Source organism: Serratia sp. CY47444, assembly GCF_052168635.1.
In the GTDB taxonomy this organism is placed as follows: domain Bacteria; phylum Pseudomonadota; class Gammaproteobacteria; order Enterobacterales; family Enterobacteriaceae; genus Serratia; species Serratia bockelmannii.
Genome location: NZ_JBJNMH010000014.1, coordinates 1 through 55,539, shown reverse-complemented (window position 1 = coordinate 55,539; position 55,539 = coordinate 1). Strand labels below are relative to the sequence as shown.

Annotated in this window: 59 protein-coding genes and 1 tRNA gene (1 of these 60 only partly in view); 33 read left to right on the top strand and 27 right to left on the bottom strand. The window is 58.3% G+C overall.

The annotated features are described in order from the left end of the window. From proP to ACJ8IL_RS17585, 4 genes are all read right to left on the bottom strand, one after another. Positions 1-491: the start of a glycine betaine/L-proline transporter ProP gene (gene proP / locus ACJ8IL_RS17600; protein ID WP_025302375.1), read on the bottom strand. It extends 1,012 nt beyond the left edge of the window; the window shows 491 of its 1,503 coding nt (coding positions 1-491); its start codon is at positions 489-491; its stop codon lies beyond the left edge, outside the window. A gap of 414 nt (positions 492-905) precedes the next feature. Next, complete coding sequence (locus ACJ8IL_RS17595; protein ID WP_038629170.1) at positions 906-2,273, bottom strand: TolC family protein; 1,368 nt, start codon at positions 2,271-2,273, stop codon at positions 906-908. A gap of 3 nt (positions 2,274-2,276) precedes the next feature. Beyond that, complete coding sequence (locus tag ACJ8IL_RS17590; RefSeq protein WP_043141772.1) at positions 2,277-4,214, bottom strand: MacB family efflux pump subunit; 1,938 nt, start codon at positions 4,212-4,214, stop codon at positions 2,277-2,279. Beyond that, entirely contained in the window at positions 4,211-5,416 is a 1,206-nt protein-coding gene (locus tag ACJ8IL_RS17585; protein WP_080271250.1) for an efflux RND transporter periplasmic adaptor subunit, read from the bottom strand. The genes ACJ8IL_RS17590 and ACJ8IL_RS17585 overlap by 4 nt, the downstream gene beginning before the upstream one ends. 216 nt (positions 5,417-5,632) lie before the next feature. On the opposite strand from ACJ8IL_RS17585, the gene cho reads away from it, so the two are divergent. The 5 genes from cho to ACJ8IL_RS17560 all read left to right on the top strand — a co-directional run bounded on the left by cho (position 5,633) and on the right by ACJ8IL_RS17560 (position 8,002). Beyond that, on the top strand, positions 5,633-6,481 hold the full coding sequence (gene cho / locus ACJ8IL_RS17580; protein ID WP_049205152.1) for an excinuclease Cho: 849 nt from the start codon (positions 5,633-5,635) through the stop codon (positions 6,479-6,481). 112 nt (positions 6,482-6,593) lie between these two features. Further along, a tRNA-OTHER gene (locus ACJ8IL_RS17575) sits at positions 6,594-6,690 on the top strand. Between the two features lie 184 nt (positions 6,691-6,874). Then, a complete protein-coding gene (locus ACJ8IL_RS17570; RefSeq protein ID WP_442516702.1) occupies positions 6,875-7,174 on the top strand; it encodes a sigma-S stabilization anti-adapter protein IraP in 300 nt (99 codons plus the stop codon). A gap of 123 nt (positions 7,175-7,297) precedes the next feature. Then, positions 7,298-7,801 carry a YlaC family protein gene (locus ACJ8IL_RS17565; RefSeq protein WP_043141770.1) on the top strand — a complete coding sequence of 168 codons (504 nt, stop codon included), beginning with the start codon at positions 7,298-7,300 and terminating at the stop codon, positions 7,799-7,801. Positions 7,802-7,870: 69 nt separating this feature from the next. After that, a complete protein-coding gene (locus ACJ8IL_RS17560; RefSeq protein WP_256376330.1) occupies positions 7,871-8,002 on the top strand; it encodes a hypothetical protein in 132 nt (43 codons plus the stop codon). A gap of 62 nt (positions 8,003-8,064) precedes the next feature. Here the strand turns inward: ACJ8IL_RS17560 and ACJ8IL_RS17555 are convergent, their stop codons facing one another. The 4 genes from ACJ8IL_RS17555 to mdoC all read right to left on the bottom strand — a co-directional run bounded on the left by ACJ8IL_RS17555 (position 8,065) and on the right by mdoC (position 12,103). Next, complete coding sequence (locus ACJ8IL_RS17555) at positions 8,065-8,193, bottom strand: hypothetical protein (protein ID WP_016928228.1); 129 nt, start codon at positions 8,191-8,193, stop codon at positions 8,065-8,067. 248 nt (positions 8,194-8,441) lie between these two features. Next, positions 8,442-10,163, bottom strand: coding sequence for a potassium/proton antiporter (locus ACJ8IL_RS17550; protein WP_015377414.1), 1,722 nt, complete (start codon positions 10,161-10,163; stop codon positions 8,442-8,444). Between the two features lie 281 nt (positions 10,164-10,444). Then, a complete protein-coding gene (locus ACJ8IL_RS17545) occupies positions 10,445-10,669 on the bottom strand; it encodes a hypothetical protein (protein WP_033633376.1) in 225 nt (74 codons plus the stop codon). Positions 10,670-10,972: 303 nt separating this feature from the next. After that, positions 10,973-12,103 (bottom strand): glucans biosynthesis protein MdoC, encoded by a 1,131-nt coding sequence (mdoC, locus tag ACJ8IL_RS17540; protein ID WP_043141764.1) that lies wholly within the window; start codon positions 12,101-12,103, stop codon positions 10,973-10,975. Positions 12,104-12,362: 259 nt separating this feature from the next. On the opposite strand from mdoC, the gene mdoG reads away from it, so the two are divergent. The 3 genes from mdoG to ACJ8IL_RS17525 all read left to right on the top strand — a co-directional run bounded on the left by mdoG (position 12,363) and on the right by ACJ8IL_RS17525 (position 16,891). Then, entirely contained in the window at positions 12,363-13,931 is a 1,569-nt protein-coding gene (gene mdoG / locus ACJ8IL_RS17535; protein ID WP_025302384.1) for a glucans biosynthesis protein MdoG, read from the top strand. Next, positions 13,924-16,482, top strand: a complete 2,559-nt coding sequence (mdoH, locus tag ACJ8IL_RS17530; RefSeq protein WP_442516701.1) for a glucans biosynthesis glucosyltransferase MdoH — start codon at positions 13,924-13,926, stop codon at positions 16,480-16,482. The genes mdoG and mdoH overlap by 8 nt, the downstream gene beginning before the upstream one ends. A gap of 163 nt (positions 16,483-16,645) precedes the next feature. Then, on the top strand, positions 16,646-16,891 hold the full coding sequence (locus tag ACJ8IL_RS17525; RefSeq protein WP_435967669.1) for a YceK/YidQ family lipoprotein: 246 nt from the start codon (positions 16,646-16,648) through the stop codon (positions 16,889-16,891). 6 nt (positions 16,892-16,897) lie between these two features. On the opposite strand, the gene ACJ8IL_RS17520 is transcribed toward ACJ8IL_RS17525, so the two are convergent. Both ACJ8IL_RS17520 and ACJ8IL_RS17515 read right to left on the bottom strand, forming a co-directional pair. After that, complete coding sequence (locus ACJ8IL_RS17520; RefSeq protein WP_025302387.1) at positions 16,898-17,443, bottom strand: GNAT family N-acetyltransferase; 546 nt, start codon at positions 17,441-17,443, stop codon at positions 16,898-16,900. A gap of 33 nt (positions 17,444-17,476) precedes the next feature. Beyond that, positions 17,477-17,854 (bottom strand): MysB family protein, encoded by a 378-nt coding sequence (locus ACJ8IL_RS17515; RefSeq protein ID WP_043141761.1) that lies wholly within the window; start codon positions 17,852-17,854, stop codon positions 17,477-17,479. Between the two features lie 210 nt (positions 17,855-18,064). Between ACJ8IL_RS17515 and leuA the strand changes: the two genes are divergently transcribed. Continuing rightward, positions 18,065-19,747 carry a 2-isopropylmalate synthase gene (gene leuA / locus ACJ8IL_RS17510; RefSeq protein ID WP_442516700.1) on the top strand — a complete coding sequence of 561 codons (1,683 nt, stop codon included), beginning with the start codon at positions 18,065-18,067 and terminating at the stop codon, positions 19,745-19,747. Here the strand turns inward: leuA and ACJ8IL_RS17505 are convergent. After that, entirely contained in the window at positions 19,704-20,498 is a 795-nt protein-coding gene (locus ACJ8IL_RS17505; protein ID WP_442516699.1) for an AraC family transcriptional regulator, read from the bottom strand. The two genes, leuA and ACJ8IL_RS17505, sit on opposite strands and share 44 nt — an antisense overlap. A gap of 143 nt (positions 20,499-20,641) precedes the next feature. Between ACJ8IL_RS17505 and ACJ8IL_RS17500 the strand changes: the two genes are divergently transcribed. Genes ACJ8IL_RS17500 through ACJ8IL_RS17485 form a run of 4 tightly spaced genes read left to right on the top strand, consistent with a single transcriptional unit; the run spans position 20,642 to position 22,203 of the window. Beyond that, complete coding sequence (locus tag ACJ8IL_RS17500; protein ID WP_099817330.1) at positions 20,642-20,959, top strand: ArsR/SmtB family transcription factor; 318 nt, start codon at positions 20,642-20,644, stop codon at positions 20,957-20,959. Then, complete coding sequence (locus tag ACJ8IL_RS17495; RefSeq protein WP_442516698.1) at positions 20,949-21,383, top strand: YeeE/YedE family protein; 435 nt, start codon at positions 20,949-20,951, stop codon at positions 21,381-21,383. Before ACJ8IL_RS17500 ends, ACJ8IL_RS17495 begins: the two co-directional genes overlap by 11 nt. A 2-nt stretch (positions 21,384-21,385) precedes the next feature. Further along, positions 21,386-21,814, top strand: coding sequence for a YeeE/YedE family protein (locus ACJ8IL_RS17490; protein ID WP_043141748.1), 429 nt, complete (start codon positions 21,386-21,388; stop codon positions 21,812-21,814). After that, on the top strand, positions 21,805-22,203 hold the full coding sequence (locus ACJ8IL_RS17485; protein WP_025302393.1) for a VOC family protein: 399 nt from the start codon (positions 21,805-21,807) through the stop codon (positions 22,201-22,203). The genes ACJ8IL_RS17490 and ACJ8IL_RS17485 overlap by 10 nt, the downstream gene beginning before the upstream one ends. Before the next feature lie 49 nt (positions 22,204-22,252). Here ACJ8IL_RS17485 and ACJ8IL_RS17480 read toward each other — a convergent pair whose 3' ends face one another. From ACJ8IL_RS17480 to ACJ8IL_RS17465, 4 genes are all read right to left on the bottom strand, one after another. After that, positions 22,253-23,806 carry a peptide MFS transporter gene (locus ACJ8IL_RS17480; RefSeq protein WP_197769791.1) on the bottom strand — a complete coding sequence of 518 codons (1,554 nt, stop codon included), beginning with the start codon at positions 23,804-23,806 and terminating at the stop codon, positions 22,253-22,255. A 475-nt stretch (positions 23,807-24,281) separates the two neighbouring features. Then, the gene (mdtG, locus tag ACJ8IL_RS17475; protein WP_025302395.1) at positions 24,282-25,520 is read right to left on the bottom strand and encodes a multidrug efflux MFS transporter MdtG; all 1,239 of its coding nucleotides are present in this window, start codon (positions 25,518-25,520) and stop codon (positions 24,282-24,284) included. 199 nt (positions 25,521-25,719) lie between these two features. Next, positions 25,720-26,004, bottom strand: a complete 285-nt coding sequence (locus ACJ8IL_RS17470) for a YciI family protein (protein ID WP_025302396.1) — start codon at positions 26,002-26,004, stop codon at positions 25,720-25,722. 101 nt (positions 26,005-26,105) lie between these two features. Continuing rightward, positions 26,106-27,026, bottom strand: coding sequence for a Kdo(2)-lipid IV(A) acyltransferase (locus ACJ8IL_RS17465; RefSeq protein WP_025302397.1), 921 nt, complete (start codon positions 27,024-27,026; stop codon positions 26,106-26,108). A 50-nt stretch (positions 27,027-27,076) separates the two neighbouring features. On the opposite strand from ACJ8IL_RS17465, the gene ACJ8IL_RS17460 reads away from it, so the two are divergent. The 3 genes from ACJ8IL_RS17460 (at position 27,077) to trhO (ending at position 28,633) form a co-directional block, all read left to right on the top strand. Then, on the top strand, positions 27,077-27,280 hold the full coding sequence (locus ACJ8IL_RS17460; protein WP_442516697.1) for a hypothetical protein: 204 nt from the start codon (positions 27,077-27,079) through the stop codon (positions 27,278-27,280). Between the two features lie 10 nt (positions 27,281-27,290). Further along, positions 27,291-27,446, top strand: a complete 156-nt coding sequence (locus ACJ8IL_RS17455; protein ID WP_225735595.1) for a histidine kinase — start codon at positions 27,291-27,293, stop codon at positions 27,444-27,446. A gap of 119 nt (positions 27,447-27,565) precedes the next feature. Next, on the top strand, positions 27,566-28,633 hold the full coding sequence (gene trhO / locus ACJ8IL_RS17450) for an oxygen-dependent tRNA uridine(34) hydroxylase TrhO (RefSeq protein ID WP_025302399.1): 1,068 nt from the start codon (positions 27,566-27,568) through the stop codon (positions 28,631-28,633). 47 nt (positions 28,634-28,680) lie between these two features. Here trhO and ACJ8IL_RS17445 read toward each other — a convergent pair whose 3' ends face one another. Both ACJ8IL_RS17445 and ACJ8IL_RS17440 read right to left on the bottom strand, forming a co-directional pair. Beyond that, positions 28,681-29,259 carry a YceI family protein gene (locus ACJ8IL_RS17445; RefSeq protein ID WP_060440214.1) on the bottom strand — a complete coding sequence of 193 codons (579 nt, stop codon included), beginning with the start codon at positions 29,257-29,259 and terminating at the stop codon, positions 28,681-28,683. Positions 29,260-29,282: 23 nt separating this feature from the next. Further along, a complete protein-coding gene (locus ACJ8IL_RS17440) occupies positions 29,283-29,837 on the bottom strand; it encodes a cytochrome b (protein WP_004927830.1) in 555 nt (184 codons plus the stop codon). 442 nt (positions 29,838-30,279) lie between these two features. On the opposite strand from ACJ8IL_RS17440, the gene ACJ8IL_RS17435 reads away from it, so the two are divergent. Further along, entirely contained in the window at positions 30,280-31,338 is a 1,059-nt protein-coding gene (locus ACJ8IL_RS17435) for an AI-2E family transporter (RefSeq protein WP_049205122.1), read from the top strand. Here the strand turns inward: ACJ8IL_RS17435 and ACJ8IL_RS17430 are convergent. From ACJ8IL_RS17430 to pyrC, 8 genes are all read right to left on the bottom strand, one after another. Further along, complete coding sequence (locus ACJ8IL_RS17430; RefSeq protein ID WP_230203370.1) at positions 31,286-32,218, bottom strand: zinc-dependent alcohol dehydrogenase family protein; 933 nt, start codon at positions 32,216-32,218, stop codon at positions 31,286-31,288. The two genes, ACJ8IL_RS17435 and ACJ8IL_RS17430, sit on opposite strands and share 53 nt — an antisense overlap. Before the next feature lie 75 nt (positions 32,219-32,293). Further along, entirely contained in the window at positions 32,294-32,410 is a 117-nt protein-coding gene (locus ACJ8IL_RS17425; RefSeq protein ID WP_004927822.1) for a DUF2770 family protein, read from the bottom strand. Between the two features lie 122 nt (positions 32,411-32,532). Continuing rightward, positions 32,533-33,159 (bottom strand): LuxR C-terminal-related transcriptional regulator, encoded by a 627-nt coding sequence (locus ACJ8IL_RS17420; RefSeq protein ID WP_025302402.1) that lies wholly within the window; start codon positions 33,157-33,159, stop codon positions 32,533-32,535. 216 nt (positions 33,160-33,375) lie between these two features. Beyond that, the gene (solA, locus tag ACJ8IL_RS17415; RefSeq protein ID WP_049205124.1) at positions 33,376-34,491 is read right to left on the bottom strand and encodes an N-methyl-L-tryptophan oxidase; all 1,116 of its coding nucleotides are present in this window, start codon (positions 34,489-34,491) and stop codon (positions 33,376-33,378) included. A gap of 140 nt (positions 34,492-34,631) precedes the next feature. Beyond that, a complete protein-coding gene (bssS, locus tag ACJ8IL_RS17410) occupies positions 34,632-34,886 on the bottom strand; it encodes a biofilm formation regulator BssS (RefSeq protein ID WP_004927812.1) in 255 nt (84 codons plus the stop codon). 201 nt (positions 34,887-35,087) lie between these two features. Continuing rightward, complete coding sequence (locus ACJ8IL_RS17405; protein WP_004927809.1) at positions 35,088-35,366, bottom strand: hypothetical protein; 279 nt, start codon at positions 35,364-35,366, stop codon at positions 35,088-35,090. Between the two features lie 130 nt (positions 35,367-35,496). Further along, on the bottom strand, positions 35,497-35,736 hold the full coding sequence (gene dinI / locus ACJ8IL_RS17400; RefSeq protein ID WP_043141722.1) for a DNA damage-inducible protein I: 240 nt from the start codon (positions 35,734-35,736) through the stop codon (positions 35,497-35,499). A gap of 75 nt (positions 35,737-35,811) precedes the next feature. Continuing rightward, positions 35,812-36,858 carry a dihydroorotase gene (pyrC, locus tag ACJ8IL_RS17395; RefSeq protein WP_043141719.1) on the bottom strand — a complete coding sequence of 349 codons (1,047 nt, stop codon included), beginning with the start codon at positions 36,856-36,858 and terminating at the stop codon, positions 35,812-35,814. A 213-nt stretch (positions 36,859-37,071) separates the two neighbouring features. Here pyrC and ACJ8IL_RS17390 point away from each other — a divergent pair, with 213 nt between their 5' ends. Next, positions 37,072-37,359, top strand: coding sequence for a putative quinol monooxygenase (locus tag ACJ8IL_RS17390; RefSeq protein WP_025302406.1), 288 nt, complete (start codon positions 37,072-37,074; stop codon positions 37,357-37,359). A 60-nt stretch (positions 37,360-37,419) separates the two neighbouring features. Here ACJ8IL_RS17390 and rne read toward each other — a convergent pair whose 3' ends face one another. Next, positions 37,420-40,833, bottom strand: coding sequence for a ribonuclease E (gene rne / locus ACJ8IL_RS17385; protein WP_380825436.1), 3,414 nt, complete (start codon positions 40,831-40,833; stop codon positions 37,420-37,422). 552 nt (positions 40,834-41,385) lie between these two features. Between rne and rluC the strand changes: the two genes are divergently transcribed. Continuing rightward, complete coding sequence (rluC, locus tag ACJ8IL_RS17380; protein WP_089195757.1) at positions 41,386-42,345, top strand: 23S rRNA pseudouridine(955/2504/2580) synthase RluC; 960 nt, start codon at positions 41,386-41,388, stop codon at positions 42,343-42,345. Positions 42,346-42,351: 6 nt separating this feature from the next. On the opposite strand, the gene ACJ8IL_RS17375 is transcribed toward rluC, so the two are convergent. Then, on the bottom strand, positions 42,352-42,933 hold the full coding sequence (locus ACJ8IL_RS17375) for a Maf family protein (protein WP_141997760.1): 582 nt from the start codon (positions 42,931-42,933) through the stop codon (positions 42,352-42,354). A gap of 141 nt (positions 42,934-43,074) precedes the next feature. On the opposite strand from ACJ8IL_RS17375, the gene yceD reads away from it, so the two are divergent. The 14 genes from yceD to ptsG all read left to right on the top strand — a co-directional run bounded on the left by yceD (position 43,075) and on the right by ptsG (position 55,384). Next, positions 43,075-43,596, top strand: coding sequence for a 23S rRNA accumulation protein YceD (gene yceD, locus ACJ8IL_RS17370; RefSeq protein WP_004927780.1), 522 nt, complete (start codon positions 43,075-43,077; stop codon positions 43,594-43,596). Positions 43,597-43,612: 16 nt separating this feature from the next. Then, a complete protein-coding gene (rpmF, locus tag ACJ8IL_RS17365) occupies positions 43,613-43,780 on the top strand; it encodes a 50S ribosomal protein L32 (protein WP_004927778.1) in 168 nt (55 codons plus the stop codon). Between the two features lie 11 nt (positions 43,781-43,791). Further along, on the top strand, positions 43,792-44,826 hold the full coding sequence (gene plsX, locus ACJ8IL_RS17360) for a phosphate acyltransferase PlsX (RefSeq protein ID WP_025302410.1): 1,035 nt from the start codon (positions 43,792-43,794) through the stop codon (positions 44,824-44,826). Between the two features lie 6 nt (positions 44,827-44,832). Then, positions 44,833-45,786, top strand: coding sequence for a beta-ketoacyl-ACP synthase III (locus tag ACJ8IL_RS17355; RefSeq protein WP_043141705.1), 954 nt, complete (start codon positions 44,833-44,835; stop codon positions 45,784-45,786). Between the two features lie 18 nt (positions 45,787-45,804). After that, positions 45,805-46,734 (top strand): ACP S-malonyltransferase, encoded by a 930-nt coding sequence (gene fabD / locus ACJ8IL_RS17350; RefSeq protein WP_015377451.1) that lies wholly within the window; start codon positions 45,805-45,807, stop codon positions 46,732-46,734. A gap of 11 nt (positions 46,735-46,745) precedes the next feature. Next, the gene (gene fabG / locus ACJ8IL_RS17345; protein WP_016928193.1) at positions 46,746-47,480 is read left to right on the top strand and encodes a 3-oxoacyl-ACP reductase FabG; all 735 of its coding nucleotides are present in this window, start codon (positions 46,746-46,748) and stop codon (positions 47,478-47,480) included. Between the two features lie 154 nt (positions 47,481-47,634). After that, positions 47,635-47,871 (top strand): acyl carrier protein, encoded by a 237-nt coding sequence (gene acpP / locus ACJ8IL_RS17340; RefSeq protein ID WP_004719003.1) that lies wholly within the window; start codon positions 47,635-47,637, stop codon positions 47,869-47,871. An 82-nt stretch (positions 47,872-47,953) separates the two neighbouring features. Further along, positions 47,954-49,195, top strand: a complete 1,242-nt coding sequence (fabF, locus tag ACJ8IL_RS17335; RefSeq protein ID WP_060432867.1) for a beta-ketoacyl-ACP synthase II — start codon at positions 47,954-47,956, stop codon at positions 49,193-49,195. 145 nt (positions 49,196-49,340) lie between these two features. Continuing rightward, entirely contained in the window at positions 49,341-50,138 is a 798-nt protein-coding gene (gene pabC / locus ACJ8IL_RS17330) for an aminodeoxychorismate lyase (protein ID WP_060432868.1), read from the top strand. A gap of 13 nt (positions 50,139-50,151) precedes the next feature. Beyond that, positions 50,152-51,177 (top strand): endolytic transglycosylase MltG, encoded by a 1,026-nt coding sequence (mltG, locus tag ACJ8IL_RS17325; protein ID WP_099817324.1) that lies wholly within the window; start codon positions 50,152-50,154, stop codon positions 51,175-51,177. Beyond that, positions 51,167-51,805, top strand: coding sequence for a dTMP kinase (tmk, locus tag ACJ8IL_RS17320; protein ID WP_025302415.1), 639 nt, complete (start codon positions 51,167-51,169; stop codon positions 51,803-51,805). The genes mltG and tmk overlap by 11 nt, the downstream gene beginning before the upstream one ends. After that, positions 51,805-52,812 carry a DNA polymerase III subunit delta' gene (holB, locus tag ACJ8IL_RS17315; protein WP_025302416.1) on the top strand — a complete coding sequence of 336 codons (1,008 nt, stop codon included), beginning with the start codon at positions 51,805-51,807 and terminating at the stop codon, positions 52,810-52,812. The genes tmk and holB overlap by 1 nt, the downstream gene beginning before the upstream one ends. Before the next feature lie 19 nt (positions 52,813-52,831). After that, entirely contained in the window at positions 52,832-53,608 is a 777-nt protein-coding gene (locus tag ACJ8IL_RS17310) for a metal-dependent hydrolase (RefSeq protein ID WP_368906597.1), read from the top strand. Between the two features lie 342 nt (positions 53,609-53,950). Next, entirely contained in the window at positions 53,951-55,384 is a 1,434-nt protein-coding gene (ptsG, locus tag ACJ8IL_RS17305) for a PTS glucose transporter subunit IIBC (protein ID WP_016928184.1), read from the top strand. Positions 55,385-55,539 lie beyond the last annotated feature (155 nt).

Here is a 55,539-nt window from a genome sequence, read left to right as displayed (position 1 = left end):
AAGCCGCGTTTGCGGTCCGGCGAGTATTCGGCGACGAAGATCGCCGCACCGGAATATTCACCGCCGACGGAGAAGCCCTGCGCCAGTTTGGCCAGCAGCAGCAGGATCGGGGCCCAGATGCCGATCGATGCATAGGACGGGATCAGGCCGATACAGAAGGTGCTGACCGCCATAATGATAATGGTGACCGAGAGAACCTTCTGGCGACCGAACTTATCGCCCATGGCACCAAAGAACAGACCGCCGAGTGGACGCACCAGGAAGGGCACGGAGAAGGTTGCCAGTGCGGCGATCATTTGCACGCCGGGAGAGGCGCCGGGGAAGAAGACCTGGCCAAGCGCATAGGCGACAAAGCCGTATACGCCGAAGTCGAACCACTCCATCGCGTTACCCAGGGCCGCCGCGGTGATCGCCTTCTTGAGTTTGCTGTCATCGATGATGGTGATGTCGTTAATGTGCATCGGTTTATGTCGTTTTTTTCTTAACTTCATATAATCATCCCTTAATGAATTATTCGTTGTTCGTGAAAGCGTAATCTCCGTTCACTGTTGTTTTCGAGTTATCAAATCGGCTAATCGAATCGCGGTTCAAGACGATTCATTATCCACATTTAAGTTGGGATGTGGATCACAAAATACCGTCGTTTATGCCGAGGTTATGTCATTTAGGTGACTAATTATTTTGCATCTATAGCTTAACGTTATATCTTGCGGCGATCAAATCCAGCAGTTTAACTTAAGTGTTTGCACCGATTTGGTGCGAGAATGGTCTAATAAATGTGCGATTTGACGATTTTTCGTCTAATTGGTCATGTTTTAAGTATAGAGAGTACGGGAGATAAAACAGGAAAAATTGATGTGTTTGCCGTCAAAAAAACGCCTGACCCACTGGCCAGGCAGTTTGGATTAAGGTACCGATGAACCGCCGAATTCGAGATAGATTTTCGCCAGATTCTGGTACTGCGCGAAGCGGTTTTCATCCACCGACAGTTCCGCCTGACGGCGTTGTTCCTGAGCATTCAGCCAGTCGGTAATGGTGACGGCGCCCTGTCGGTAACGCACCTCGTTCAGCCGTTCCGATTTACGCGCCAACGCTAATGAGGCGCGCAACTGCGTCTCCTGCGCCAGCAGCTGCGTGCGCAGTGACAGCGCGTTGTTCACATCGCCCATCGCTTTGTACAGCGCCTGCTTGAAGGCCAGAACTTGCTGTTCATAATCGTTGCGGGCGATCTTGATCTCCACGCCCATTTGCCGCCACTGCAGGAACGGCAGCGTCAGGCCGGCGCCGAGGCTGCCCGTCGGGTTGCGCAGGAATTCCAGCAGCGCGCCGCTGCTGGCGCCCAGTGAACCGGTCAGGCTGAACGCAGGATAGTATTGCAGACGTTTTTCATCGACGTTGGCCAGGGCGGCGCGCAACCGCAGCTCTTGAGCGCTGAGATCCGGGCGACGGCTCAGGACGCTAGCGGGAATGCCGGTGTTGATCTGCGGCATCGCCGTCGTCGGCAGGCGCACGGGCGCGATGGTGGCCTGGCCTGATGGCGCGCCCAGCAGCACCGCCTGCTCGTTCAGCGCCTGTTGACGATCGTGTTGTAACGCCAGCAGGCTGCGTTCCTGCGCCAGCAAGTTTTGTTCCGCGTTCACTACGTCCAGCGCCGAGATGCTGCCGGCCTGATAACGGGCGTTGGCCAGCCGCAGCGTCGTTTTGGCATAGGCGATGCTCGCCTGGCTGACGCTGATTTGTTGATTGAGAAAACCGATGCGCCAGTAGTTGGTGGCGGCGTCGGCCAACAGTTTCAGGCGCGCCGCCTGCAGATCCTGCACGGAAGCCTGGCTGCTCCACTCGGCGGCGTCGCGCTGGCGCGCCAGCTTGCCCCACAGATCGACTTCATAGCTGGTGGTGAGCGACGCGTTGCTGGTTTTATTCCACGCGGAGGACTCGGACAGCGGGCGATTGATACCGCTGCCTAATGAGGCGCTGATGCCGGGCGCGGTGCTGATGCCGACGCGTTCCGCCTCGAGCTGCGCGCGGTAAACGCGCAGTACGGCGGCGGCCAGATCGTTATTGCTCGCCATCACCTGTTGCAGCCAGCGATCGAGCTCAGGATCGTGGAAATCGCGCCAGTCGAACGGCGTGGGCGCGGCGTTGTGGGCGTCGTGCTGCCAGCTCGTCGGATAGTTGACCTGCGGCGCCCGGTAGTCGCTTTTCAGGGCGTTGCCGCAGCCGGCGGTGAGCAAGGCGACGAGGCTTAGCGCCAGGGGAGATAAAATTTTCATGGGTTACTCGCTGGCCAATGAAACGACCGGATCCATCCTTGCCGCTTTACGGGCGGGGAGATAACCGAAGATCATGCCGATTAAAGTTGAACAGAAAAACGCCGTCGCGGCAGCTTGCCAGGAATAGATGGCGGTGAACATACCGCCCGCCAGCGAGGTGAACAGCGACCCGGCGGCGAACGACAGCGCGATGCCCAATGCGCCGCCGATCAGACAGACCAGCACCGCCTCTATCATGAACTGTTGCATGATGTCGCTGCGCCGCGCGCCGACCGCCATGCGCACGCCGATTTCGTGGGTGCGTTCGGTCACCGAGACCAGCATGATGTTCATCACCCCCAGGCTGCCGATCACCAGCGCGATTGATGCCACCATCAGGATCAGCAGGCTAAAAGTCATTGACGTGCGTTCGATGGACTTTCGGATTTTATCGAAGTTGTACAAACGGAAATCTTTTACGCCGTGGCGCTGGGTCAACAGCTGTGTGATAGCGGTGACGGCCGATTCGCTGGCGACATTGTCCTTTAGGCGAACGGTGATGCCGCTAAGCGTCGGTTTGCCTACCATGCGATACATGACAGTGCTGTAGGGCATCCATACAGTGATGCGATTGGGCGCGTAATTGCGATTGCTTTTAGCCACACCGATCACCCGGGCCGGCACCGAGCCGAGAAACACGATCTGGCCGAGCGGCTCGACGCCGAAATCGCCGAATAGCGCCTGGCGCGCATTGTCGTCGATGATCACTTCCTGCAGCGCATTACGATCGTCGCGGAAAGTCACGCCTTGTAACAGCTCGACGCCGTTAACGCGGAAATAGTCGCGCCCGACGCCGGTGATCGAGGCAGTGGCGGACTTGCTGCGAAAACGGATGCTGTCGGAGGCGTCTACTTCCGGGCTGACGCTGTCGACGAAGCTTTGCTGTGCCAGCGCGTCGGCATCGGCCGGCACCAGGGTGCGGATGCTGTCGATGGCGTCGTCGAAGAAATCGCGGCCCGGATAGATGCTTACCACATTCGTGCCGAGATCTTTGAGGTTTTCCAGCGTGCGCTGTTTGGCGCCTTCGCCCAGCGCCACTACCGTGACCACGGCGGCGATGCCGAAGATGATGCCGGTCATGGTCAGCGCGGTGCGCAGACGATGAGCGTTCATCGCCTTCAACGCCATGTGCAGCGATTCGCGAGTGCGGTCGATCAGGCGTTGCCAGCCGCTTTGCCGGCTGCGGTTCGGCGGCGGCAGCGATGCGCCGGGCGCCGACTTGCGGCCACTGTCAGCGATGATCTTGCCATCTTGCAGTTCGATGACGCGCTGCGCATGTTGCGCCACTTTCATATCGTGGGTGACGATCACCACGGTGTGGCCGCGCTGATTCAGTTCGCTCAGGATCGCCAGCACTTCCTGGCCGGATTGGGTGTCCAGCGCGCCGGTCGGTTCGTCCGCCAGGATGATCTCACCGCCGTTGATCAGCGAACGGGCGATGCTGACGCGCTGCTGCTGGCCGCCGGAAAGCTGGCCGGGTTTGTGGTCTTCGCGTCCCTCAAGCCCCAACCGCGCCAGCAATTGCGCCGCCCGCTGCCGCCGCTGATCGCGCCGGGCGTTGGCGTAGATAGCCGGGATTTCGACATTGCCCAGCGCGCTGAGATCGGGCATCAGGTGGTAACGCTGGAAAATAAAGCCGATATGCTCGCGGCGCAGGCGGGCCAGTTCGTCCGGCGACAGGTGGGCGGCGTTCTGGCCGCTGATGTAGTAATCGCCGCGATCCGGCACGTCGAGGCAGCCCATGATGTTCATCAGCGTCGATTTGCCGGAACCGGAGGCGCCGATGATCGCCACCAGCTCGCCGGCGGCGATGGTCAGATCGATGTCTTTCAATACCGTCAGCGCCTGGCCGCCGTTGGTGTAGGTTCGGCTGATGCCTTTTAGTTCGATGATCGCGTTCACAGGAAGATGCCATCCTCAGCCGATTTGGCGGCGGGCTGCGACAGCACCACGGTTTCACCGGCTTTCAGGCCGCTGAGGATCTGAATGTCGACGTTGTTGGTGATGCCGGTGGTCACTTTGCGCGTTTCCAGCCGCTGGTCTTGGGTCAGCACCTGCACCTGCTGCTCTTGGCCATCGATTTTATGCACCGCCTGGATCGGCACCAGTAGGGTGTTCTTCGCGTCGCCGAGCAGCAAGGACACCTGCGCGGTCATGGCGATGCGCAGGCGGTTTTCCGGGTTGGGCACGTCCAGCAGCGCGTTGTAATAGACCGAGGCGTTCGAGGTGCCGGAGCCGGAAGCAGAGCTGGTCCCGGCGAGCGAGTCGTCTTTCATCACCGATTCCGGTGCCAGCTCGATGGTGCGTAGCGTGGCGTCGTACCGCTTATCCGGATCGGAGAAAATAGTGAAGTACGCCTTTTGTCCCGGCGAAATGCGGGTGATGTCGGCTTCGGAGATCTGCGCCTTGATGGTCATCATATCCAGCCGCGCCAGCTTGACGATGGTCGGTGCACTTTGGCTGGAGTTGACCGTTTGTCCCTGCTGCGTGACCACGGCGATAACAATGCCGTCCATCGGCGCAACCACGCGGGTATAGCCCAGATCGATTTTTTTCTTTTCGACTTCGATCTGCGATTGCACCAACTGCGCATTGAGCGCCTGCAGATCGGCGCGAGTGGTGGCGAGCGAGGCTTCGGCGGTCTCGAAGTCTTCCCGCGAACTGGCTTCGTCGTTCAGCATGCGGCGCTGGCGTTTAAAACGCGACTCCGCCTGTTTCAGCAAGGCCTGTTTGGCTAACATATTGGCTTTGACTACGTTCAGCGCTGCCTCGGCGTTGCGCAGATCGTTGCGCTGTTGCAGATCGTCGATGTCGGCGATCGGTTGCCCTTTAGTGACGCGATCGCCCAGCTTGACCTTCAGCGATTTGACTTCGCCGGAGACGCGGGCGCCGACGTTGACGCGTTCGATGGCATCCAGCCGCCCGGTGGCCAGCACGGCGTTTTCGATATCGCCCAGGCGGGCCGGCGCGGTAACGTAATCCTGCTGAGGCGGGCGTTGCCAAAAAATGGCCAGCGCGACGGCGACGGCGATGAAAACGATGGCGGCGATCAACGCCAGACGGCGGGAGGGGAGTTTCAGTGATGACATACCCAGGTTTTCCATAACGATAAAAGCGGCGGTTCTAGTCTGCCATCATGGCAGCGCCAGCTTGAACTGGCGCTAAACGTGAGGCGCTTTCCCGCTGGAAAGGGGATAGTAAAGGCTTTCCCGCTAAAGATCACGGCGAGTTATTATCCACCACGTGTGCAACCGGCTGCGTTGGGCGTTATACTGGGTAAAAAACCAGTATTCATTCATCAGCAGGATAACACCACCGCCATGATGCCAAACCGCCTCGAGCCAGAACTCGACATTTACCAATACCCGGAGCACCTGCGCGCCTGCCTGGCGCCGTTGCCCAAAGGGCCGGGTGTGTATGTGTTTCACGGTCAAAGCGAGAGCCTGCCGCTTTACATCGGTAAAAGCGTCAATATACGCAGCCGGGTGATGGCGCACTTCCGCGCGCAGGACGAGGCTAAAATGCTGCGCCAAACCCGGCGCATCAGCTTTATCGAGACCGCAGGCGAGTTGGGGGCATTGCTGCTGGAGGCGCAATTGATCAAACAGCAACAGCCGCTGTTCAACAAACGTCTGCGGCGTTCGAAACAGCTGTGCGCGCTGCGCTTGCAGGCAGATGCGGTGACGATTGCTCACGCCAAAGAGATCGACTTCGCCGTCACGCCCCACCTCTACGGGCTGTTTGCCAATCGCCACGCCGCGCTGGAAAAGCTGCGCGCCATCGCCGATGAGCATCGTTTATGTTACGGCAAGCTGGGGATCGACAAGCTGCCGGCAGGGCGAGCCTGTTTCCGCTACAGCCTGCGCAAGTGCGCGGGCGCCTGCTGTGGCGTGGAGTCGGCGCAGGAGCATGCGCTGCGGCTCGGCGCGGCGCTTGAGCAGTTGCGCATCGCCTGTTGGCCGTTCGCCGGGCGCGTGGCGCTGGAGGAGCAGGGCGAGACGCTGCGTCAGTACCATGTGATCCACAATTGGTTTTATCTGGGCTCGGTCGGCGATCTGGCGCAGGCGGAGCAGCTACAGAGCGCGGCCAGCCATTTCGACAGCGATGGCTACAAGATTTTGTGCAAGCCGCTCATCGCTGGCGATTACCCGATTATTGAGCTGCCGTAAGGCCATCATGCTGGTGATAACCTAAGATTTATCCGTAAAGTCAGGGCATTATGCTAAAAAAACTTGAATCCATAATGTTGTTATGGATAATGGCGCCCCGAAGCGAAGGAACGCGCTATTAACTCAGTTGGCAGAGTGATTGGTTTTATAATGGCTTGTTTTGGCTTGAAAATTGATAGACGCGGGTTCGAGTCCTGCATAGCGCGCCAGCTTTCTTTCTTCGTCTCATCGCGCTTACCGTAAAGCGCACCCGGGTTGATTTGCACTATCGGCTCCTCGTTGGGATTTTCGGGTGTGCTTTACCGTAACCGCTGGCTTTCCTTCCTCTTTCTCTTTCGATCCTTTGCTAAACTGTAATCAGGCAGGCTTGCTGCCCGGCAACAGGAGGTCGATATGTCTCACTCCGATCAACTGCAGGAACTCTTGCAACGCGTCGCCGCCCTCGAGGCGAGAGAGAAAGCGCTGACCGCCGCGTCCAACGCTTATCAGGCGATTATCACTACCATGTTAGGCAATATGGAGAAGACCGAACGTGATCGGATCATCGCGATGATCGATCAGGCCCATGAAATCGCCTACGCCCGCGCCATTCAACGCAGCAACGAACCGCAAAAGCAGAAAATCAAGCAGGCCGACGATGAGGCCCAGCGCATGTTCATGTTTGCGCAAGGCAAGGCCGCTCAGCCGCGCTGAAGCCGAACTATAACAGTTGCCGTCATTAAGTTGGCTAACTGATCTACCCGGCAAAACTGTACTTGTGTTACTTTTAGCAGCGAGATTTGATGGCAATGCTGTTTCCAGCATAAGGTTGTAACGATGGACGCGATTAAAAGCATCTTGGTTAAAGAGATTGAGCAGATCAATCGGCGCGAAGGGCGTGACGGCAAGCCGCGCTTCAACAGCGAATTCGCCCGTACTCACCGCTATTTGTGCCTTGCCATGTTCGCCGGTTACTTCGCGGTGATCGCCGTGATGTATCAGGTGCCGTACATGGGGGTGTATGCCTTCCTGGGCTTCACCGCCTTCGTGCTGTTCATGTTCGCCATGCTGCTGATCGAGATCCGGCCGGTGTACCGTTTCGAGGACATCGGGGTGCTGGATCTGCGGGTTTGCTACAATGGCGAATGGTACTTCACCCGCGCGCTGTCGCCTTATGCGGTGCAGCAATTGCTGGATGAGCCCTCCATCGGCGCCGCGCTGAAACAGAAGATGCGAGTCATCATCGGCAACAAGGGCGAAATCGACTTCTACGACGTGTACGATATGGCATACGGAAAAAAGCCGCAGGATGAGCCACCGCAGCTGGCGGCGGCAAACTGAAAGGTTTCCGGCCGGCGGCTTGTCGATTATACTCAGCGTTTGAACATGAAGCAGAATAAGGACCAAGCGATGAGTGATGATATTTTCGATTTTGATATCGATGCCGAACTGGCGAAAGCCGAAGAAAAAGCGGCGCAGAAGGTAAAAGAGGTCCCTGAAATCCTCGAAGACGAAGCGGACTGCGAAGGTTGCAAGATCTGATCGCCTGACCCATAAAAAAAACCGCCGCGGCGGTTTTTTTTATGTCTGAGCGTCGCGTGGCATCAATCCAGCACGAATCCCCAGATCAGGAACGCCGCCACCAGAATCAGGCAAAGCGCGGACACCGTCACCAGTATTTTCCCCAGAATGTCTTTTTCTTGTTCCTGCTGCGTCACGTTAAAATTATCCAATTAAAAGTCTATGGACCAAACCGGCGATGCTGAGATCGGCTGCCGCTACACCCAGCGCCATGAGCATCATCACCGAAAGAAATCGAGTCTTGCCGTTCACACCCTTAATCCCTGTGGGCGCCGCTGTTAAGTTTTTATATCAAAGGGATATAATTCAGCGGCACCGAATCGCATACATCGTGATAGTGATTAAGAACGTTCTTAAGGCCAGAAGTTCCCTCATCTGATAGCGCCGCTGTGCGGCAGCGTCAGTCGGTCACGATCCTGACGCCTATCTTGCTGACTTGATTACCGTCCATTTCTGCAATGGTCCAGGTCAGGCCGTCCCACTCCACCTGGTCGCCGATCACCGGTTCGCCGCCGATCAGCTGAATGACGAACTGCCCCAGCGTCTGCTGCTCGTCCACGTCGTCTTGCAGGTTGAGGCCATAAACCTGTGAGATGTCGCTCAAACGGGCGTCGGATTGCAGGATAAAGTCGCCGAAGAAGCGCTCGTCGAGCGTCACTGCCGGTGCCTGGCTAAAGAGCTTGCCGAGGATCGGCAGGTCGTGCTCATGGCCGATGACGCACAAAATATCGTTCTCGCGCAGCCGGGTACTGCCGCTAGGGTGCAACAGCTCTTTGCCGCGGAACAGGGCGGCGATGCGGGTATTAGGCGGCATTTTCAGTTCACGCAGCGCAGCACCGACGCACCAGTTTTCCGCCGAAAGCTGATAAACGAATTGTTCCCACTGGTTTTCCGGGTGTACGTCCAGCCCAACGCGGGAGATCGGCGTCAGCGCCGGCGGCACGATCACCTTGGCCTTTTTGGCGGCGAATGACAGCGTGGTGCCTTGCAGTAGCAGGGAAACCAGCACCACGAAGAACGCCACGTTAAAGAACAGTTGGGCGTTGGGCAGCCCGGCCATCATCGGGAACACCGCCAGGATCACCGGCACCGCGCCGCGCAGGCCAACCCAGGAAATAAAGCCGCGTTCGCGCAGGGTAAAGCTGCGGAACGGCAGCAAACCGATAAACACCGACAGCGGGCGCGCGAACAGGATCATCCACAGCGACAGCAGCAGGGCAGGGATGGCGATCGGCAGCAGCTCATGCGGGTTGAGCAGCAGACCGAGCACCAGGAACATGCCGATCTGGCTGAGCCAGGCCAGGCCATCGAAGGTTTGCACGATGCCGTGACGGTTGCGGATTGGACGGTTGCCCAGCAGCAGACCGCACAGGTACACCGCCAGAATGCCGCTGCCGTCCAGCGCGGTAGTCAGCGCGAAAATAAGAATGCCGCCGCTCACCGCCAGCAGCGGGTAGAGACCGTCCGCCAGCTTGATGTGGTTGATCAGCGTCAGCAGCAGCCAGCCGCCGCCGAGACCGAAGACGATGCCCATGCCGAACTGCTGCATCAGATGCAGCGGGAAGGTCCAGCTTAGCGCGGTTTCCCCGGCGGCGATCATCGCAATCAGCGTGATGGTGAGAAATACCGCCATCGGATCGTTGCTGCCGGATTCGATCTCCAGCGTAGCGCTGACGCGTTCGTTCAACCCTTTGCCGCCCAGCAACGAGAAGACTGCGGCGGCGTCGGTGGAACCGATGATGGCACCGATCAGCAAGCCCTGCAGCAGATCGAGGTTGAACAGCCAGGCGGCGGCCATGCCGGTTAGGCCGGCGGTGATCACCACGCCGACGGTGGCGAGAGACAGTGCTGGCCACAGTGCCACGCGGAACGAACTGACCCGGGTGCGCATGCCGCCGTCGAGCAGGATCACCGCCAACGCGAGGTTACTGACCAGATAAGCGACCGGGTAATTGCTGAAGACGATGCCGCCGGGGCCGTCGACGCCGGCCAGCATGCCGATCGCCAGGAAGATCACCAGGATCGGAATGCCGAGTCGGGAAGAAAATGAGCTGAGCAGAATGCTTGCCCCCACCAGCACGGCACCGATGACGAACAAGCTGTTAATGGTGCTGGCATCCAAAATTTCGCTCTCCTGAGGCTGGGGATAGGGGGCACTGCGCGTGTGCCGATGATAACGTGTTTAGTGGGTAAAACGCCAAGGCTGATTGTGAAAACAATCGATCAATTATTGCCCTTTGGTACGATTAAACTAAGAAAGTGAGGAGAAGAGGGGAAATTCTGCCTTTTATCCAACATTATCAGGCTGCTGTATTTTTGCTGTGGCAACAATGATCGAGCTGCTCGGAGGAAAAACCATTAAGCCCGCGCAGGCAGGCTTAATGGTTTGCAGGCGCGGTAGGGTTAGTGGTCGAGCGATTCCAGCGCCCGTTTGATCAGCTCGGTGGCCAGCTTGCTTTCCGCTTCAGAAATGCCGTCGAGATTAAAGTTGGAGAGCTCAGCGACCAAAACGCTGCGTTCTTTGCCGCTGATTGAGGCGTCCAGCGCGGACAGCAGCCTGCCGAGGATCTTCAGCAGGGTAGCGTTTTCCGCTACGGCTTCCTGAGCCGGGGTGTTCTTATCGGTCATTCAAAATCCTCTCTGTCGTGACGGAAGGGAGATGCAGCTAACGCCATCGAATGAATTAAACGATCGCGCAGCCCTTCGGGGGTGTCGAGCCCAATCACTACCGTAAGGCAGGGATATGGATTTTTACTTATGCATTGCAGTTATAACGACTAGGTAATCTATGCTACCGTATCACTGTGCCCTAACGGGCGACGCCAGGCTGAGCAATGTGTGCTCTGTATGCAAACGACCAGTATAGGCTTTCTGCGCGGCGTTAATATGACAGAAAACCCCTGCGAACGGTCAGGTTTACAGGGGACAAGGTTATTGCGGCTTGCCGGAGAACAGGAAACGCAGCACCGGAATGCGCTTGTGCAGCTCATATAACGCGAAGGCCAGCGAGAACACAAACAGCAGGCCCAGCAAAAATCCCAACAGGTTATTGCCGATATACGGCGTCACGAAAGCGCCATATATCAGGGTCAACGGGTGGTGCACCAGATATATAAACAGCGAGGCGTTGACCAGATAGGTGATGCGCGGCGAGTGATAATTCAGCAGGTTATGCCCGAAAGAGAACACCACATTGGTCATCAGGATCCCCATTAGGGTTTTGATCACCACTTCCAGCTCGAACATATAGCTGCTGTGCGCCAACAGTTTCTGGTTCAGCATATATGCGATAAACAGCAGCAGCGAGCCGAGCAGCGCCAGCGGCGAACGACGCAGAAAAATCTCTTTAAGCCACACATACTTAAACGCATAGGCGCCGAGGATGAAGAACGGCAGGTAGAACATCGTCTCCATCACCACGAAATTGAACAGGCCATTGGATAATAGCTGCGGCGCGAAAATTAAAATAATACGGTGCGCGGCCGAATAGCATACCGCATAAATAAAGAAACACAGTGAGACATTTCCTAATCCACGCATTCTGTTTATTAACGGTGGAATAGGATCGCGGGTTTGACGCTTGATTTTGCGGAACAGATAAAAGCAGGCGAAGGTCAACAATGACAGGGTCAATAAGAACCACAGATGAGACACCAATTCCCAAACTGTTACATTTATTTTCTGATAGAGAGAAAACTCGTCCCAGCCGTTTAATTTATCGGTGAAATATTTCAGCATGAAAAATTGCGGCACCGTAATTAGCGGGATGGAGCTCAACAGCGGGATCGCCACCCGCTCCAGCCTGACCTTCAACCACTGATGGCGCTCGTAGCGCTCGTAGAGCATGTAGGAGAAGTAGCCGGAGATCACGAAGAACACCTGCATGCGGAAAGCGTGGATGAAGTCGTTCAGCACCGTGAGCGAGAAGGAGGGCGACGCGCTGTTCACCGCCCAGGCGTGGCTGGAATAAATCAGGGAGAGGTGAAACGGAATGCCGAGCAACATCAAATAGGCTCGGATCGAATCGAGGAAAAACTCGCGCTGTTTGCTGCCTTTAGTCATAGATTACCGCTGGTGATTTAATCGAGAGTTCATTAACACGCTTAATAAGTCGTCAAACGTTAAATTGTTATCCGGAACCCTACTATAGCCCCCCGCATTTTTCCATAGCGTCTTGTTGCGCGGCTTGCTACGCTGGTGTTCCATCAGCTGCTTAAACAATGAGCCGTAAACATGAACCATCCATTTATCATGTTGTCGGAAAGCTGAGTAATCCATTAATATGGATTTAAATGATTTGAGCACACGAATAGGGGGGGATGTGCTAGTTAATATATTATCCGGACAACCACGCGCCGCGAGCGTTCGTTGGTTAGGTGCTACCGTATTGTTCACGCTGTTCAGTTCGCCGGCATGGGCCTTTTCTATTGATGATGTCGCCAAGCAGGCGCAGGATCTGGCGGCGAAAGGTTTCGAAGCCCCGAAGAGCAACCTTCCTTCTCAGTTCCGCGAGATGAAGTTCGCAGACTATCAGCAGATTCAGTTCAATCACGATAAAGCCTATTGGAGCAAGCTGAAAACCCCTTTCAAGCTTGAGTTTTATCATCAGGGGATGTACTTCGATACGCCGGTGAAAATCAACGAAGTCACCTCCACCAGCGTAAAACAGATCAAGTACAGCCCAGATTACTTCAACTTCGGTTCGGTCAAACACGACCCTGAATCGGTGAAAAATCTCGGTTTTGCCGGCTTCAAGGTGCTTTATCCGATCAACAGCGCCGACAAAAACGATGAGATCATGAGCCTGCTGGGCGCGAGCTATTTCCGCGTGGTGGGTAAAGGGCAGGTTTACGGGCTTTCCGCTCGCGGCCTGGCTATCGACACCGCTTTGCCGTCCGGCGAAGAGTTCCCGCGTTTTCGCGAATTCTGGGTTGAACGTCCGAAGCAGGGCGACAAGCACCTGGTGATCTACGCGCTGCTGGATTCCCCGCGTGCCACCGGCGCTTACCGCTTCACGGTGATCCCGGGCCGCGACACCACCGTGGACGTCGAGTCTAAAGTGTTCCTGCGCGACAAGGTGGGTAAACTGGGGCTGGCGCCGCTGACCAGCATGTACCTGTTCGGGCCGAACCAGCCGTCACCGACGCTGAACTACCGCCCGGCGTTGCACGATTCCAACGGTCTGTCTATCCATGCCGGCAACGGCGAGTGGATCTGGCGTCCGCTGAACAATCCTAAACACCTGTCCGTCAGCACCTATACCGTTGAGAATCCGAAAGGCTTCGGTCTGCTGCAGCGCGGTCGCAACTTCAAAGAATATGAAGATCTGGACGATCGTTACGATCTGCGTCCGAGCGCCTGGATCGAACCGAAGGGCGACTGGGGCAAAGGCAAGGTCGAGCTGGTGGAGATCCCGACGGCGGATGAAACCAACGACAACATCGTCGCGTTCTGGACGCCGGATACCTTGCCGGAAGCCAAAAAGCCGCTGACGCTGAGCTACCGCCTGAACTTCACCCGCGATGAAGACAAGCTGCATTCGCAAGACATCGCCTATGTGGCGCGGACCATGCGTTCGACCGGTGACGTGAAGCAGTCCAACCTGATTCGCGAGCCAGACGGCAGCGTGGCTTTCCTGGTCGACTTCGTTGGCCCGGTGCTGAAAGGACTGGATGCCAATACCCCGGTCGCCTCTCAGATCAGCATCGGCGACAATGGTGAAATGGTAGAAAACAACGTCCGCTATAACCCAGTGACCAAAGGCTGGCGCCTGACGGTGCGTCTGAAAGTGAAAGACGACAAGAAGCCGGTAGAAATGCGTGCGGCGCTGGTCAATGGCGATAAGACTCTGTCGGAAACCTGGAGCTATCAGCTACCTGCCAATGAATAAGCCTACTCAACCCGCCCAGGATTATCTTGCGGCGTTGCCTCTGACCGCTGAGCGGTCAGAGGCGCTCAACCCTCAAACGGCGGATGACGCTCAGGCTCTGGAGGCGCTCCATCGGCAGATGGGCGCCGCCGACGCCAACGTCAATAGCCTGTCGGCGGATGACGTGGCGCTGGCCTCGGTCAAACCGCGTATCGAAAACGCCTGGCCGGATGCGGTCAGCGATGACGACTTCGATACCGACGCCGAAGGGCGTGCCATTCTGAAGGCGACGCCGCCGATCAAACGCACCACCATGTTCCCGGAAGCCTGGCGCACCAACCCGGTGGCGCGCTTCTGGGATTCTCTGCTGGGGCGTTCGCCGCACAATCGGCACGCCACCAAAGAGGAAGCTGCGGCCGAGAACCGCTGGCGTGTCGTCGGCTCCATGCGCCGCTATGTGCTGCTGGTGCTGATGCTGGTGCAGACCGGCATCGCCACCTGGTACATGAAAACCATCTTGCCTTATCAGGGCTGGGCGCTGATCGATCCTATCGCCATGTTGGATCAGGATCTGATGCAGTCGGTCTTGCAACTGCTGCCGTATGTGCTGCAAACCGGCATTCTGATCCTGTTCGCCGTGCTGTTCTGCTGGGTCTCGGCCGGTTTCTGGACCGCGCTGATGGGCTTCCTGCAGTTGCTGATCGGCAAGGACAAATACAGTATTTCCTCTACCATCAAGGGCGATGAGCCGATCAACCCGGCGCACCGCACCGCGCTGATCATGCCGATCTGCAACGAAGACGTCGAACGCGTGTTCGCCGGCCTGCGTGCGACCTATGAGTCCGTCGCCGCGACCGGTCAGCTGGAACACTTCGATATCTACGTGCTGAGCGACAGCTACGATCCGGACATCTGCGTGGCGGAGCAAAAGGCGTGGATGGAGCTGTGCCGCGATGTCGACGGCCACGGCCGCATCTTCTATCGCCGCCGCCGCCGCCGCGTAAAACGCAAGAGCGGCAACATCGACGACTTCTGCCGTCGTTGGGGCGGTGAGTACAGTTACATGGTGATCCTGGATGCCGACAGCGTGATGAGCGGCGAATGCCTCACCGGGCTGGTGCGTTTGATGGAAGCCAACCCGAACGCCGGCATCATCCAGTCGGCGCCGAAGGCGTCCGGTATGGATACCCTGTATGCGCGCGTGCAGCAGTTCGCCACCCGCGTTTACGGGCCGTTGTTCACCGCCGGCCTGCATTTCTGGCAGCTGGGTGAGTCACATTACTGGGGCCATAATGCCATCATCCGCGTGAAGCCGTTTATCGAGCACTGTGCGCTGGCGCCGTTGCCGGGCGAGGGCTCCTTCGCCGGTTCAATCTTGTCGCACGACTTCGTTGAAGCGGCGCTGATGCGCCGCGCCGGCTGGGGCGTGTGGATCGCTTACGATCTGCCGGGCAGTTACGAAGAGCTGCCACCAAACCTGCTGGACGAGCTGAAACGCGACCGCCGCTGGTGCCACGGCAACCTGATGAACTTCCGCCTGTTCCTGGTGAAGGGGATGCACCCGGTGCACCGTGCGGTGTTCCTGACCGGCGTGATGTCTTACCTGTCGGCGCCGCTGTGGTTCATGTTCCTGGCGCTCTCCACCGCATTGCAGGTGGTGCATACGCTGATGGAACCGCAATACTTCCTGCAGCCGCGGCAGCTGTTCCCGGTCTGGCCACAGTGGCGGCCCGAGCTGGCGATTGCACTGTTCTCCACCACGCTGGTGCTGCTGTTCCTGCCGAAGTTGCTCAGTATTGTGCTGATCTGGGCCAAGGGCGCGAAAGAGTACGGTGGGGCGTTCCGCCTGTTCATTTCGATGCTGATGGAAATGCTGTTCTCGGTGCTGCTGGCGCCGGTGCGCATGCTGTTCCATACCGTGTTCGTAGTGAGCGCCTTCCTCGGTTGGGAAGTGGTGTGGAACTCTCCGCAGCGTGACGATGACGATACGCCTTGGGGTGAAGCGTTCCGCCGCCATGGCTCGCAGATGTTGCTGGGCCTGGTATGGGCCGGCGGCATGGCATGGCTGGATCTGCGCTTCCTGTGGTGGTTGGCGCCGATCGTGTTCTCGCTGATCCTGTCACCGTTCGTGTCGGTGCTGTCGAGCCGCGCAACGCTGGGCATGAAGAGCAAACGCGCCAAGCTGTTTCTGATCCCGGAAGAGTACAACCCGCCGCGCGAGTTGCTGGCGACGGAAGAATATCTGCATCTCAACCGCAACCGCGCGCTGACCAACGGCTTTATGCATGCGGTGGTCAACCCATCCTTCAACGCGCTGGCGACGGCGTTGGCGACGGCGCGTCACCATCTGCGTGTGACGCTCGATCGCAACCGCGAGGAGCGGGTGAACGAAGCGCTGCAGCTGGGGCCGGAGAAACTGGTGAAGGGCAAACGTCTGGAGCTGCTGAGCGATCCGGTTACGCTGGCTCGTTTGCACCAGCGCGTTTGGCTGTTGCCGGAAGGCGCCGCCTGGCGTGAGCACTATCAGCAGTTGCCGCACAACCCGCTGGCGCACCCAACGGGCCAGCGTTAATCGCTGAACGGCAACGCTCAAACGGGGAATGCGCATGGCGCGTTCCCCGTTTTTTTTACCTTTTGCTTACGCGCGCCGATGCCGGTGGAGAAAGGGAACTGTGATAGACTGCGGCCGATGCGTTGTTCACTCGCGAAACAACCCTTTGCTCAGAGTCAATGTCGTGAAGTTCTCTTCCTACCTTCGGCTGGCCTGCGTGGCGGCCGGCGTGATGGCCCTAACCGGTTGCGGCAGCATCATCAGCCGCACCATGCCCGGCGCGGGGCATGGCCACCAGTACTATCCCGGCGTGCAGTGGGATTTGCGCGATACGCCCTGGCGTTACGTCACGGTGATAGATGTGCCGTTGTCGATGGTGGTGGACACCTTTATGCTGCCGTTCGATGCGCAGCACGGCCCCTATGAATAAACCTGCTCAGCGGGTGGCGAACACCACCAGCTGATAGCCTTTCTGCCCACAGTGGAAAGGTGCCAGCGCCGTCATGCCCAACCCTTGCACGTGAGCGGCCAACGAATGCGGATTGTCGTCGTCGATAAACAGCGCGCCCACGTCGTAGTCATGACTGGTGTGCGCTTTGACGGCGGCGTAGAGGCGTTTCAGCACGCCTTTGCCGCGCCAGGCGGCGTCGAGGCAAACCGGGCCGTAGAGAAACACCCGCTGCTCACTCAGCGCCCGCCCGGCGAAGGACTGCGTGGCGAGCGTCGCCAGCATCGCATCCACCACCGGTGGCCGCGGTTGCACGTCGGCAGGCATCAGGCAAACGAACCCTGCCAGTTGGTTCTCCTGTTCGGCCACTAGTATGCCGATGCCGCGGTTGATCGCCGTCAGCTGCGCCTCATTCATGCGCGATACGATAAATCCCTGCCTTTTTTGGCGCTCGTCGAGCGCTTCCGGCACGTTTTCCCCCTGCAGCTGCAAAATGGCGGGGTAGTCGGTAGAGCGGGCCCGGCGGATAATCATGCTGCCTCCTTGGCGATAAAAATGTGGTGCGGGTTAACGTTCATCCCACTCATCGGCCGCGGCCTGGCCTTCTTCGGTATCCAGCGGCGGTTCGAGCTGGAAGTCGCCTTCTTCCCATTCATACAGGGTATTTTCGTCTATCCACTCGGCGGTAATTTCCACCTCGTCGTAGTCCCCGTCGAAGATCGCCTGTGCCGCCGCACCGCTGCGCAGCGTCAGGCATTCCACCGCTTCACCCTCTTCTTCGAAGAACTCCGCCTGCCACATCGTGTCGCCATCCTGCATCACGTACTTTTGCAGATTGAACTGCTGCGGCACCGGCGGTTCGTCACCGCTGCCGCCTTCGGCGGTGTCGAGAAACTCTTCGCGTGCGGCCTCGATGGCTTCTTCCAGGGTTGCATACAGGCTCATGTTCGCCTCCGTTGACAATGAGAATAAAGCGTCCGGCGTGCTGCCGGCGCGGTGGGGAAAAACGTCAAAACTAATTGTTGTCTCACTGGCGCAGGATGCAAATTTTTTTGTTGTCCGCTCTGCGACGACGGTTGTCCGCAAAGCGGGAGAAGCAGGCGCGGAGACGGGAAATAATGACGGTATCGTTCACTCAGGCATCAGGAGAAGCCCATGTTAATCGACCCTTCAAGCAAATACCGACCGTTCCCGCCGGTGACGTTACCGGATCGCCAGTGGCCTGCGCGCACGCTGCGGCAGGCGCCGCGCTGGTGCTCCAGCGATCTGCGCGACGGCAACCAGGCGCTGGCGGAGCCGATGGATAACGCGCGCAAGCGCGAATTCTATCAATTGTTGTTGCAGTGCGGTTTCAAAGAGATTGAGGTGGCTTTCCCTTCGGCGTCGCAAACGGATTTCGATTTTGTGCGCACGCTGATCGACGAGCAACTGATCCCGCACGACGTCACGATTCAGGTGCTGACGCAGTCGCGCGACGATCTGATCGATCGTACCTTCGAGGCGCTGCAGGGTGCGCCACGGGCTATCGTGCATCTGTACAACGCCACGGCGCCGATGTTTCGCGACATCGTGTTCCGCCAGGATAAGGCCGCTACCGTGGCGCTGGCGGTGAACGGCGCGCGGCGCATTCGCCGGCATTGTGAGGCTCAGCCCGATACCGCCTGGTGCTTCGAGTATTCGCCGGAAACCTTTTGTTTTACGGAATTAGAGTTCGCGCTGGAGATCTGCGAAGCGGTGGCGGAGGTGTGGCAACCGGGGCCGCAGCGGCCGATGATTATCAACCTGCCGGCGACGGTGGAAGTGAGTACACCCAACGTGTATGCCGATCAGATTGAATGGTTCTGCCGCCATTTCAGCCGTCGCGCCGATGTGGCGATCAGCGTGCATCCGCATAACGATCGCGGTACCGGCGTGGCCTGCGCGGAGCTGGCGCTGTTGGCCGGCGCCGATCGGGTCGAAGGCTGCCTGTTCGGCAACGGAGAGCGTACCGGTAACGTCGATCTGGTTACGCTGGCGTTGAATCTTTATACCCAGGGCGTGGCGCCGGGCCTGGACTTCAGCCGCCTGAAACAGGTGGTGGAAGTGGTGGAACAGTGCAATCAGCTGCCGGTGCATCCTCGCCATCCTTATGCCGGCGAATTGGTGTTTACCGCCTTCTCCGGTTCGCATCAGGATGCGATCAAGAAAGGTTTCGCCGCGCAACGCCAGCGACAAGATGGCTGGTGGCAGGTGCCTTACCTGCCGCTCGATCCCGCCGATGTCGGCTGCAGCTATGAGGCGGTGATCCGGGTTAACAGCCAGTCCGGCAAAAGCGGCGCCGCCTGGCTGTTGGAGCAGAACCATGGGCTGGCGTTGCCGCGCGGTTTGCAGATTGATTTCAGCCAGGTGGTCCAGCGGGCGACCGACGGCAGCGGTAAGGAAATGAGCGTCGCGCAGCTGTGGCGCTTATTCCGCGACACTTACGGGCTGGTGGAGCAGCCGTGCTTGCAGCTGTTGAGCTACCAGACGGAAAGTCACGGGGTAGAGGCCTACAGTTTCAACGCGAGAGTCGCCTGGCAGGGGGAGACACTGCGGTTGCAGGGCGCCGGCAACGGTCTGCTTTCCAGCGCGGTGGATGCGCTGCGTCAGCGCTTCGGCTTGCCGCTGGCGATCGAGGATTACCACGAGCACACGTTGGGGCATCAGAGTGATAGCCGAGCGGTGGCCTATATCCGCTGTGCGCTGCCGCAAGGTGAGGCGACCTACGGCGTTGGCATCGACGTTGACTCCGCCAGCGCCTCGCTGCAGGCGCTGTTCAACGTTGCCGGGCGCTATCTGTCGTCGGCACGGCTCGGTTGAAATAGTCGCTGGGCGCGACCCCCAATAACCGGCGGAACATGGCGCTGAACGCGCTGGGGCTGTCATAGCCGAGATCCAGCGCCACTTCCAACACCGAGCGGCCTGTCGCCAGCGCGTTCAACGCCGCCAGCAAACGGGCGCGTCGCACCCAATCACTAAAATGCAGCCCGGTTTCTCGCTGGAAGCGCCGCGACAGGGTGCGTCCACTGACGCTGAGCTGAGCGGCCGCCTGTTCCAGCGTCCAGGGCTGCGCCAGCGTGGCCTGAATATGGCGGCACAGGGCAAGCAGTGAGGCCTCACGCGGTTCGGGCAAGTGCAGCGGCAGACTCGGCAGCATTCGCAACTCATCCAGGATCAGTTCCATCACGCGCTCATCGCGCCCGCCGCTGGGATAGCCGGGCGCAATCTCCATCGCACAGATAATCAACTCGCGCAGCAGCGGCGAAATCTGCACCACCTGGCATTGGGCCGGCAGATCGGCACGCGCCAACGGATCGACAAACAGCGTCCTGGCCGCCACCTGGCCGGTGATGCGCAGGCTGTGCACCATTTTCGCCGGTACCCAGACGCCACGGCCGGGTGGCACCACCCAACTGCCGAGCCGGGTCGTGACCTGCACTACGCCGCTCAGGCTGTGAATCAGCTGCGCGCAGTTATGGTAGTGATCCGGCTCGCTGTCGCCGTGGCGATAATCCTTGGCCAACGGCCGGATGGGCTGATCGACCGGCAGAACGTCATGAAACAACAGCATCGTTAGCGGCCTCCGTGCGGCAAAAGGGGGGAAGACAGCATGCCATGCGGCGCGGTTTCACACCAGCCTGTGGCACGCGGCAGATGCAGATAAATAGTTTATAAAATGATATTATATAATTTTATAAACTATATGGAGGGGTGATGGATATTGACGTGATGCGCAAGGCGGCGGCGCAGGCCGGCGCGATGCTGCGCACCCTGGGCAACGAAGATCGGCTGCTGCTGCTGTGCCGGCTCAGTCAGGGCGAGATGGCGGTGAGCGAGCTGGCGCAGGCGCTGGATATCCGCCAGCCGACGTTGTCCCAACAGCTTGGCGTGCTGCGGGAGGAAGGGTTGGTCTCCACCCGACGCGCCGGCAAGCAGATTTACTATGCGGTGGCCGATGCCAAAGCGCTGGCGCTGCTAACGACCCTGTATCAACTGTATTGCCCACAGCCGGAGAACCGCGATGACCATTGACTGGCAACACTTCACGCCTTATTCCGCGCTGGCGGGCGGGGCCATTATCGGCGGTGCGGTAGCGCTGCTGCTGCTGTTCAACGGCCGGATCGCTGGCATCAGCGGCATTACCGGCGGTGTCTTGAGTGCCGCTGGCTGGGAGCGGGGCTGGCGCGCCGCATTTATTGGCGGGTTGCTGCTCTCGCCTTGGCTGTATGCTGCCGCTGCGACTTTGCCGTCCGGTGAGATCGCGGTCGGCAACGGCGGGCTGGCGGCCGCAGGGCTGTTGGTGGGATTGGGCACTCGATTGGGCAGCGGTTGCACCAGCGGGCACGGCGTATGCGGCGTCGCACGGTTGGCGCCGCGTTCGCTGGCCGCCACGGCGGTGTTTATGCTGCTGGGCTTTATGACCGTGTGGTTGATGCGCTACCTGGCGGGAGGTTGAGAATGCTTAAAACGCTGTTGGCGCTGCTGAGCGGCATCATTTTCGGTCTGGGGCTGATCGTCGCCGGCATGGCCAATCCGGCCAAAGTGTTGGCGTTTCTCGACGTTACCGGCGTGTGGGATCCCTCGCTGGCGTTGGTGATGGCGGGTGCGATCGCGGTGGCGGCGCCGGCCTTCCTGTGGGCGAGGCGACGCGAGCGTAGCCTGTTGGGGGAAACGCTGCAGATCCCGGCCGCCGGGCGTCTAGATCGTCGTTTGCTGGCGGGCAGCGCACTGTTCGGCATCGGGTGGGGTATCGCGGGTATTTGCCCCGGTCCAGCCTGGGTGTTGGCCGGGGCGGAGATAAGCCGGGTATGGCCGTTCCTGCTGGCGATGCTGGCGGGTATGGCGCTGTATGACGTTATCATGAGGAGGAGGAGTACGTGTCGATAGCCAAAGCGGTGTTGCGCATCGCGCGCCCGACCGATCGGTTGCAAGAGATTGCTACGCTGTATTGCCGCGGGCTTGGTTTCGAAAAGCTGGGTGAGTTTGTCGATCATCAGGGGTTTGACGGCATGATGATTGGGCATCCGCAGCATGCCTACCATCTGGAGTTCACGCAGCATCGTGGGGTGCGGGTCGGGCAGGCGCCGACGCAGGATCATCTGCTGGTATTTTATCTGCCGGATGAGAACGAATGGCGGGCTGCGTGTGAGCGGATGCAGGCGGCAGGGTTTTTATCGGTCGCCGCCTATAATCCCTATTGGGATCGGGCGGGGCAAACCTTTGAAGATCCTGATGGCTATCGGGTGGTATTGCAACATCAGGCTTGGCAGGCATAAAAAAACCGGCGCATCGAGCGCCGGTTTGCGAGATAAAACGGGGTATCCGTCAGACGTTGGTCGCCGGTTTTTGCGCGCTCTTGGACTGGGTATTTTCCAGCATGCGGCGAATCGGCACGATCAGCACAATAAGCACGGCGGCGCAGATCAGCAGCGCGATGGAGCAGCGAGCGAACAGATTCGGCAGCATATCCAGTTGGTCGGCCTTGACGTGACCGCCGATCAGACCGGCCGCCAGGTTGCCCAACGCGCTGGCGCAGAACCACAGCCCCATCATCTGACCGCGCATTCTCTCCGGCGCCAGCAGCGTCATGGTGGCCAGCCCGATCGGGCTCAGGCATAGCTCACCCAGCGTCAGCATCAGGATACTGCCTACCAGCCACATCGGCGATACGCCGGCGCCGCCGTTGCTCAGCACATTTTGCGCGGCCAACATCATCAGGCCAAAACCACCGGCGGCGCACAGGATGCCGATCACGAACTTGGTGATGCTGCTCGGACGCACGTTATTGCGCGCCAGCGCAGGCCAGGCCCAGCTGAAGACCGGTGCCAGCAGGATGATGAACAGGGCGTTGATCGACTGGAACCACACCGCCGGGATCTCGAAGTCGCCGATCATGCGATTGGTGTAATCGTTGGCGAACAGGTTAAACGAGGTCGGTTTCTGTTCAAACGCTGACCAGAAGAACGCGGCGGAGATCAGCAGGATGAAGCACACCAGCAGGCGTGTGCGCTCTTTGCGGCTCAGACCGGCAAAGGCGAACAGATAGATGAAGTACAGGGTGACCGAGGCGGCGATGACGTACACTAGCACGCTGGCCACCTCGACCGGGTTGATAACGATCGTGCCCTGAGCGATCAGCACGATGGCCGCCACCAGGATGGCCGCCAACGCCAGCAACCAGGCACCGACGCCTTTTTTCTTCGCGACCGGGCTGTTCCAGGTGGAGTCCAGACCCACTTCGCGATCATAGCGTTTCATTGCTGGGACGGCGAACACCCGGAAGATCACCAGCGCCACCAGCATCCCGATACCGCCGATGCCGAAGCCCCAGTGCCAGCCGTGTGACTTAATTAGCCAGCCGGAGATCAGCGGGGCGATGAACGAACCGATGTTGATGCCCATGTAGAACAGCGAGAAACCGCCGTCGCGACGCGCATCGCCTTTCTTGTACAGCGTGCCGACCATCACCGAGATACAGGTCTTGAACAGGCCTGAACCGAGCACGATGAACATCAGACCGATGAAGAACAGGTTGGTGCCCATCACTGCGGACAGGGCGATCGACAGGTGGCCGAGCGCGATCAGGATCGAACCGTACCAGACGGCCTTGCGTTGGCCGAGCCAGTTATCTGCCAGCCAGCCGCCCGGCAGCGCCGCCAGGTACATGCTGCCGGCGAAGATGCCGACAATCGCCGACGCGTTCTCACGCGCCAGGCCCAGGCCGCCGTCGTACACGGTGGCAGCCATAAACAGGATCAGCAGCGGACGGATGCCGTAGAACGAGAAGCGCTCCCACATTTCGGTGAAGAACAAAGAACCCAGTGGATAGGGATGGCCGAAGAAGGTCCGGCTTTCTGACTTATTGACAGAGGATTGCATAACGATTTCCCAATAAAAGGCGCTGCAAGGCTGCAGCCCGTACTGTGGTATGTATGTGTATTTAATGAAGGCGATCCGCCCAATGCGGATTACCCGACAAACACCGCGGCTGCAACGCTGATAAACCGTGGAAAGCGTGCTGACCTTTTCTTCACTTGGCCGATGCTTCACATCTGGCGTGATATTATTTAACCATTTGATAACTGGTCGTTGGTTTTGTCTAGTACCTGTATCCCATTTTTTAGACGAAAAGTCGACAAGCATCTCCTTTTCTGGTTTTTCTGTTGGTTATGACAGGAATATGATTGACAGCGGGTTTTATGCGCTGAAAGTTAATTAATTGTTGATAAACAAGATGTTGAGATAAGAATGTTCTGAGCGGGGCGAAAGTTCACAGGCCTGAAGGAAGCATTATTAAAAGTAGGGGAAACGCGCCGTTGATCTGACCAACGGCGGAAAGTGGCGATAAATGCAGCTATGACTCTTCCTGCAGCGTGTCTTCCCGCCTATAGCCCGGCCGTCGCCGCAGACACCACCAGGAATAACCGGCGTTGAACAGCACCACCAGCGCGGTGACCGCGAAGACCGCGCGAAAACCGTAGCCGGCGGAGATTGCGGCGCCGAGCAGCGGGCCGCTGACGTTGCCAACATCGCGGAACGACTGGTTGTAGCTGAAAATACGGCCGGCCACCTGATTGGTGCAGTTGTAAATCAACAACGTCTGTACCGCCGGCAGCAACGCGCCGTCGGCCGCCCCCAGCAGAAAACGCAGTACCCCGAGCTGCCACGGCGTCTGCACGAACGCCATCGGGATCAGTAACAGCACCGAGACGATCAGCATAAAGACCAGAATGCGTTCCGGGCCAATGCGATCGCCCAGCTTGCCCAGCCGCGGGGCGCTCATTAATGCCGCGACGCCGGGCACTGAGGCGATAAGCCCGCTGATAAACGCCAGATTGTGGGTGGCGCCGGCCAGATCGCGCACATACAGCGTCAGGATCGGCGCAATCGAGCCGGTGGCGATCTGGATGATCATGGTGGTGACAAACAGGCTGAGCACCAGTTTCGGGTTCTTCAGCGAGGCGAACACCTGTTTTGCGTGCAACATGTCGCGTTTTTGCACCGGGGTAAATTGTTCTTTGACATACAGCAGCGTCAGTACGAAGCAGACGAATAACACTGCGGCGGTGATATAAAACACCGGGCGCAGGCCGTACAGATCGGCTAACAAACCGCCGATCAATGGGCCTATCAGCGCACCGCCGACGCCGCCGGTAGACAGGGTGCCGAGCGCCCAGCCGCTGCGGTTGCGCGGCACCTGGGTGGCGATCAGCGCGTTGGCGTTGGGAATGAACCCGCCGAGCAGCCCCAGCACCGCACGCAGCGCGAGAAACTCCCAGACCGTTTGCGCCATGCCCATCAGCGCCATGACGATCGCCATACCGAGCGCTGAACGCAGCAGCATCAGTTTGCGGCCGCGTCGGTCTGCCAGGGCGCCCCAGAACGGCGCGGCGATAGCGGAAAACAGGAAGGTGATGCTGAACAGCAGACCGGACCACATGTTGAGCGCCTGATGGCCGGTAACGCCCAGCGTCTCTACGTACAGCGGCAGAAACGGCATCACCAGGCTGAAGGCGGCGCCGGTGAGAAAACATCCCAGCCAGGCGACGAAAAGGTTGCGTTTCCAGTTAACGGGTTCTGCTGCCGAAGCCATAAATGTCCACTGCCGAAAGGTGACGCGTTTTGCCAGCGGCAAGATGAAGGGGCAAAACGTGAAAGTTAGCCTGGTAAGTATGCGCCGCAAGCGCGGCGACGGCAAACGAGGGGACAAAGATTGGGCGAAAAATGAAATAAAGTTTTAAAAATGACGTTTAAACCTTATTCCGCGCTTAGCGCGCGGAATTTACAGCGTTTTATAGTCCGGTCAGCGCCTCGAAACCGGCGGCGGTGGTGGTGGCGCTAAAGTCGGTGACCTCGTAGTGGGCTACGGCGTTGAAGGGATCTTCGGCCAGGATGGCGTCTAACTGCGCACGGTCAATGCCCTTGGCCAGGATCACGCCGCCGGTGCGGGGATTCTTACGGCCGGAGGCGATGAAGGTACCGTCCTGAAAATATTTTTTAAGCCAGGCGATGTGGCCTTCAAGGTGGCTGTCTACGTCGGCGATTGGGCGATGGTAGGTCAGGCTGACAATGTACATAACGGCTCCAGGGTGGGCGGCAAAGGCTTTACCATCCCACCCTCGCCGTCGATTCTCAAGAGGCGCGCAATAAAAAACCCGCCGGTGGCGGGTTGGCTTGATCAGTAGAGCGAAGGCTCGCCTTCCGGGCGGGTCTTGAAGCGGCGATGCAGCCACATGTATTGGTCCGGCGCCATCAGGATCTCTTTCTCCACCACTTTGTTCATAAAGGCGGCGGCCTCGAGTTCGTTATCCAGCGGGAAGTTTTCCACCGCCGGTTGCATAATCAGCTCATACCCTTTGCCGTCCGGCAGGCGGCGCGGGGTGAACGGAACGATCGCCGGTTTACCCATCCGCACCAGCACGTAGCTGCCGGTGGTGGTGGCAGCCTTGTCCACCGCGAACAGCGGCACGAAAACGCTGCTGCGCGGGCCGTAGTCGTGATCCGGCGCATACCAGATGATATCACCCTGTTTCAGGGCGCGGATCATGCCTTTGATGTCTTTGCGGTCCAGCATCGATTTGTTGGAACGCATGCGGCCCCAGGTTTGCAGCCAGTCCATCAGCTTGTTGTCGTGCGGGCGGTAAACGCCGATGCCCGGGTTGTGAATGCCGAAGATGCGCGCGCCCAGCTCCAGCGTCAAAAAGTGCAGGCCAATCAGCAACACGCCCTGCTGGTTGTCGCGCGCTTGTTGGATGTGCTCCAGGCCACTGACCTTGAACCAGCGCTCGATGCGCCAGTTGGGCCAGAACCACGCCATGCCGGTTTCAAACAGCCCCATGCCGACCGATTCGAAATTCTTTACCACCAGCGCATCGCGTTCGGCCTGCGGCATGTCGGGAAAACAGAGCTCGAGGTTGCGTTGGGCGATAGCGACGCGTCGCTTGAGAAAGCGCATGGAAAATCGCCCAATCGAGGTGCCGAGCCAGTAGATGACGGGGTAAGGCAGCAACACCAGCAGGTACAGCAAGCCGATGCCGACCCAGGTCAGCCAATAGCGCGGATGCAATAAGGAACGATTGAAAGTAGGAACTTGAGTCATGGGTTCTCTGTTTGAATACGGTTGTTTAAGTGTAATGACAGAGTCATCGCATGGTCTGGCAGCCGGGTGAGCTCGGCGGCAAGGTTCGTTTCTGCCGTTTGTTTGCGACTATTGTGGCATTTTTCTGGCGATCCGGGAAAACACAACGCATTAAAATCCCTCTTTGGGCGTTAAATATGCATCGAATGCCGAATTTTTCCACAATCTTTCCTGCCAAAGATAATGGCGATATTATTACTGGTAATTATTCATAGGGTAAATATTTTGGCACCATGGATCAGTGCGGGGCTGCTGGTTTTGGGCGCGACGGTCGGCAGCGTTGGCGCGCATCTGCAGGTGAACGCGATATTGGCGCTCGCCGGCGTGATGATGGCGCTCGGCATAGTGGCTTCTGCGTTTACCGAAGGCGACGGACACTGAACGGGGCGCTGGCGCCAGGGCTGCGCGGCGGCGGTTTTTCGGGTATGATATGCGCCGCGCGCGGGCCGGCAGGCGGCGCGCGATAATCAGTCACCTCCCGAAAGACAGGAAAGTACACCATGCCAGTGTTACATAACCGAATTTCTAATGAGGAACTGAAGGCGCGCATGCTGGCGGAAACCGAGCCGCGCACCACAGTTTCTTTTTACAAATACTTCTCCATCGACGATCCCAAAGCGTTTCGCGACAGCCTGTACGTTCAGTTCGAAAAACTGAAGGTGTTCGGCCGCATCTACGTGGCGAAAGAGGGCATCAACGCGCAGATCAGCGTGCCGCAGCATCACTTCGACGCGTTCAAAGCCGCGCTGTTCGCCTCGCACCCGGCGCTGGATCAGGTACGCCTGAATATTGCGCTCGAAGACGATGGCAAATCCTTCTGGGTACTACGCCTCAAGGTGCGTGAGCGCATCGTGGCCGACGGCATCGATGACGAGAGCTTCGACCCAAGCAACGTCGGCGAGTATCTGCAGGCCGATCGCGTCAATCAGATGATAGACGATCCGAATACGGTATTCGTCGATATGCGCAACCACTATGAGTACGAAGTCGGCCATTTCGAAAACGCCATTGAGGTGCCGTCGGATACTTTCCGCGATCAGCTGCCGATGGCGGTGGAGATGCTGCAGGACAGTAAAGACAAGAATATTGTCATGTATTGCACCGGCGGCATTCGCTGTGAAAAAGCCAGCGCCTATATGCTGCACAAAGGCTTTAAAAACATCTACCACGTGGAAGGCGGGATTATCGAGTACACCCGCAAAGCGAAAGAACAGGGGTTGCCGCTGAAGTTTATCGGCAAAAACTTCGTGTTCGATGAGCGTATGGGTGAGCGCATCTCCGACGATGTGATCGCCAACTGCCACCAGTGTGGAGCGCCGTGCGACACCCATACCAACTGCAAGAACGACGGTTGCCATCTGCTGTTCATTCAGTGCCCGAGCTGCGCCGCCAAATTTGAAGGGTGCTGTAGCGAGATTTGCCGCGAAGAGCTGAAGCTGCCGCGCGAAGAGCAACGCGCGCGCCGTGCCGGCCGTGAAAACGGCGTCAAGATCTTCAATAAGTCAAAAGGCTTGTTGCAGACTACGATGCACATCCCGGCACCGGAAGAAGAAGGCCCAGCCCGCTGAGCCTGAGGAAATGAGAAGCCCGGCCGCCAAACCGGGCTTTTTTTTATTTATTTCTCGCGTACGCCTTCTACGGAGATAATCAGCTCAACGTCTTGCGACGCCGGGCCCAGATCGGTGGTGATGCCGAAATCTTTCAGCTTGATCTTACCGTTGGCCTCAAAGCCGGCGCGGTAGCCGCCCCACGGATCGTTGCCCTGGCCAATCAGTTTGGCGTCCAGCGTAACGGGCTTGGTCACGCCGTTCAGCGTCAGGTTGCCGACCACCGCATAACCGTCGCCGCTTTTCTTCACGTCGGTGGATTCAAACTTGGCTTGCTTGTTCTTCTCCACGTTGAGGAACTCGGCGCTGCGCAGGTGCTTGTCGCGCTCGGCGTGGTTGGTGTCGACGCTGGCGGTATTGATGGTCACGTTGACCTTGTCCTTGGACGGATCTTTTTCGTCGAAGGTGAAGCCGCCGTCGAAGTCTTTAAAGCTGCCATACAGCCAGCTGTAGCCCAGGTGCTGGATGCGGAACTCGATAAAGGCGTGCTGGCCCTGTTTGTCGATCTTGTAGTCCGCCGCCAGTGCGGAACCGGCGCTCAGCAGCAGGGCGCCTGCGGTCAGGCCCAATACGGTCTTTTTCAACATAGCAATCTCCATAAATCCAAAGGTTAATCGGCGCTGCTACCCAGCATCCGTTTCAAAGTGACATCACGATCGATAAAGTGATGTTTAAGCGCGGCCAGCCCGTGCAGTACCGAAAGCACTACCACGGCCCAGGCCAGGTAAAGGTGTATGGCGCCGGCGGTGTCGGCCTGTTCCGCCATGCCGGTGACGGTGGCGGGCACGTCGAACCAGCCGAATACGCTGATCGGTTGGCCGTCGGCGGTCGAGATCAGATAGCCGCTGATCAGAATGCCGAACAGCACGGCATACAGCGCCAGATGCGCGAGAATAGCGCTGACGCGAGTGAGGCGACCATAGCTGGCCAGCGGCTTGGGTGGCGGCGAGACAAAGCGCCAGATCACGCGGATCACCATCACGATGAACAGCAGCGTGCCAATGCTTTTGTGGATCTCCGGCGCCTGATGGTACCAGACGTCGTAATAGCCCAGCGTAACCATCCACAGACCGAGTGCGAACATGCCGTACACCGTCAGCGCCACCAGCCAGTGGATTAACACTGACACATGGCCGAAACGATCGGCGGTATTTTTCCAGAGCATCCTGTTTCCTTCGATTACCGATTGGCTGGCTGCAATAATTAAACTTTAGGAAACATAAAATCAATAATAAATTTAACTATGTTACTTCTTAGAAATATTAGTCAGTGAATTTGTTTGAGATGTTCGGGCTTCATCAGATAAATCGTTGAAGATGATATTATTTCCCTCATGGGGCGGTTGTGCTAGTTGTTGAAAATTAGGCTTATTATCTATTAATGTCAGCTTTTGTCATTTTACGTAAATCGTCCATGAGTTGCTCGGTGGAATTATTTGTTGGCAAACGTTATGCCTATTTCTTGCGGCAAAGAGCAGGGCGGAAAGATTAATTTTTTCGAACGGTTAGGCGAAATCCTCTGCGGCGTGACGGTGGACTTTGCTACCATTAGCGCCAAGAGTCGGCTCTTGGTGGCCGGTTAACCCAGTGAAATAACAAGGAAACGTCATGGGCCGAACCCGTGTGACCGACAGTAGCCTGCGTCTGGCCGTCCTGCTGGCGATGTTGGTGATCATTTTGGCCGGGGTGAAAGCCGCCGCCGACATCGTGGTGCCGTTTTTGCTGGCGGTGTTCCTCGCCATGGTGCTGAACCCGCTGGTGGCGATGCTGGAACGCCGACGAGTGCCGCGTATCGTCGGGGTGACGCTGCTGGTGACGGCGGTGATCGTGGTCGTGATGCTGTTTATCGGTATGCTGGGTGCTTCGCTCAATGAGTTCGCCCGCTCGCTGCCCCAGTACCGCGGCATGATGATCGAGAAGCTGCGCGAGCTGCAGCATTACGCCGATCGCTTCAATATCAGTCTCTCCAGCGAAGCGATGCTGCAGTATGTCGATCCCAGCGCGGCGATGAATCTGGTCACCCGCATGCTGGGGCACCTGTCTGGCGCCATGACCAACGTCTTCCTGCTGCTGATGACCGTGGTGTTTATGCTGTTCGAAGTGCAGCTGCTGCCGTATAAGCTGCAGCAGGCGCTGGATAAGCCGAACGAGGGGCTCGCCGCGGTGCGGCGGGCGCTGGACGGCGTGACACGTTATCTGGTGATTAAAACCATCATCAGCCTGGCCACTGGGGTGATCGTCTGGATCTTCCTGGCGGCGGTCGGCGTGCGTTTTGCCTTTATCTGGGGGCTGCTGGCGTTTCTGCTTAACTACATTCCCAACATTGGCTCGGTATTGGCCGCCATTCCGCCGCTGATTCAGGCGCTGTTGTTCAACGGATTGGGTGATGCGCTGGTGGTGGCGGGTGGCTTTATCGCTGTCAACATGGTGATCGGCAATATCCTCGAGCCGCGCGTGATGGGGCGCGGGCTGGGGCTGTCGACGCTGGTGGTGTTCCTGTCGCTGATCTTCTGGGGCTGGCTGCTCGGCCCGGTGGGCATGCTGCTGTCGGTGCCGCTGACGATCGTGGCGCGCATCGCGCTGGAGACCACCGAAGACGGCTATCGGCTGGCGGTTATCCTGGGGGACGGTCGCCCGCCGCGCCAGCCTCCAGCGGCGCCGGAGTGAGGAATATTTTGCCATTCACGCCGGGCTGGGCGGCGTGGTGCAGCGCCGCTGCGTAGTGAGGCAAAGGATAAATCGCGGCGGGTGGGCGCAGCGCCAGCTGGCCGCGTCGCAACAGCTGGAATAACTGATAAAACGCCGTCTGCCATTGCGCCGGTGCCGCCTGTGCGTTCCATTTGCGCAAGTGGAACAGCGAAGCCCGCAGCTTTAACTCGTCCACCACGCGCCGCCAGTCTACCTGGCGGCCGCTAAGCAGGCCCAGCGCCACAAAATCGCCGCCGGTGCGGACCGCCCGCGCCAACTGCAATCCGTCTTCGCCGCCGATGCAGTCGATGGCCGCACGGGCGCCAAAATTCGTCATTTCCACCAGCTGCGACGCTTCGATAACGCGCCAGGCGCCGGCGGCCAGTAACGCCTGGCGATGAGCGGTGTTGCGCACCACGACCGCCAGACGAATGCCGCGCAGCGCCGTCATCTGCGCCAACAGCAGGCTAACGGCGGAACCGCCGCCGTTGAGCAGCAGTAAGTCGCCGGCGTTGAGCGGCAGCCATTGCGTCAACAGCACCCAGCAGGTGAGCGGGTTGATATAGATTTGCGCTGCGCAGGCGTCGTCGATGTCGTCCGGCACCCAGATCACCCGATCTTCAGGCAGCGTGACGAACGTTTGCCAACTGCCGTTACCCGCTACCGCCAGCGCGCGGCGGCCCGTTGAATGCCCATTCTGCGGGTTGACGACGACGCCCACGCCTTCATATCCCGGCACCTGAGGAAGGGCGATGCGGTGCGCGTATTGGCCGTGGATCGGGATCAGATCGGAAGGGTTGATCGGGGCATAGCGCATCTGCAATAACCGCTGTCCGGGGCGCAGCAGCGGTCTGCTCATCTGCTGCAATTCCAGCACCTGGGCAGGATCACCGAAGCGGTTGAAGCTCAATCGGGGAAATAACGGCGGCATGGATTACATGACGAAGAAGAAATAGACATCCAACGCCAGCAGCACTAGCCACAGACACAGGTACAGCACCAGGTGCTCACGCACGTTGTTGACGATAGCCGCCAGTATTCGGTTTAACATTTCAGCTGCCTGAAGAAAGGGACCTTTGATTATAGTCCTTTTCTCGGCGTCTTTTACAGCGCGCCGCGCGTGAGTGCGGGAAGAGAGGCGATAAAAAAGCCTGCGTTATCGCAGGCTTGAGGTTACACGGCCAGCAGCGCCAGCGGCGTCGAATTTGTTGGCGTGCTCGGCGGGTAGAAATAGCGCAGCACGTTATACAGCGAGTAGAACTCCAGCCGGTTGCGCGCGTTGATCTTCTCCGTGATGTGACGCTTGTGCACGTACACCGTATGCGAGCTGATTTGCAGCTTTTTCGCGATGCGATAGTTGGGCATCTCCGCCATCCAATATTTCATCACCGTCAGTTCCTGCGGACTGAACAAGGAACGCTCTTCGCCGTCATCGGCCAGCGCCAGCGGATTTTCGCGCAGCGTGCGTAAAGTGAGTGGCAGAATGCTTTTATTGAACAGAAAGGCGTTATCGGCGATGCGCATTGGCGTTTCGCTGTAAGGGTAAGGCGTATCGAGATAGATAAACAGCAAGGCAGACTGGCTGGCTTCCATAAACGCCAGCAGCTGCGCGTCTGCTTCGTTATAACGGCACTGGTTGCTGAGGTTCACCAGAATGTGGCTCGGCTGAAAGCTGGCCAACAGCGGCGTAGCGTATTCAATGCTGTGGCAGCACTTGATCGTCGTAATCCCACTATCAGCAAAGTAGCTGGCTATACCGACCCGGGTGAAGCAGCATTCGTCCACGACAAGTAGTTTCATGGTGACGTCCTTGTTGAAAGCCGATGGAGCATATCTTCTGTAAAATAGGACTTACACTGCAAGTGTTCAATTCGGAAATTCAAATGCTGAATATAAGAAATTTCCGTTATCAGGATTTTTACTTGGTATTTAAAAGAGTTAGCAGGTTAATAAATTGTAACCGCTAAATTTTGCTGTCCAGGGTACGACGGCAACCTGGACAGAGAAATCCTTCGCTTAGCTAAATCGTTTCAGACCAAAGCTGGAGACGTCGACCGGCGGCGCTTTGTCCTGCGCGAACAGCGCGGCAATCTCACCCAACGCGCTGGCGAACTTGAAGCCGTGGCCGCTCAATCCACTGATAACCATCAGGCGATCGCAATCCGGCAGCGTATCGATAATAAAGTCTTCGTCGGGGCTCATATCATAACTGCAGGCTTCGCCGTGTAAACATACGCCTACACCCGGTAAAAATTGCCGCAGGAAGGAGAAAACTTCCGTGCCGTCGCTGGCGTAGCTGCCGAAGGGTTTGCGCTGCTCGGGGGCATCCATCGGCTGGCCGCCGTCGTGCTTGCCTACTTTCAGGCCGTCGTTATCCGCCGGGAAACCGTAATAGTGCGTGCCGTCTTGCGCTTCGACGGTAAAGGCCGGGAAACGATTGTTCACGCTGTAGCGGCCATCTGCCTGATGCCAGGAGAAGACTTTGCGCAGTGGCGCGACGGGTAACTGCGGCAACAGCGCTTTGACCCAGGTACCGGCGGTGATCACCGCTTTTCGCGCCGTGAAACGCCCTTCGCCGGTGATGACCTCAACGCCGCCATCGATAGGCTCCACCGCGCTGACCGGGCAGTTGAACAACTGGCTGCAGCCGGCTTCTTTTGCTAGCTTGATCAGAGTGGCTATCGCCAGCTCAGCATGCAGGAAGCCGGCGTCGGGCTCGAACACGCCGACATAACCTTCCGGGGCCCGGAATTCCGGCCAGCGTTGAGCGATCTGTTCGGCGCTGAGGGTTTGCGCATTCAGACGGAATGTTTGCGCGCTCTGCTGAGCATTGCGAATGAAGTCGGAGTGCTGCGGCCCCAAATTGAGGACGCCGCACGACTGAAACAGTTCCTCGCCGGATTGTTGAATCAGCGCATTCCACAGCGCCTGGGCGCGTAGCACCAGCGGCACGTACTTTTCGCCTTCGCCGTAAGCGTGACGGATGATGCGGGTATCGCCGTGATGGCTGCCGTTGCGGTGCGGGGGAATGGCGCTGTCGATCATCAGCACTTTCAAGCCGGCCCGCGTGGCGTAATAGCCTGCCGCTGCGCCGACGGAACCGCTGCCCACCACAATCAAATCATATTCCACGTACCCACCCTCTCTGATAGCGATTTCTTATCGCCCCATGATAAAAGGTTGGCGAGCGCAATGCACTGATTGAACGATGAAAGGCAAAGAAAAAGGCGCCGGGAATGGTCACGGCGCCTTAGAGGTTAGGAGACGATAAATCAATGTTTTCTGCGATCAAGATCCTGGTAATCCGTAGCTTCAATCTTGGCGATGCCGGCTTCTAAGATATTGATTAATTGACGGGCGACATCTGTAGTCAGCCAAAGCGTTCGGTCTACTTGGGCTTCTTCGGGCGTTTGGTCTAGTGAAGACAGGTAATGAAGGCGTATCATCATGGCGTCGTAAACGTCGACAGTACTGATATCCCAACCGACAAGCGGGTGCGTCTGAATTACTTCATCATTTCTGTCCATAAAGACCCCTTATTGAGTAGTAACTACCGTGAGTGACTAACGAGGATCAATGCGGCTCATCATCATGAGAGCAATTACAGTATACGCATCCGCTTTCATCGGTGGAGGGGGTTGTCACCGAAATTTGCAAAATAAATATTTATTTGAACAATTATTCTACAAATTTGCAGGTGCAGCAGTGGACGAGTCAAGCGCAGCGCGTTATTCCGCGTCGGCAGGTGGCGATGCACCATGCAGACATTTTTCCAGCTCTTCGGCCAAATGGGCGAAATGCTTTTGCGTTTCGGCATCACGATTCTGGCTGTGCGATTCCAGCTTCAGGCTGTGGATCAGCCGTTGGTTGGCTTTGTCATCCAGGCTGAAGGCCAGATAAGAGAAAGCTACTTCCAGTACGTTCAAGCGCCTTTTCTGATCGGCAATCAGCGCCAGCAGTTCGCCAAACGTCATTGCGTCTTCGGATTTCACCTTGTCCGGGGCCATGCTTACTCCTTTGCGTTAAATACAGCGCTGAGGCAGATTTTGTTTCAGAGTAAGGGTAAGCGATGAATGGGCAGGGCGCCAGAAACAAAAAAGCCGGAGAGCGACCCCCGGCAAAAACAGCATTGCAGTGTTATTCTGCGCTAAACCATTCGTCCGCGCTTTCCCAGGTTTCCTGAAGGATTTCCTCGATCAGATCCCGATCGGTTTTGGCGCCCCCCAGCACGGAGAGCCCGTTGGCGCCGGCATAACGTACATGAACGACGGCGTCTGGAAACTGGCGATTGACCCGTTTGCCCAGTTCACCGGTCAGCGCCTCAATGGCGCCCGACGGCAGCGGCCGGGTTTTATCTAGAGTGACTTCAACACGCATAATTGCCCCCGAAGCGATTTACTGTTTATTTATACAGTTAACCGAGTGCGAGGGCAAGAGGGCGATGCAAAAATATCAGTCTTTCAGCGACCAGTTCAGGGTTTCACCCGCCAGGAAGGGGATCACGGATTCATTGCCGAGGGTAATCTCTTCCGGTTGGGTGGTTGGCACGCGCTGCAGTTCGATGAAGTCTTCGTTGAGCGGCAGGCCATAGAAGCGTGGGCCGTTGAGCGAGCAGAAAGCCTCGAAGTGCTCCAGTGCGCCGAGCTGTTCGAAGACCGCTGCGTAAGCCGGGATGGCATTCGGCGCATTGAAGCAGCCGGCACAGCCGCAGCTGGACTCTTTGCGATGCTTGAGGTGCGGCGCGGAGTCGGTGCCGAGGAAGAAACGGTCCGAGCCGCTGGCAACCGCCTGACGCAGCGCTTCCTGATGGACGTTGCGCTTGAGGATCGGTAGGCAGAACAGGTGTGGGCGAATGCCGCCGACCAGCATGTGGTTGCGGTTGAACATCAGGTGTTGCGGCGTGATGGTGGCGCCGAGGAAACGGTTGCCTGCCTGCACGTACTGTGCCGCTTCTTTGGTGGTGATGTGCTCGAAGACGATTTTCAGCTCCGGGAAGTGACGGCGGATAGGTTCCATCACCTGTTCGATAAAGCGCGCCTCGCGGTCGAAAATATCGACGGCAGGATCGGTCACTTCACCGTGGATCAGCAGCGGCATGCCGATTTTTTGCATTTGCTCGAACAGTGGGTAAATGCCGGTCACGTCGCTGACGCCGTGGCTGGAGTTGGTGGTGGCGTTGGCCGGATACAGCTTGGCGGCGGTAAACACCCCTTGCTCGAAACCGCTGACCAGTTCACTGGCCGCCAGAGAGTTGGTCAGGTAACAGGTCATCAGCGGAGTGAAGTTGTGACCCTGCGGCACCGCCGCCAGAATCCGATCGCGGTAGGCGCGTGCGGCGGCCACGGTCGTCACGGGCGGAACCAGGTTCGGCATCACGATCGCCCGGCCAAATACCTGGCTGGTATAGGGCACCACCGTTTTCAGCATCTCATCGTCACGCAGGTGGATATGCCAGTCGTCTGGGCGGCGGATTTTCAGAACTTGAGGTTGTGCGGTCATCTAGCTAGGCTCCGGCGGTCAAATACGTCTAATGAAAAGCGAATAATGGGTTTATTCACGCCGGGGTGTAAGGATAAGCGGAAAGTGCCGCAGATGCATCTGTTTGTTGGCGACAAGTTGAAATCAACGGCGCAGCAGGCGCATAGTGACAAGGATTTCAACGATGCCGACGCCAATACCGTCGACTTTCATCAAGTGGAAAGGGAGAAAACAATGGAAGTACGCGTTATCGCCACCCTGCAAGCGAAAGCGGGATTTGAGGCCGCAGTCAGTGAAGCGGTGCACGACATTCTCGAGCCGAGCCGCCAGGAGCTGGGCAACCTGCAATATGATTTGCATCGCGATCTGGAAAAGCCGGGCACCTTCGTGTTCTTTGAGCGTTGGGCCAGCAGCGAGGCGCTGGATAAGCATAATGAGACGGCGCATTTTCAGCAGTTCGTCAGTCGACTTGACGGCAAGTTGGATGTTCTGGACATCAAGAAACTGAAAAAGATCGCCTGAGCTTTTTACAGGCAAGAAAAAACCCGCCGATGGCGGGTTTTTTTAGGGTTGCAGATTAACTTATTCGTTAACCGGCTGCGGCTTTGTGGCAGGCGCGGTGGCCTGGCTCACTGCCGAGTGACCACCGGCTGAACCTTTGCCTTCAAAGTTGAAGGAAGGGCGCTGCCAGTTGCTGTGCTTGCGTTCTTCCGGCACGTAGGCTGGCGCAGGCGCTTTAGTCATCGGCGCAGTGGCGATGTGTTTGTACAGCGCGTCCTGCACGGCTTTCACCGGCGCCGGCTGCTGCGCAACTGCAGGTGCAGGTTCTGCGGCGATTGGCGCTGGGGCTTTTTCGACCGGAGCAGCTTCCACGGAGGTTGCCGCAGGTGCGGCTTCTACCACTGGCGTTTCTTCCGCTGGCGTGGCTTCTACCACTGGCGTTTCTTCCGCTGGCGTGGCTTCTACAACCGGTACAACTTCGACCACAGGCTCGTCTTCCGTTGGCGCAGGTTCAACCACTGGCTCTACAGCTACGGTTTCAGCTACCGGCTCGGCTTCCACTGCAGGGGCAGTCTCTTCCACTTTCGGCTGTTCAACTGCAACAGCTGCTGGGGCGGTTTCCACCGGCGCCGGGATTTCCTCGGCCGGAGTGGCTACAACCGGTGCTACGACTGCAGCTTCTTCCGTTACGGTAACGCTAGCAGTTTCAACGGCGGCTTCGGGTGCCGGTCCGTTGACGCTGGCCGCGGTCTGAGTGTCTTCCACGGTAACGCTGTGCTGTTCAACCGCTGCGGTGACAACCGGCGCCTGCTCTACGGCTTCGGTTTGCACTTCGGCTTCTTCAACCTGAGCGACCGGGTAGCTTACCCATACTTTGCCTGATGCCATTTCCGGCGAAGCGAACGCGCCCGCCAACGGCATTGGGGATTGCAGCGGGTAACGTTCATCGCGGTAACGACGGCGACGCTGGCCGCTGACGCGCAGGTGACGCGGTGAACGACGGGAACGACGCGGCATGCCTTCGCCGTTGCCGCGGCTTTCGCCCTGGGCATCGTCTTCCTGCTGTGCGGCAACGGTTTCCGGCAACAGCTTGACGCTATCGTCGGCGGTCGGCTGCGCGTCTTCGGCTTTCGCTACCGGCGCTTTCGGCGCCAACAGCTCTTCCGCTGCACGCTGCAGCTCTTCTTCCGCAGACAGGATACGCACTTTCTGCGACAGAGGGCGGCGCTGACGGCGCTGCATGTTCTGCTGCTGGCGCTCTTCCTGCTCTTCGTCGGTACTCTCGACTGCGTCAACGCTTTCCAGCGCTTTCACTTCCTGCTGAGCCTGACGTTTCTCTTCCTGACGACGACGCTGGCGTTCAGCACGCTGCTCACGGCGTTGCTGCTGATCTTCGCGCGGCGCTTTAGCACCTTCTTCCGAAGCGGTTTCCTCCGCTACCGGCGTGTTCTGCTGCTGGTTGCGGCGGTTACGGCGCTGTTCATCGCGGGATTCACGCGATTCACGGCCTTCACGGTTCTCACGCGGTTCACGGTTATCGCGCTCGCGATTGTCACGGCCTTCACCGCGCTCTTTACGCTCGCCGCGTTCCGGGCGATCGCCACGGTCGCTACGCTCACCGCGCTCTTTACGGCCGGTGCCTTGACGGCGCTGACCGCGACGATCCTGACGACGGTTCTCACCGTTGCCTTCCGCCTTCGGCGTTTCGGCCGGTTTGGCTTCTTCGACGGCAGGTTGTTCTTCACCGGCGAACAAGTTCTTCAGACCACCGAACAGGCGGCCCAGGAAGCCCGGTTTAGCGGCGGCCGGCGCTGCGGCTTTAGTCTTGGCGGCTGCAGCGACAGGTTTGGCAACGGCGACGGGTTCTTCAGCCGGCGGCGGCACATCGGCGGACAGGGAGAAGGAAGCCAGGGCCGGTTGCTCCGGACGCTTGCGTTCCATCGGCGCATCTTCCAGCGGACGCTCCATGTCTTCTTCGTGCAGTTTCGGCAGCAGGTAGCTGAGGGTAGAGGTTTCCTCGCCCTTGCGCACGCGCAGCACCGAGTAGTGCGGGGTTTGCATTTCATCGTTCGGCACGATGACGGCTTTCACGCCACCCTGACGTTTTTCGATCGCGCTGACGGATTCGCGCTTTTCGTTCAGCAGGTACGAAGCGACCTGAACCGGCACGATAGCGTGAACTTCTTTGGTGTTTTCCTTCAGCGCTTCTTCTTCGATCAGGCGCAGGATGGACAGCGCCAGCGATTCGTTGTCTCGGATGGTACCGGTGCCGTTACAGCGTGGGCACACGTGGTGGCTGGACTCACCCAGCGACGGGCTGAGGCGCTGGCGTGACATTTCCAGCAGGCCGAAGCGGGAGATGCGGCCGATTTGGATGCGCGCGCGGTCTTGACGCACGGCGTCGCGCAAGCGGTTTTCCACTTCGCGCTGGTGGCGTACCGGCGTCATGTCGATGAAGTCGATGACGATCAGGCCGCCGAGGTCGCGCAGGCGCAGCTGGCGAGCGATCTCGTCCGCCGCTTCCAGGTTGGTGTTGAACGCCGTCTCTTCGATGTCGCCGCCGCGGGTTGCGCGTGCGGAGTTGATGTCGATGGCGGTCAGCGCTTCGGTGCTGTCGATGACGATCGAGCCGCCGGACGGCAGGCGCACTTCGCGCTGGAAGGCGGATTCGATCTGCGATTCGATCTGATAGTGGCTGAACAGAGGAATTTCACCGCTGTACAGTTTGATTTTGCTGCTGAAATCCGGGCGGCCCAGCGCAGCGATGTGCTCTTTGGCCAGATCGAGAATTTTCGGGTTGTCGATCAGGATTTCGCCGATGTCCGGGCGCAGATAATCGCGGAAGGCACGCACGATAACGTTGCTTTCCTGGTGGATCAGGAACGGTGCAGGGCGGCCTTCGGCGGCTTTTTTAATCGCTTCCCAGTGCTTCAGACGGAAGGAGAGATCCCACTGCAGCGCGTCGGCGGATTTGCCTACGCCCGCGGTGCGAACGATCAGGCCCATGCCGTCTGGCAGTTGCAGCGAAGAGAGCGCTTCTTTCAGCTCGGTACGATCGTCACCCTCGATGCGGCGAGAAATACCGCCGGCGCGCGGGTTGTTCGGCATCAGCACCAGATAGCTGCCCGCCAGGCTGATGAAGGTGGTCAAGGCGGCGCCTTTGTTGCCACGTTCTTCTTTGTCTACCTGAACGATGACTTCCTGGCCTTCGCGCAGCACATCTTTGATGTTCGGGCGGCCATGGGAAGAGTAATTGCTAGGGAAGTATTCGCGGGCGATTTCTTTAAGAGGGAGGAAACCATGTCGTTCTGCGCCGTAGTCCACGAACGCGGCTTCAAGACTTGGTTCAATGCGGGTGATTTTGCCTTTGTAAATATTCGCTTTTTTCTGCTCATGACCCGGACTTTCGATATCCAAATCATACAGCCGCTGTCCATCTACGAGGGCAACACGCAACTCTTCCTGCTGAGTTGCGTTAATCAACATTCTTTTCATCTTAACTTACTCGTTATTTTTACATTATCGACAAAGCTGCGGGCAAAATAACCTCATGGCCGGAGTTAAACCGAAAGCCCCGTGTCTTCTCGCAAAGCCGTCAACCTCACGGTTGTCGCCTGCATAGGGGCGCATTATCTCGGTAAGCCTGCTTTTCTTTGTGAAAGACAGCACTTTTACTAGGGGAATAGCCTCTGATTTACGTCGACAGATCTGATTCCATTTGCCGGCCAAGCTGCAACCCGCAGCCCGCTAATTGTTTGATTTCGCATTACGTCTTACGCCATTGCTGCGTTTTTGCGCAATCAGACAAATTTTATAATTCCACCGTTTTCCCTGTTTAACGAGAATCAACGCGGAAAGTGACTGCATTATTCCACTGCTGATGCCGTTATAGCAAGGTGACTTTTCCTTAACTGCGGAAGAAATCGCAAACGTTCAAATCGGCTTGCTGCCTTATTGTCCGCTGGGGTTTCGCCCGCCGTCAGAGAGACAGTTAAGCACAGAAAAAGATGTGGCGCTATTCACGCGCTCTATTTAGAATCCCGCACCATGAAAACGAACAATCCAGCAGTACAATTCATCACGATTTCCGACGACGAAGCCGGTCAGAGAATCGACAACTTTCTGCTCGCTCGCCTGAAAGGCGTGCCGAAGAGCATGATTTATCGCATCGTGCGTAAAGGCGAGGTGCGGGTTAATAAAGGGCGCATCAAGGCCGAATACAAATTGGCGGCCGGCGACGTGGTGCGCGTACCGCCGGTGCGCGTAGCCGAGCGCGAAGAGGCGCCGGTGTCGGCGAAGCTGGATAAAGTGGCCGCACTGGCAGACTGCATCCTGTATGAGGACGACCACCTGCTGATCCTCAACAAACCTTCCGGCACCGCGGTGCACGGCGGCAGCGGCCTGAGCTTCGGCGTGATTGAAGGGCTGCGCGCGCTGCGCCCGGAAGCCCGCTTCCTGGAGCTGGTGCATCGCCTGGATCGCGACACCTCCGGCGTGCTGCTGGTCGCCAAGAAGCGTTCGGCGCTGCGTTCGCTGCATGAACAGCTGCGGTTGAAAGGCATGCAGAAAGATTATCTGGCGCTGGTGCGCGGCCAATGGCAGTCCCACTGCAAGGCCGTACAGGCGCCGCTGCTGAAAAACATTCTGCAAAGCGGCGAACGTATCGTGCGCGTCAACAGCGAAGGCAAGCCTTCGGAAACCCGCTTCAAGGTGGAGGAGCGTTACGAATTCGCCACCCTGGTGAAGGCCAGCCCGATCACCGGGCGTACTCACCAGATCCGCGTGCACACGCTGCATGCCGGGCATCCGATCGCTTTTGACGATCGCTATGGCGACCGCGAGTTCGATCGTCAGCTGGCGGGTACCGGCCTGAAGCGGCTGTTCCTGCACGCTGCGGCGCTGCGCTTCGAGCATCCGGCCACCGGCGAAACGATGCGCATCGAAGCGCCGATGGATGAAGAACTGCGTCACTGCCTGCAGGTGCTGCGCCAGCAGGCGACCAAATAATCCGTGTCAGACCAGCGGGTTGATGCCTTCAGCCCGCAACATCTCCAACAGCGCGATCAACGGCAGGCCGATCAGGGTGTTCGGATCCCGGCCTTCCAGCCTGTCGAACAACGCGATCCCCAATCCCTCGCTCTTGAAACTGCCCGCGCAGTTCAGCGGTTGCTCTAGACGCACATAGGCGGCGATCTCCGCCTCGCTCAGCGCGCGAAAATGCACGTGGAAAGGCTCGCACAGGGCCTGCAGCTGCTTGCTGCGGCTGTTGTACAGCGCCAGGCCGGTATAGAAGGTCACGGCCTGACCGCTGGCCTGGCGCAGCTGCGCCCGGGCGTTCACCTCGGTATGGGGCTTGCCGGTGATGCTGCCATCGATCACGCAGACCTGATCGGAACCGATGATCAGATGCTCGGGGTAGGCGAGGGCCAGCGCCTGAGCCTTCGCTGTCGCCAGGCGCAGCACCAGCGCTTCGGCGCTTTCACCCGGCAGTGGGGTTTCATCCACCTGCGGCGCGGCGCAGTCGAACGGCAGTTGCAGTTTCTCCAGCAGCATTTTTCGATAGGGGGAGGTGGAGGCTAAAAGCAATCTCTGCATAATTTTTTTCGCAAACCGTAGCGTAAATGGGTACGGCATTTTAAACTGTCGGCCGCTGTGGAAGCGAATATTGGTGAAAGGAGCCGTTTTACGGCCTTTTTCTTTGACTCTATGTCGTTACAAAGTTAATATGCGCGCCCTATGCAAAAGGTAAAATTACCCTTGACCATTGATGCGGTACGTACCGCTCAGAAACGCCTGGACTATGCTGGTGTCTATGCGCCTGAGCAGGTTACTCGTGTTGCCGACTCCGTGGTCAGTGTGGACAGTGATGTTGAGGTGTCGTTGTCGTTTAATATCGACAATCAGCGCCTCGCGGTGATAACAGGGCATGCGGACGTCACGGTAACGTTGATGTGCCAACGCTGTGGAGTCCCGTTCGAACATCAGGTTCACACAACATATTGTTTTAGCCCGGTCGTCAATGATGAGCAGGCTGAGGCATTACCGGAAGCGTACGAACCGATCGAAGTTGACGAGTTTGGCGAAGTCGATCTGTTGGCAATGATTGAAGACGAAATTATTCTTTCACTGCCTGTCGTTCCGGTACATGAATCTGAACACTGTGAAGTGTCCGAAGCGGACATGGTATTTGGCCAACTGCCTCCCGAGGCGGAGAAACCGAATCCGTTTGCCGTATTAGCCAGTTTAAAGCGTAAGTAATTGAGGAGTAAGGTCCATGGCCGTACAACAGAATAAACCAACCCGTTCCAAGCGTGGCATGCGTCGTTCGCACGATGCTCTGACCACGACTACTCTGTCTGTAGACAAAGTATCCGGTGAAACTCACCGTCGTCACCACATCACTGCCGACGGTTTCTACCGCGGTCGCAAGGTTATCGGCTAAGTAGCGATACCTTGACTCGTCTAACCCTGGCGTTAGATGCAATGGGCGGGGACTTCGGTCCCTGCGTCACAGTGCCTGCTTCGTTGCAGGCACTGGCCTCTAATTTACAGCTTCATCTCCTGCTGGTCGGCAATCCCGACGTCATCTCCCCTTTGCTTGCCCATGCCGATCCGGTTCTTCTGGAGCGTCTGCAAGTCGTGCCCGCCGAGTCTGTGATCGCCGGCGACGCAAAACCTTCACAAGCGATACGCGCCAGCCGCGGCACGTCGATGCGCATTGCGCTCGAACAGCTCAGCAGCGGCAATGCGCAGGGCTGCGTCAGCGCCGGCAATACCGGTGCGCTGATGGGGTTGGCGAAGCTGTTGGTCAAGCCGCTGGACGGCATTGAGCGCCCGGCGCTGATGACGGCGATCCCGAATCAGCAACGCAGTAAAACCGTGGTGCTGGATCTGGGCGCCAACGTCGAGTGCGACAGCACCATGCTGGTGCAGTTTGCCGTGATGGGCGCGGTGATGGCGGAAGAGGTGATCGGCATTGCGCAACCGCGGGTGGCGCTGCTGAATATTGGCGAAGAAGAGACCAAAGGCCTGGATAATATCCGCGAAGCGGCCGCTGTGCTAAAAAATACTCCGGCAATCAACTATATTGGTTACCTGGAAGGAAACGAACTGCTCACCGGCAAGACCGACGTGTTGGTCTGCGATGGCTTCGTGGGCAACGTCACCCTGAAAACCATGGAAGGGGTGGTTAGGGTATTCTTATCGCTGCTGAAATCGTCCGGCGACGGAAACAAGCAAGCGTGGTGGCTGAAATTGTTGGGCCGTTGGTTGCAAAAACGGGTGGTTAAGCGGTTCGGCCACCTGAACCCCGACCAGTATAATGGCGCATGTCTGTTAGGATTGCGCAGCACCGTAGTCAAGAGCCACGGCGCTGCGAACCCTCACGCGTTTGCAGTCGCAATCGAACAGGCTGTGCAGGCGGTGCAGCGGCAAGTCCCGGAAAGGATTGCTGCGCGCCTTGAGGCTGTATTACCTAAGAGTGACTGATCGTACATGTATACAAAGATTCTCGGTACGGGGAGTTATTTGCCCGTACAAGTGCGCACCAATGCTGATTTGGAAAAAATGGTGGATACCTCTGACGAATGGATCGTCACGCGTACCGGTATCCGCGAACGTCGCATCGCCGCTGCGGATGAAACCGTCGCGACGATGAGCTTCCAGGCCGCTGAGAAAGCGCTGGAAATGGCAGGTGTGGCTAAAGAAGACATTGGGCTTATCGTCGTGGCGACCACCACCACGACTCACGCATTCCCGAGCGCGGCGTGCCTGGTGCAGCAAATGCTGGGCATCAAAGACTGCGCGGCGTTCGATCTGGCTGCGGCCTGCGCCGGCTTTACTTATGCGCTCAGCGTGGCCGATCAGTACGTGAAAAACGGCGCGGTCAAACATGCGCTGGTTATCGGCGCGGACGTCTTGTCGCGCACGCTGGATCCTGAAGATCGCGGCACCATCATTCTGTTTGGCGATGGTGCGGGTGCGGTGGTGCTGGGGGCGTCTGAAGCGCCGGGCATTCTGTCTACCCATCTGCATGCCGACGGCAGCTACGGCAGCCTGCTGACGCTGCCGTACAAGGATCGTCAGAATCAAGACAAGCCGGCCTATGTCACCATGGCGGGCAACGAAGTCTTCAAAGTTGCGGTTACCGAACTGGCGCGCATCGTCGACGAGACGCTGCAGGCCAACAACATGGACCGCAGCGAGCTGGATTGGCTGGTGCCGCACCAGGCCAACCTGCGCATCATCAGCGCAACGGCGAAAAAGCTGGGCATGGGGATGGACAAAGTGGTGGTGACGCTCGATCGTCACGGCAACACGTCTGCCGCCTCGGTGCCTTCCGCACTGGACGAAGCGGTGCGTGACGGGCGAATTCAGCGTGGCCAACTGGTGCTGCTGGAAGCCTTTGGCGGCGGCTTTACCTGGGGCTCGGCGCTGGTTCGTTTCTGATTTGGACAGGAAGAAAAAATGACGCAATTTGCTTTTGTTTTCCCGGGCCAGGGGTCGCAGACCGTTGGCATGCTGGCCGAGTTGGCCGCACAGTTCCCGATCGTCGAAGAAACCTTCGGCGAGGCTTCTTCCGCCCTGGGTTACGACCTGTGGCAGCTGGTGCAGCAAGGCCCGGCGGAAGAACTGAACAAAACCTGGCAGACCCAACCGGCTCTGCTGGCTGCCTCGGTGGCGATTTTCCGCGTTTGGCAGCAGCAGGGCGGTAAAGCGCCTGCGCTGATGGCGGGTCACAGCCTGGGCGAATACTCGGCGCTGGTCTGCGCCGGCGTGCTGGACTTCAAGGCGGCGATCCGTCTGGTCGAGCTGCGCGGCAAGCTGATGCAGGAAGCGGTGCCGGAAGGTACCGGCGCGATGTACGCCATCATCGGTCTGGATAACGACGCGATCGCCAAGGCGTGCGAAGAGTCTGCGCAGGGGCAGGTGGTTTCTCCGGTCAACTTCAACTCGCCGGGCCAGGTGGTCATCGCCGGCAACAAAGAAGCGGTTGAACGCGCAGGCGCCGCCTGTAAAGCTGCCGGCGCCAAACGTGCGCTGCCGCTGCCGGTGAGCGTGCCTTCGCACTGTGCGCTGATGAAGCCGGCCGCCGACAAGCTGGCCGTGGCGCTGCAGGACATCACCTTCAACGCGCCGCAGGTGCCGGTGGTGAACAACGTCGACGTGCGCACCGAAAACGATCCGGAAGCGATCCGCAGCGCGCTGGTGCGTCAGCTGTACAGCCCGGTGCGTTGGACCGAAAGCGTAGAGTTTATCGCAGCACAGGGAGTGACGTCGCTGCTGGAAGTGGGGCCGGGCAAAGTGCTGACCGGTCTGACTAAACGTATTGTTGACACCCTGACGGCTGCGGCGGTGAACGACACCGCCAGCCTGTCGGCGGCGCTTGAACAATAAAGAGGAAAATGATGAGCTTCGAAGGTAAAATCGTTCTGGTCACCGGCGCAAGCCGCGGTATTGGCCGAGCTATTGCAGAAACGTTTGTGGCACGCGGCGCCAAAGTGATCGGTACCGCGACCAGCGAGAGCGGCGCTGAAGCGATCAGCAGCTACCTGGGCGCAAACGGCAAAGGGTTTATGTTGAACGTTGTTGATGCGCAATCTATCGACAGCGTGCTGGCATCGATTCGCGCCGAATTTGGCGAAATCGACATTTTAGTGAATAATGCCGGCATTACGCGTGATAACCTGCTGATGCGTATGAAGGATGACGAGTGGGAGGATATCCTCGACACCAACCTGACTTCCGTATTCCGCCTGTCAAAAGCGGTAATGCGCGCTATGATGAAAAAGCGGTTTGGCCGTATCATCACCATCGGTTCTGTAGTCGGCACCATGGGGAACGCAGGGCAGGCGAACTACGCGGCGGCTAAAGCCGGCCTGATTGGTTTTAGCAAATCTTTGGCACGTGAAGTTGCTTCACGTGGCATTACGGTCAACGTCGTGGCACCTGGCTTTATTGAGACGGACATGACACGGGCGTTGACAGATGATCAACGCGCAGGCATTTTGTCATCAGTTCCAGCCAACCGGCTGGGCGATGCTAAAGAAATCGCCAGCGCTGTTGCATTTTTGGCCTCTGATGAGGCCGGCTACATCACCGGTGAAACGTTACATGTCAATGGCGGCATGTACATGATTTAAAAAATGTGAAAACCATTTGCGTTATTTGAGGCAAAAACCGCAAAATAGCGTAAAATCGTGGTTTGACCAGCCGGGATTTAGTTGCATCTTTTTCAGCATTTTATACACTACGAAAACCATCGCGAAAGCGAGTTTTGATAGGAAATTTAAGAGTATGAGCACTATCGAAGAACGCGTTAAGAAAATCATTGTTGAGCAACTGGGTGTTAAACAGGAAGAAGTTTTGAACAACGCTTCTTTCGTTGAAGATCTGGGCGCTGATTCTCTTGACACCGTTGAGCTGGTAATGGCACTGGAAGAAGAATTCGACACCGAGATTCCAGACGAAGAAGCTGAGAAGATCACTACTGTTCAGGCAGCTATTGATTTCATCAACGCCAGCCAGCAGTAAGAGAACATATCTAGGCGGTCGTTCGACCGCCTAAGTTTTTTCTATCCCTAGTGTCATATTTTTCCCTCCCTGGAGGACAAACGTGTCTAAGCGTCGAGTAGTTGTGACCGGACTGGGCATGTTGTCTCCTGTCGGCAATACGGTAGAGTCCACGTGGAACGCTCTTCTTGCCGGTCAGAGTGGCATCAGCCTGATCGACCATTTCGATACCACTGCCTATGCGACCAAGTTTGCTGGCCTGGTAAAGAATTTTAATTCTGAGGATTTCATCTCCCGCAAAGATGCGCGCAAGATGGATGCCTTTATCCAGTACGGTATCGCTGCCGGCATGCAAGCCATGCAGGATGCAGGTCTGGACATCACCGAGGCTAACGCCAGCCGTATTGGAGCCGCGATCGGTTCCGGCATCGGCGGCCTGGGTTTGATCGAAGAAAACCACAGTTCACTGGTTAACGGTGGCCCACGGAAAATCAGTCCGTTCTTCGTGCCCTCCACCATCGTGAATATGATTGCAGGCCACCTGACAATCATGTACGGCATGCGTGGCCCAAGCATTTCCATCGCCACCGCCTGTACTTCAGGTGTGCACAACATCGGCCATGCAGCGCGTATCATTGCTTACAATGATGCTGACGTGATGCTGGCCGGTGGGGCAGAGAAAGCCAGCACCCCATTGGGCGTCGGCGGCTTTGGCGCAGCGCGCGCCCTGTCCACCCGTAATGACAACCCGCAGGCGGCGAGCCGTCCGTGGGATAAAGACCGCGACGGCTTCGTGCTGGGCGACGGCGCCGGCATGATGGTGCTGGAAGAGTACGAACACGCGAAAAAACGCGGCGCAAAAATCTATGCCGAAGTGGTTGGCTTTGGGATGAGCAGCGATGCTTATCACATGACGTCACCACCGGAAAACGGCGCAGGCGCTGCGCTGGCGATGGAGAATGCCTTGCTTGATGCCGGTGTGACCCCGTCACAAATCGGTTACATCAACGCGCACGGCACCTCTACGCCGGCGGGCGATCAGGCGGAAGCGCAGGCGGTGAAATCCGTCTTCGGCGCTGATGCCCAGCGCGTGCTGGTGAGCTCGACCAAATCGATGACCGGCCACCTGTTGGGTGCGGCGGGCGCGATCGAGTCCATCTTTACCGTGCTGGCGCTGCGCGATCAGGCGGTACCGCCAACCATCAACCTGGATAACCCGGATGAAGGTTGCGATCTGGACTTCGTGCCTCACGAAGCGCGCCAGGTCAGCAATATGGAGTTCACCCTGTGCAACTCCTTCGGCTTCGGCGGCACCAATGGCTCGCTGATCTTCCGCCGAGTGTAACTCGCGCGGTTGTTCGCTGATGAAAAGCCCGGTTTTTTAACCGGGCTTTTTTACGCCTGGCGTCCGGCCGTCAGCAGGGCTGCGTATTGCCTCGTCGCCTGCTATTCTGCGAGCGTAATGAAATCACCCGGCAACAGGAGGAAGCATGTACTGGATCAACGGACAACGCCACGATGCGCTGGCGCCGAGCGATCGTGGCCTGCAGTTCGGCGATGGCTGCTTTACTACCGCCCGGGTTATCGACGGTAAAATCGAGCTGTTGCCCTGGCACCTAGAGCGGCTGCAGCAAACGGCACAGAGGCTGATGCTGCCCACTACCGATTGGGCTGCTTTCGAGCGCGAGATGGCTCAGGCGGCCGAATCAATTCCGCTCGGCGTGGTCAAAGCGATACTGACGCGCGGCAGCGGCGGGCGGGGCTACAGCCCGACGGGGTGCGAAAATCCAACGCGCATCGTCGCCCGCAGCAGCTACCCTGCGCACTATTTGCAGTGGCGCGAGCAGGGCATCACGCTTGCGCTCAGCCCGGTGGCGCTGGCGCGCAATCCGCTGCTGGCGGGGTTGAAGCATTTGAACCGCCTGGAGCAGGTGCTGATCCGCGCGCATCTTGACCAGACGGCCGCCGACGAGGCACTGGTGCTTGACACTGCCGGTATGCTGGTGGAATGCTGTGCGGCTAATTTGTTCTGGCGTAAGGGAAAAGCGGTGTTTACCCCGGACCTGAGCCAGGCGGGCGTCGCGGGCCTGATGCGGCGGCGGGTGATCGCGCTGCTGGCGGGCTCGGAATACCGTCTGCACTGCGTCAGCGAACCGCTGGAGACGCTGGCCGATGCCGACGAAGTCCTGGTGAGCAACGCGCTGATGCCGCTGCTGCCGGTAAACGTTGCTCAATCATGGCGTTATCATTCGCGCCAGCTGTATGATTTTTTGCGTCCACACTGTTAACCATGGCTGATTGATGAAGAAAAGAAAGCTGAAGGTCCTGTCTGTTATTGTTGTTCTGGTATTGGCGCTGCTGTTTTGGGGCTACCAGAAGATCGAACGCTTTGCCGATACGCCGCTGGCTATCCAGCAAGAAACCATCTTCAAACTGCCTGCCGGCACCGGCCGGGTGGCGCTGGAAGGATTACTGGTGCGCGATAAACTGGTGCGCAACGGCCGCTGGTTCCAGTGGCTGCTGAAACTGGAGCCGGAGCTGGCGGAGTTTAAAGCCGGTACCTACCGGTTCACGCCGGGCATGACGGTGCGCCAGATGCTGAAACTGTTGGCCAGTGGCAAAGAGGCGCAGTTCACCGCACGCTTTATTGAAGGCTCACGACTGCGTGATTGGCAGCAGGTGCTGCAGCAGTCCAAATACCTGAAACACACCCTGGCGGGCAAGAGCGAAGTGGAGATCGCTACAGCGCTCGGCATTCCTGCGGGAGAAACCCCGGAAGGGCATTTGTACCCTGATACCTATCAGTATACCGCCGGCATGAGCGATATCGCGCTGCTCAAACGCGCACATGTTCGTATGAACAAAGCGCTGCAGGCCGCCTGGGACGGCCGCGACACCAGCCTGCCGTATAAAACGCCGGAAGAGTTGCTGACCATGGCCTCGATCGTCGAGAAAGAGACCGCGGTGCCGGAAGAGCGTAGCAAGGTGGCGTCGGTGTTCGTCAACCGTTTGCGCATCGGCATGCGCCTGCAGACCGATCCGACGGTGATCTACGGCATGGGCGAAAGCTATAATGGCAACATCACGCGCAAGGATCTGGAGACGCCGACGCCTTACAACACCTATGTGATCGCCGGCCTGCCGCCAACGCCGATCGCCATGCCGGGCGAGGCCTCGCTGCAAGCGGCCGCCAATCCGGCCAAAACGCCATATCTCTATTTTGTCGCCGACGGCAAGGGTGGGCATACCTTCACCACCAATCTGGCGAGCCATAACCAGGCGGTGCGCGTGTACCGTCAGGCGTTAAAGGAAAAGAATGAAAAGTAAATTCGTTGTAATCGAAGGGCTGGAAGGCGCGGGCAAAACCACAGCGCGTGACACGGTAGTCAATGTGCTGCGCGAACATGGCATCAACGACATCGTTTTCACCCGCGAACCGGGCGGCACACCGCTGGCGGAGAAGCTGCGCGAACTGTTCAAACGCGGCATCGACGGCGAATTGCCGACCATCAAGGCCGAAGTCTTGATGCTGTACGCTGCGCGCGTGCAGCTGGTGGAAACCGTGATCAAACCCGCCCTCGCGCGTGGTGCCTGGGTGGTGGGCGACCGCCACGATCTCTCTTCACAGGCTTACCAGGGCGGCGGCCGCGGTGTGGACCCACAGCTGATGAGCTCGCTGCGCGACACCGTACTGGGGGATTTCCGCCCGGATTTGACGGTTTATCTCGATCTGCCTCCGCTGGTCGGCTTGCAACGCGCGCAGGCGCGCGGCCAGCTGGATCGCATCGAACAGGAGGCGCTGCCGTTCTTCGAACGCACCCGCGCTCGCTATCTTGAGCTGGCGGCGCAGGATGAAACGATCGTTACCGTTGACGCCGCCCAGCCGCTGGAACAGGTGACCGCGGCGATCCGCGACTGCGTCGGCCACTGGCTGCGGCAGCAGGAAGGCGCATAATGAACTGGTACCCGTGGCTGAATGGCCCTTATCGCCAGCTGATTGGGCAGTACGCCGACGGTCGCGGCCACCATGCGCTGCTGCTGCATGCGGCGGCGGGCAATGGTGACGATGCGCTGGCCTACGGCCTGAGCCGTTGGTTGATCTGCCAACAGCGCAACGGCGAAAAAAGCTGCGGCGAGTGCCACAGCTGCCGGCTGATGCTGGCGGGGAATCACCCGGATTATCACGTGCTGGCGCCGGAAAAGGGCAAGAGCAACCTGGGTATCGAACCGATCCGCCAGGTGATTGAAACGCTGTACGCCCACGCGCAGCAGGGCGGCGCCAAGGTGATTTGGCTGCCGCAGGCGGAACAGTTGACCGAGGCGGCGGCCAACGCACTGCTTAAAACGCTGGAAGAGCCGCCGGAGAAAACCTATTTTCTGCTGGGTTGCCGTGAGCCGTCGCGGCTGATGGCGACGCTGCGCAGCCGCTGTCTTTATTGGCATTTGGCCAGCCCAGATGAGCAGCTCAGCCTGCAGTGGCTGGGCCGGCAGGCGGCCGGTTCTCAGACAGACCGCCTCACGGCGCTGCGCCTGCACGACGGCGCGCCGCTGGCCGCCGAACAGCTGTTGCAGCCGCAGCAGTGGCAACAGCGCAGCGCCCTGTGCACCGCGTTGAGCGCCGCGCTGCCGCAGCGCGATATGCTGTCGCTGTTGCCGGTGCTGAACCATGAAGATGTCGCCGAGCGCCTGCACTGGTTGTGCGCGCTGCTGGTGGACGCGATGAAGTGGCAGCAGGGCGCGCATCACTATGTATTGAATCAGGATCAGCAACCACTGGTGCATCAGCTGGCCAGCGTGCTGAGCAGCGCCTCGCTGCAGCAGATCGTGCAGCAGTGGCTGACCTGCCGCCATCAGCTGCTCAGCGTGGTGGGTGTCAATCGCGAGCTGCTGCTGACCGAACAGTTACTTCGCTGGGAACAGATGCTTGGCGCCGCCGGCTATTCCCACCCTCATTCGCTGTAAAGTAAAAGAGTTAAAAATTATGTTGTTAGTCGATTCTCATTGCCACCTTGACAGTCTGGATTATCAAACGCTGCATCAGAATGTGGACGATGCGCTGGCCAAAGCCAAAGCGCGCGACGTCGGCTATGTGCTGGCGGTCGCCACCACGTTGCCGGGTTACCGTTCCATGACCGAACTGATCGGCGAGCGCAACGATGTGGCTTTCTCCTGCGGGGTGCATCCGCTCAATCTGGAAGAGGGGTATGATTACGCCGAGCTGCGTCGCCTGGCGGCGGCGGAGCAGGTGGTAGCGCTGGGAGAGACCGGGCTCGATTACTTCTACCAGAAAGACAATCTTGAGCTGCAGCAGGACTCTTTCCGCGAACATATCCGCATTGGCCGGGATCTGAACAAGCCGGTGATCGTCCACACCCGCGATGCGCGCGCGGACACGCTGGCGATCCTGCGTGAAGAGAACGCACAGGAGTGCGGCGGTGTACTCCACTGCTTCACTGAAGATTTGACTACGGCCGAAGCTTTGCTGGATCTGGGCTTCTACATCTCCTTCTCCGGCATCGTCACCTTCCGCAATGCCGAACAGCTGCGCGAAGTGGCACGCTACGTGCCGCTGGATCGCATCCTGGTGGAAACCGATTCGCCTTATCTGGCGCCGGTGCCGCATCGCGGCAAAGAAAACCAACCCGCCTATGTGCGTGATGTGGCTGAATACATGGCAGTATTGAAGGGCGTCAGCCTGGAACAACTGGCCGAAGCCACCACCGCCAACTTTTCACGCTTATTTCACCTCGAACTGTGATCTTTGACCTAGGCTATAGCGGTAGGTCATTGTCTGCGTAATTTTTTTTAAGCTCGTAATTAATCACTGAAACGGGTAAGGTTCGCTCCCGTTTCAGGGTGATTGGCGCGCGTTTTTTGCTCTGTTTTGCAAAAAAACGCCGGTTTATGCAAAGTTGCCGCGGCTCGATCATCGAAACGTGATTGTCATCAAACATTGCGCAGGCTATTTATTTTACTCTGCGTAATAAATTCAAGGGGTGCTCAGACACCCTGAATTGCAGGGGTTTTTCTCCCCCCCTTGCAGCGCGACCAATCGCGACAAGAAGTAGCAAAGCATTATTACTCAGGAGCACACTCAACTATGTTCAAGAACGCATTTGCAAACCTGCAAAAAGTAGGTAAATCGCTCATGCTGCCGGTGTCCGTGTTGCCTATCGCAGGTATCCTGCTGGGCGTCGGTTCCGCCAACTTTAGCTGGCTACCTGCGGTAGTCTCCCACGTGATGGCGGAAGCGGGCGGTTCGGTCTTCGCCAACATGCCGCTGATTTTCGCCATCGGCGTCGCCTTGGGCTTCACCAACAACGACGGCGTTTCCGCGCTGGCGGCGGTGGTGGCTTACGGCATCATGGTGAAAACCATGGCGGTGGTTGCGCCGCTGGTGCTGCACCTGCCGGCTGAAGAGATTGCGGCCAAACACCTGGCGGATACCGGTGTGCTCGGGGGGATTATCTCCGGTGCCATCGCGGCCTATATGTTCAACCGCTTCTTCCGCATTCAACTGCCGGAATACCTGGGCTTCTTTGCCGGTAAGCGCTTCGTGCCGATCATTTCCGGTCTGGCGGCGATCGTTCTGGGCGTAGTGCTGTCCTTCATCTGGCCACCGATTGGTACGGCTATCCAGACCTTCTCGCAGTGGGCGGCTTATCAGAACCCGGTCGTGGCCTTCGGCATTTACGGCGTGGTTGAGCGTGCTCTGGTGCCGTTCGGTCTGCACCATATCTGGAACGTACCATTCCAAATGCAAATTGGTGAGTTCACCAACGCGGCGGGCCAGGTATTCCACGGTGATATCCCTCGCTACATGGCGGGTGACCCAACCGCGGGTAAACTGTCCGGCGGCTTCCTGTTCAAAATGTACGGTCTGCCTGCTGCGGCCATCGCCATCTGGCACTCGGCCAAGCCGGAAAACCGCGCGAAAGTCGGCGGCATCATGATCTCCGCCGCGCTGACCTCGTTCCTGACCGGTATCACCGAGCCGATCGAGTTCTCCTTCATGTTCGTCGCGCCGATCCTGTACGTGATCCACGCTATCCTGGCCGGCCTGGCGTTCCCAATCTGTATCCTGTTGGGCATGCGTGACGGCACCAGCTTCTCGCACGGCCTGATCGACTTTATCGTACTGAGCGGCAACAGCAGCAAAATCTGGCTGTTCCCAATCGTCGGCATCGTCTACGGTCTGGTGTACTACACCATCTTCCGCGTGCTGATCGCCAAACTGGATCTGAAAACCCCGGGCCGTGAAGACACCGCTGCCGAGCAGACTGCGCAGGGCGGTTCCGAAATGTCCGCGGCGCTGGTTCAGGCCTTCGGCGGTAAAGAAAACATCACTAACCTGGATGCTTGCATCACTCGTCTGCGCGTCAGCGTGGCCGACGTGTCCAAAGTTGACCAGGCGGGCCTGAAGAAACTGGGCGCAGCCGGCGTAGTCGTCGCTGGCTCCGGCGTGCAGGCCATCTTCGGCACCAAGTCCGACAACCTGAAAACCGATATGGACGAATACATCCGTAATCACTGATTCAGGCAGGGGAGTTATCAAGGGAGGCGAAAGCCTCCCTAATGAGATGGTCACCCCCACCCTGTGAGCGGTACGCTGACAGGGTGTTTTTCTTTCCGGAGGGGATCATCATGCAAAACATTACGCTCATCGGTATCGACCTCGGCAAACATACT

What these genes read in the sequence shown, in the direction of transcription:
- rne (WP_380825436.1), bottom strand. Translation starts at nt 40,833, where the DNA reads ATGAAAAGAATGTTGATTAACGCAACTCAGCAGGAAGAGTTGCGTGTT.
- ACJ8IL_RS17375 (WP_141997760.1), bottom strand. Translation starts at nt 42,933, where the DNA reads ATGCAGAGATTGCTTTTAGCCTCCACCTCCCCCTATCGAAAAATGCTG.
- leuA (WP_442516700.1), top strand. Translation starts at nt 18,065, where the DNA reads ATGTTAATCGACCCTTCAAGCAAATACCGACCGTTCCCGCCGGTGACG.
- ACJ8IL_RS17420 (WP_025302402.1), bottom strand. Translation starts at nt 33,159, where the DNA reads ATGAAACTACTTGTCGTGGACGAATGCTGCTTCACCCGGGTCGGTATA.
- ACJ8IL_RS17495 (WP_442516698.1), top strand. Translation starts at nt 20,949, where the DNA reads ATGACCATTGACTGGCAACACTTCACGCCTTATTCCGCGCTGGCGGGC.
- bssS (WP_004927812.1), bottom strand. Translation starts at nt 34,886, where the DNA reads ATGGACAGAAATGATGAAGTAATTCAGACGCACCCGCTTGTCGGTTGG.
- ACJ8IL_RS17505 (WP_442516699.1), bottom strand. Translation starts at nt 20,498, where the DNA reads ATGCTGTTGTTTCATGACGTTCTGCCGGTCGATCAGCCCATCCGGCCG.
- ACJ8IL_RS17440 (WP_004927830.1), bottom strand. Translation starts at nt 29,837, where the DNA reads ATGCTCTGGAAAAATACCGCCGATCGTTTCGGCCATGTGTCAGTGTTA.
- ACJ8IL_RS17445 (WP_060440214.1), bottom strand. Translation starts at nt 29,259, where the DNA reads ATGTTGAAAAAGACCGTATTGGGCCTGACCGCAGGCGCCCTGCTGCTG.
- ACJ8IL_RS17545 (WP_033633376.1), bottom strand. Translation starts at nt 10,669, where the DNA reads ATGACCGATAAGAACACCCCGGCTCAGGAAGCCGTAGCGGAAAACGCT.
- mdtG (WP_025302395.1), bottom strand. Translation starts at nt 25,520, where the DNA reads ATGGCTTCGGCAGCAGAACCCGTTAACTGGAAACGCAACCTTTTCGTC.
- pabC (WP_060432868.1), top strand. Translation starts at nt 49,341, where the DNA reads ATGTACTGGATCAACGGACAACGCCACGATGCGCTGGCGCCGAGCGAT.
- ACJ8IL_RS17390 (WP_025302406.1), top strand. Translation starts at nt 37,072, where the DNA reads ATGGAAGTACGCGTTATCGCCACCCTGCAAGCGAAAGCGGGATTTGAG.
- ACJ8IL_RS17565 (WP_043141770.1), top strand. Translation starts at nt 7,298, where the DNA reads ATGGACGCGATTAAAAGCATCTTGGTTAAAGAGATTGAGCAGATCAAT.
- ACJ8IL_RS17560 (WP_256376330.1), top strand. Translation starts at nt 7,871, where the DNA reads ATGAGTGATGATATTTTCGATTTTGATATCGATGCCGAACTGGCGAAA.
- dinI (WP_043141722.1), bottom strand. Translation starts at nt 35,736, where the DNA reads ATGCGTGTTGAAGTCACTCTAGATAAAACCCGGCCGCTGCCGTCGGGC.
- ACJ8IL_RS17470 (WP_025302396.1), bottom strand. Translation starts at nt 26,004, where the DNA reads ATGTACATTGTCAGCCTGACCTACCATCGCCCAATCGCCGACGTAGAC.
- mdoC (WP_043141764.1), bottom strand. Translation starts at nt 12,103, where the DNA reads ATGACTAAAGGCAGCAAACAGCGCGAGTTTTTCCTCGATTCGATCCGA.
- ACJ8IL_RS17500 (WP_099817330.1), top strand. Translation starts at nt 20,642, where the DNA reads ATGGATATTGACGTGATGCGCAAGGCGGCGGCGCAGGCCGGCGCGATG.
- mltG (WP_099817324.1), top strand. Translation starts at nt 50,152, where the DNA reads ATGAAGAAAAGAAAGCTGAAGGTCCTGTCTGTTATTGTTGTTCTGGTA.
- tmk (WP_025302415.1), top strand. Translation starts at nt 51,167, where the DNA reads ATGAAAAGTAAATTCGTTGTAATCGAAGGGCTGGAAGGCGCGGGCAAA.
- ACJ8IL_RS17425 (WP_004927822.1), bottom strand. Translation starts at nt 32,410, where the DNA reads ATGTTAAACCGAATACTGGCGGCTATCGTCAACAACGTGCGTGAGCAC.
- ACJ8IL_RS17490 (WP_043141748.1), top strand. Translation starts at nt 21,386, where the DNA reads ATGCTTAAAACGCTGTTGGCGCTGCTGAGCGGCATCATTTTCGGTCTG.
- rluC (WP_089195757.1), top strand. Translation starts at nt 41,386, where the DNA reads ATGAAAACGAACAATCCAGCAGTACAATTCATCACGATTTCCGACGAC.
- cho (WP_049205152.1), top strand. Translation starts at nt 5,633, where the DNA reads ATGATGCCAAACCGCCTCGAGCCAGAACTCGACATTTACCAATACCCG.
- yceD (WP_004927780.1), top strand. Translation starts at nt 43,075, where the DNA reads ATGCAAAAGGTAAAATTACCCTTGACCATTGATGCGGTACGTACCGCT.
- mdoH (WP_442516701.1), top strand. Translation starts at nt 13,924, where the DNA reads ATGAATAAGCCTACTCAACCCGCCCAGGATTATCTTGCGGCGTTGCCT.
- fabG (WP_016928193.1), top strand. Translation starts at nt 46,746, where the DNA reads ATGAGCTTCGAAGGTAAAATCGTTCTGGTCACCGGCGCAAGCCGCGGT.
- ACJ8IL_RS17460 (WP_442516697.1), top strand. Translation starts at nt 27,077, where the DNA reads ATGGTCTGGCAGCCGGGTGAGCTCGGCGGCAAGGTTCGTTTCTGCCGT.
- ACJ8IL_RS17430 (WP_230203370.1), bottom strand. Translation starts at nt 32,218, where the DNA reads ATGAGCAGACCGCTGCTGCGCCCCGGACAGCGGTTATTGCAGATGCGC.
- ACJ8IL_RS17595 (WP_038629170.1), bottom strand. Translation starts at nt 2,273, where the DNA reads ATGAAAATTTTATCTCCCCTGGCGCTAAGCCTCGTCGCCTTGCTCACC.
- holB (WP_025302416.1), top strand. Translation starts at nt 51,805, where the DNA reads ATGAACTGGTACCCGTGGCTGAATGGCCCTTATCGCCAGCTGATTGGG.
- ACJ8IL_RS17585 (WP_080271250.1), bottom strand. Translation starts at nt 5,416, where the DNA reads ATGGAAAACCTGGGTATGTCATCACTGAAACTCCCCTCCCGCCGTCTG.
- ACJ8IL_RS17465 (WP_025302397.1), bottom strand. Translation starts at nt 27,026, where the DNA reads ATGACTCAAGTTCCTACTTTCAATCGTTCCTTATTGCATCCGCGCTAT.
- pyrC (WP_043141719.1), bottom strand. Translation starts at nt 36,858, where the DNA reads ATGACCGCACAACCTCAAGTTCTGAAAATCCGCCGCCCAGACGACTGG.
- ACJ8IL_RS17405 (WP_004927809.1), bottom strand. Translation starts at nt 35,366, where the DNA reads ATGGCCCCGGACAAGGTGAAATCCGAAGACGCAATGACGTTTGGCGAA.
- ACJ8IL_RS17570 (WP_442516702.1), top strand. Translation starts at nt 6,875, where the DNA reads ATGTCTCACTCCGATCAACTGCAGGAACTCTTGCAACGCGTCGCCGCC.
- ACJ8IL_RS17355 (WP_043141705.1), top strand. Translation starts at nt 44,833, where the DNA reads ATGTATACAAAGATTCTCGGTACGGGGAGTTATTTGCCCGTACAAGTG.
- acpP (WP_004719003.1), top strand. Translation starts at nt 47,635, where the DNA reads ATGAGCACTATCGAAGAACGCGTTAAGAAAATCATTGTTGAGCAACTG.
- ACJ8IL_RS17515 (WP_043141761.1), bottom strand. Translation starts at nt 17,854, where the DNA reads ATGAGCCTGTATGCAACCCTGGAAGAAGCCATCGAGGCCGCACGCGAA.
- fabD (WP_015377451.1), top strand. Translation starts at nt 45,805, where the DNA reads ATGACGCAATTTGCTTTTGTTTTCCCGGGCCAGGGGTCGCAGACCGTT.
- trhO (WP_025302399.1), top strand. Translation starts at nt 27,566, where the DNA reads ATGCCAGTGTTACATAACCGAATTTCTAATGAGGAACTGAAGGCGCGC.
- rpmF (WP_004927778.1), top strand. Translation starts at nt 43,613, where the DNA reads ATGGCCGTACAACAGAATAAACCAACCCGTTCCAAGCGTGGCATGCGT.
- ACJ8IL_RS17310 (WP_368906597.1), top strand. Translation starts at nt 52,832, where the DNA reads ATGTTGTTAGTCGATTCTCATTGCCACCTTGACAGTCTGGATTATCAA.
- ACJ8IL_RS17435 (WP_049205122.1), top strand. Translation starts at nt 30,280, where the DNA reads ATGGGCCGAACCCGTGTGACCGACAGTAGCCTGCGTCTGGCCGTCCTG.
- ptsG (WP_016928184.1), top strand. Translation starts at nt 53,951, where the DNA reads ATGTTCAAGAACGCATTTGCAAACCTGCAAAAAGTAGGTAAATCGCTC.
- ACJ8IL_RS17520 (WP_025302387.1), bottom strand. Translation starts at nt 17,443, where the DNA reads ATGATTATCCGCCGGGCCCGCTCTACCGACTACCCCGCCATTTTGCAG.
- ACJ8IL_RS17480 (WP_197769791.1), bottom strand. Translation starts at nt 23,806, where the DNA reads ATGCAATCCTCTGTCAATAAGTCAGAAAGCCGGACCTTCTTCGGCCAT.